General features: G+C 71.3%; 52 protein-coding genes and 3 pseudogenes (1 of these 55 cut by a window edge). 24 read left to right on the plus strand and 31 right to left on the minus strand.

Translation table 11 applies throughout. The features are described 5' to 3' along the window. Window positions 1-52: 52 nt before the first annotated feature. Window positions 53-412, minus strand: coding sequence for an STAS domain-containing protein (locus tag C6N31_RS33920; RefSeq protein WP_244808976.1), 360 nt, complete (start codon window positions 410-412; stop codon window positions 53-55). Window positions 413-727: 315 nt separating this feature from the next. On the opposite strand from C6N31_RS33920, the gene C6N31_RS33925 reads away from it, so the two are divergent. Next, window positions 728-949, plus strand: coding sequence for a hypothetical protein (locus C6N31_RS33925; protein WP_138353469.1), 222 nt, complete (start codon window positions 728-730; stop codon window positions 947-949). Window positions 950-997: 48 nt separating this feature from the next. Here C6N31_RS33925 and C6N31_RS44465 read toward each other — a convergent pair whose 3' ends face one another. From C6N31_RS44465 to C6N31_RS33950, 5 genes are all read right to left on the minus strand, one after another. Further along, window positions 998-1912 carry a GNAT family N-acetyltransferase gene (locus C6N31_RS44465; RefSeq protein ID WP_138353468.1) on the minus strand — a complete coding sequence of 305 codons (915 nt, stop codon included), beginning with the start codon at window positions 1910-1912 and terminating at the stop codon, window positions 998-1000. Window positions 1913-2043: 131 nt separating this feature from the next. Beyond that, the gene (locus C6N31_RS33935) at window positions 2044-2985 is read right to left on the minus strand and encodes a sigma-70 family RNA polymerase sigma factor (protein ID WP_198358963.1); all 942 of its coding nucleotides are present in this window, start codon (window positions 2983-2985) and stop codon (window positions 2044-2046) included. Between the two features lie 127 nt (window positions 2986-3112). Further along, the gene (locus C6N31_RS33940) at window positions 3113-3709 is read right to left on the minus strand and encodes a TIGR03086 family metal-binding protein (RefSeq protein ID WP_232485997.1); all 597 of its coding nucleotides are present in this window, start codon (window positions 3707-3709) and stop codon (window positions 3113-3115) included. A 445-nt stretch (window positions 3710-4154) separates the two neighbouring features. Further along, window positions 4155-4349 carry a ferredoxin gene (locus C6N31_RS33945; protein ID WP_198358965.1) on the minus strand — a complete coding sequence of 65 codons (195 nt, stop codon included), beginning with the start codon at window positions 4347-4349 and terminating at the stop codon, window positions 4155-4157. A gap of 63 nt (window positions 4350-4412) precedes the next feature. After that, window positions 4413-4688, minus strand: coding sequence for a cytochrome P450 (locus tag C6N31_RS33950; protein WP_269288696.1), 276 nt, complete (start codon window positions 4686-4688; stop codon window positions 4413-4415). A 19-nt stretch (window positions 4689-4707) separates the two neighbouring features. On the opposite strand from C6N31_RS33950, the gene C6N31_RS44470 reads away from it, so the two are divergent. The 4 genes from C6N31_RS44470 to meaB all read left to right on the plus strand — a co-directional run bounded on the left by C6N31_RS44470 (window position 4708) and on the right by meaB (window position 10323). Beyond that, on the plus strand, window positions 4708-4947 hold the full coding sequence (locus tag C6N31_RS44470; RefSeq protein WP_381586685.1) for a hypothetical protein: 240 nt from the start codon (window positions 4708-4710) through the stop codon (window positions 4945-4947). A 225-nt stretch (window positions 4948-5172) separates the two neighbouring features. Then, window positions 5173-7074 (plus strand): methylmalonyl-CoA mutase family protein, encoded by a 1902-nt coding sequence (locus tag C6N31_RS33955; protein ID WP_138353463.1) that lies wholly within the window; start codon window positions 5173-5175, stop codon window positions 7072-7074. Then, on the plus strand, window positions 7074-9323 hold the full coding sequence (gene scpA / locus C6N31_RS33960; protein WP_138353462.1) for a methylmalonyl-CoA mutase: 2250 nt from the start codon (window positions 7074-7076) through the stop codon (window positions 9321-9323). Before C6N31_RS33955 ends, scpA begins: the two co-directional genes overlap by 1 nt. Before the next feature lie 4 nt (window positions 9324-9327). Beyond that, window positions 9328-10323 (plus strand): methylmalonyl Co-A mutase-associated GTPase MeaB, encoded by a 996-nt coding sequence (gene meaB, locus C6N31_RS33965; RefSeq protein WP_138353461.1) that lies wholly within the window; start codon window positions 9328-9330, stop codon window positions 10321-10323. A gap of 15 nt (window positions 10324-10338) precedes the next feature. On the opposite strand, the gene C6N31_RS33970 is transcribed toward meaB, so the two are convergent. Then, window positions 10339-11349, minus strand: a complete 1011-nt coding sequence (locus C6N31_RS33970; RefSeq protein ID WP_198358969.1) for a LysR family transcriptional regulator — start codon at window positions 11347-11349, stop codon at window positions 10339-10341. A gap of 258 nt (window positions 11350-11607) precedes the next feature. Between C6N31_RS33970 and snpA the strand changes: the two genes are divergently transcribed. Continuing rightward, window positions 11608-12267 carry a snapalysin gene (gene snpA / locus C6N31_RS33975; RefSeq protein ID WP_138353459.1) on the plus strand — a complete coding sequence of 220 codons (660 nt, stop codon included), beginning with the start codon at window positions 11608-11610 and terminating at the stop codon, window positions 12265-12267. An 85-nt stretch (window positions 12268-12352) separates the two neighbouring features. Here snpA and C6N31_RS33980 read toward each other — a convergent pair. The 5 genes and pseudogenes from C6N31_RS33980 to C6N31_RS34000 form a co-directional block, all read right to left on the minus strand. Continuing rightward, window positions 12353-12969 (minus strand): annotated as a pseudogene (locus tag C6N31_RS33980) (DUF6629 family protein). An 80-nt stretch (window positions 12970-13049) separates the two neighbouring features. After that, a complete protein-coding gene (locus C6N31_RS33985; RefSeq protein WP_198358971.1) occupies window positions 13050-13718 on the minus strand; it encodes an NAD-dependent epimerase/dehydratase family protein in 669 nt (222 codons plus the stop codon). Window positions 13719-13833: 115 nt separating this feature from the next. Next, window positions 13834-15957 (minus strand): tetratricopeptide repeat protein, encoded by a 2124-nt coding sequence (locus C6N31_RS33990; protein ID WP_187144741.1) that lies wholly within the window; start codon window positions 15955-15957, stop codon window positions 13834-13836. Continuing rightward, complete coding sequence (locus tag C6N31_RS33995) at window positions 15954-17132, minus strand: hypothetical protein (protein ID WP_198358972.1); 1179 nt, start codon at window positions 17130-17132, stop codon at window positions 15954-15956. Before C6N31_RS33995 ends, C6N31_RS33990 begins: the two co-directional genes overlap by 4 nt. 288 nt (window positions 17133-17420) lie before the next feature. Then, window positions 17421-17858 (minus strand): GNAT family N-acetyltransferase, encoded by a 438-nt coding sequence (locus C6N31_RS34000; protein ID WP_198358973.1) that lies wholly within the window; start codon window positions 17856-17858, stop codon window positions 17421-17423. A gap of 51 nt (window positions 17859-17909) precedes the next feature. Between C6N31_RS34000 and C6N31_RS34005 the strand changes: the two genes are divergently transcribed. Continuing rightward, window positions 17910-18140 carry a WCX domain-containing protein gene (locus C6N31_RS34005; protein WP_232485998.1) on the plus strand — a complete coding sequence of 77 codons (231 nt, stop codon included), beginning with the start codon at window positions 17910-17912 and terminating at the stop codon, window positions 18138-18140. A 12-nt stretch (window positions 18141-18152) separates the two neighbouring features. Here the strand turns inward: C6N31_RS34005 and C6N31_RS34010 are convergent, their stop codons facing one another. The 3 genes from C6N31_RS34010 to C6N31_RS34020 all read right to left on the minus strand — a co-directional run bounded on the left by C6N31_RS34010 (window position 18153) and on the right by C6N31_RS34020 (window position 22238). Beyond that, window positions 18153-19097 (minus strand): glutathione S-transferase family protein, encoded by a 945-nt coding sequence (locus tag C6N31_RS34010; protein WP_138353455.1) that lies wholly within the window; start codon window positions 19095-19097, stop codon window positions 18153-18155. Window positions 19098-19137: 40 nt separating this feature from the next. Then, window positions 19138-21132 (minus strand): sigma-70 family RNA polymerase sigma factor, encoded by a 1995-nt coding sequence (locus C6N31_RS34015; protein ID WP_198358974.1) that lies wholly within the window; start codon window positions 21130-21132, stop codon window positions 19138-19140. Between the two features lie 173 nt (window positions 21133-21305). Next, window positions 21306-22238 (minus strand): oxygenase MpaB family protein, encoded by a 933-nt coding sequence (locus C6N31_RS34020; protein WP_244808978.1) that lies wholly within the window; start codon window positions 22236-22238, stop codon window positions 21306-21308. A gap of 96 nt (window positions 22239-22334) precedes the next feature. Here C6N31_RS34020 and C6N31_RS34025 point away from each other — a divergent pair, with 96 nt between their 5' ends. Then, window positions 22335-22973 carry a TetR/AcrR family transcriptional regulator gene (locus C6N31_RS34025; RefSeq protein ID WP_138353452.1) on the plus strand — a complete coding sequence of 213 codons (639 nt, stop codon included), beginning with the start codon at window positions 22335-22337 and terminating at the stop codon, window positions 22971-22973. 10 nt (window positions 22974-22983) lie between these two features. On the opposite strand, the gene C6N31_RS34030 is transcribed toward C6N31_RS34025, so the two are convergent. The 3 genes from C6N31_RS34030 to C6N31_RS34040 all read right to left on the minus strand — a co-directional run bounded on the left by C6N31_RS34030 (window position 22984) and on the right by C6N31_RS34040 (window position 25378). Then, complete coding sequence (locus tag C6N31_RS34030) at window positions 22984-23385, minus strand: hypothetical protein (protein WP_138353451.1); 402 nt, start codon at window positions 23383-23385, stop codon at window positions 22984-22986. 143 nt (window positions 23386-23528) lie between these two features. Beyond that, window positions 23529-24359 (minus strand): siderophore-interacting protein, encoded by an 831-nt coding sequence (locus C6N31_RS34035; protein WP_138353450.1) that lies wholly within the window; start codon window positions 24357-24359, stop codon window positions 23529-23531. Then, window positions 24356-25378, minus strand: coding sequence for an ABC transporter substrate-binding protein (locus tag C6N31_RS34040; RefSeq protein WP_198358975.1), 1023 nt, complete (start codon window positions 25376-25378; stop codon window positions 24356-24358). The genes C6N31_RS34035 and C6N31_RS34040 overlap by 4 nt, the downstream gene beginning before the upstream one ends. Before the next feature lie 53 nt (window positions 25379-25431). On the opposite strand from C6N31_RS34040, the gene C6N31_RS34045 reads away from it, so the two are divergent. Genes C6N31_RS34045 through C6N31_RS34055 form a run of 3 tightly spaced genes read left to right on the plus strand, consistent with a single transcriptional unit; the run spans window position 25432 to window position 28393 of the window. Continuing rightward, complete coding sequence (locus tag C6N31_RS34045; protein WP_138353448.1) at window positions 25432-26478, plus strand: FecCD family ABC transporter permease; 1047 nt, start codon at window positions 25432-25434, stop codon at window positions 26476-26478. Next, window positions 26475-27509 carry a FecCD family ABC transporter permease gene (locus C6N31_RS34050; protein WP_198358976.1) on the plus strand — a complete coding sequence of 345 codons (1035 nt, stop codon included), beginning with the start codon at window positions 26475-26477 and terminating at the stop codon, window positions 27507-27509. The genes C6N31_RS34045 and C6N31_RS34050 overlap by 4 nt, the downstream gene beginning before the upstream one ends. Before the next feature lie 44 nt (window positions 27510-27553). Beyond that, a complete protein-coding gene (locus tag C6N31_RS34055) occupies window positions 27554-28393 on the plus strand; it encodes an ABC transporter ATP-binding protein (RefSeq protein WP_138353492.1) in 840 nt (279 codons plus the stop codon). Window positions 28394-28416: 23 nt separating this feature from the next. Here the strand turns inward: C6N31_RS34055 and C6N31_RS34060 are convergent, their stop codons facing one another. The 4 genes and pseudogenes from C6N31_RS34060 to C6N31_RS34075 form a co-directional block, all read right to left on the minus strand. Continuing rightward, window positions 28417-29943 (minus strand): carotenoid oxygenase family protein, encoded by a 1527-nt coding sequence (locus tag C6N31_RS34060; RefSeq protein WP_198358977.1) that lies wholly within the window; start codon window positions 29941-29943, stop codon window positions 28417-28419. A gap of 137 nt (window positions 29944-30080) precedes the next feature. Continuing rightward, window positions 30081-30743, minus strand: coding sequence for a hypothetical protein (locus tag C6N31_RS34065; RefSeq protein ID WP_307811575.1), 663 nt, complete (start codon window positions 30741-30743; stop codon window positions 30081-30083). Between the two features lie 91 nt (window positions 30744-30834). Continuing rightward, a pseudogene (locus C6N31_RS34070) lies at window positions 30835-31542 on the minus strand (ferritin-like domain-containing protein); the annotation flags it as partial. 335 nt (window positions 31543-31877) lie between these two features. Next, window positions 31878-35081: a GH92 family glycosyl hydrolase gene (locus C6N31_RS34075; RefSeq protein ID WP_198358978.1), complete on the minus strand. Its 3204-nt coding sequence runs from the start codon at window positions 35079-35081 to the stop codon at window positions 31878-31880. 279 nt (window positions 35082-35360) lie between these two features. Between C6N31_RS34075 and C6N31_RS34080 the strand changes: the two genes are divergently transcribed. The 5 genes from C6N31_RS34080 (at window position 35361) to C6N31_RS34100 (ending at window position 40101) form a co-directional block, all read left to right on the plus strand. Beyond that, window positions 35361-36134: an ATP-binding cassette domain-containing protein gene (locus tag C6N31_RS34080; RefSeq protein ID WP_164292761.1), complete on the plus strand. Its 774-nt coding sequence runs from the start codon at window positions 35361-35363 to the stop codon at window positions 36132-36134. Between the two features lie 23 nt (window positions 36135-36157). Further along, window positions 36158-37285 (plus strand): ABC transporter permease, encoded by a 1128-nt coding sequence (locus tag C6N31_RS34085; RefSeq protein ID WP_138353443.1) that lies wholly within the window; start codon window positions 36158-36160, stop codon window positions 37283-37285. 69 nt (window positions 37286-37354) lie between these two features. Then, window positions 37355-38335, plus strand: a complete 981-nt coding sequence (locus C6N31_RS34090; RefSeq protein WP_138353442.1) for an ABC transporter substrate-binding protein — start codon at window positions 37355-37357, stop codon at window positions 38333-38335. A gap of 183 nt (window positions 38336-38518) precedes the next feature. Then, window positions 38519-39550, plus strand: a complete 1032-nt coding sequence (locus C6N31_RS34095) for a LacI family DNA-binding transcriptional regulator (protein WP_244808979.1) — start codon at window positions 38519-38521, stop codon at window positions 39548-39550. A 383-nt stretch (window positions 39551-39933) separates the two neighbouring features. Beyond that, window positions 39934-40101, plus strand: a complete 168-nt coding sequence (locus C6N31_RS34100; protein ID WP_187144744.1) for a hypothetical protein — start codon at window positions 39934-39936, stop codon at window positions 40099-40101. Between the two features lie 63 nt (window positions 40102-40164). On the opposite strand, the gene C6N31_RS34105 is transcribed toward C6N31_RS34100, so the two are convergent. Together C6N31_RS34105 and C6N31_RS34110 are read right to left on the minus strand one after the other, a co-directional pair. After that, entirely contained in the window at window positions 40165-40542 is a 378-nt protein-coding gene (locus C6N31_RS34105; RefSeq protein WP_232486000.1) for a hypothetical protein, read from the minus strand. A gap of 118 nt (window positions 40543-40660) precedes the next feature. Continuing rightward, window positions 40661-41721, minus strand: a pseudogene (locus C6N31_RS34110) (ABC-2 transporter permease). A 132-nt stretch (window positions 41722-41853) separates the two neighbouring features. Here C6N31_RS34110 and C6N31_RS34115 point away from each other — a divergent pair. Continuing rightward, the gene (locus C6N31_RS34115; RefSeq protein WP_138353441.1) at window positions 41854-42222 is read left to right on the plus strand and encodes an MFS transporter; all 369 of its coding nucleotides are present in this window, start codon (window positions 41854-41856) and stop codon (window positions 42220-42222) included. Window positions 42223-42366: 144 nt separating this feature from the next. Then, the gene (locus C6N31_RS34120; RefSeq protein WP_198358979.1) at window positions 42367-43041 is read left to right on the plus strand and encodes a M15 family metallopeptidase; all 675 of its coding nucleotides are present in this window, start codon (window positions 42367-42369) and stop codon (window positions 43039-43041) included. A 37-nt stretch (window positions 43042-43078) separates the two neighbouring features. Here the strand turns inward: C6N31_RS34120 and C6N31_RS34125 are convergent, their stop codons facing one another. Genes C6N31_RS34125 through C6N31_RS34135 form a run of 3 tightly spaced genes read right to left on the minus strand, consistent with a single transcriptional unit; the run spans window position 43079 to window position 46775 of the window. Continuing rightward, window positions 43079-44044, minus strand: coding sequence for a winged helix-turn-helix transcriptional regulator (locus C6N31_RS34125; protein WP_138353439.1), 966 nt, complete (start codon window positions 44042-44044; stop codon window positions 43079-43081). Between the two features lie 21 nt (window positions 44045-44065). Further along, window positions 44066-45547, minus strand: coding sequence for a carotenoid oxygenase family protein (locus C6N31_RS34130; RefSeq protein ID WP_198358980.1), 1482 nt, complete (start codon window positions 45545-45547; stop codon window positions 44066-44068). Further along, window positions 45537-46775 (minus strand): acetyl-CoA acetyltransferase, encoded by a 1239-nt coding sequence (locus tag C6N31_RS34135; protein WP_198358981.1) that lies wholly within the window; start codon window positions 46773-46775, stop codon window positions 45537-45539. The genes C6N31_RS34130 and C6N31_RS34135 overlap by 11 nt, the downstream gene beginning before the upstream one ends. 56 nt (window positions 46776-46831) lie before the next feature. On the opposite strand from C6N31_RS34135, the gene C6N31_RS34140 reads away from it, so the two are divergent. Next, window positions 46832-48007, plus strand: coding sequence for an acetyl-CoA C-acyltransferase (locus C6N31_RS34140; RefSeq protein WP_138353436.1), 1176 nt, complete (start codon window positions 46832-46834; stop codon window positions 48005-48007). Between the two features lie 40 nt (window positions 48008-48047). Here the strand turns inward: C6N31_RS34140 and C6N31_RS34145 are convergent, their stop codons facing one another. Both C6N31_RS34145 and C6N31_RS34150 read right to left on the minus strand, forming a co-directional pair. Next, window positions 48048-49766 (minus strand): class I adenylate-forming enzyme family protein, encoded by a 1719-nt coding sequence (locus C6N31_RS34145; protein ID WP_198358982.1) that lies wholly within the window; start codon window positions 49764-49766, stop codon window positions 48048-48050. Between the two features lie 78 nt (window positions 49767-49844). Next, window positions 49845-50810, minus strand: a complete 966-nt coding sequence (locus C6N31_RS34150; protein WP_307811576.1) for an LLM class F420-dependent oxidoreductase — start codon at window positions 50808-50810, stop codon at window positions 49845-49847. Window positions 50811-51017: 207 nt separating this feature from the next. Between C6N31_RS34150 and C6N31_RS34155 the strand changes: the two genes are divergently transcribed. The 4 genes from C6N31_RS34155 to C6N31_RS34170 all read left to right on the plus strand — a co-directional run bounded on the left by C6N31_RS34155 (window position 51018) and on the right by C6N31_RS34170 (window position 53360). After that, a complete protein-coding gene (locus C6N31_RS34155) occupies window positions 51018-51629 on the plus strand; it encodes a hypothetical protein (RefSeq protein WP_138353433.1) in 612 nt (203 codons plus the stop codon). A gap of 95 nt (window positions 51630-51724) precedes the next feature. Continuing rightward, window positions 51725-52144 carry a hypothetical protein gene (locus tag C6N31_RS34160; protein ID WP_138353432.1) on the plus strand — a complete coding sequence of 140 codons (420 nt, stop codon included), beginning with the start codon at window positions 51725-51727 and terminating at the stop codon, window positions 52142-52144. A gap of 2 nt (window positions 52145-52146) precedes the next feature. Beyond that, window positions 52147-52392, plus strand: a complete 246-nt coding sequence (locus tag C6N31_RS34165) for a helix-turn-helix transcriptional regulator (protein ID WP_244808981.1) — start codon at window positions 52147-52149, stop codon at window positions 52390-52392. Further along, on the plus strand, window positions 52389-53360 hold the full coding sequence (locus C6N31_RS34170) for an NAD(P)-dependent alcohol dehydrogenase (RefSeq protein WP_198358984.1): 972 nt from the start codon (window positions 52389-52391) through the stop codon (window positions 53358-53360). Before C6N31_RS34165 ends, C6N31_RS34170 begins: the two co-directional genes overlap by 4 nt. Window positions 53361-53643: 283 nt before the next feature. Here C6N31_RS34170 and glgC read toward each other — a convergent pair whose 3' ends face one another. Next, the gene (glgC, locus tag C6N31_RS34175) at window positions 53644-54861 is read right to left on the minus strand and encodes a glucose-1-phosphate adenylyltransferase (RefSeq protein ID WP_138353429.1); all 1218 of its coding nucleotides are present in this window, start codon (window positions 54859-54861) and stop codon (window positions 53644-53646) included. 39 nt (window positions 54862-54900) lie between these two features. Next, window positions 54901-56085, minus strand: coding sequence for a glycogen synthase (gene glgA, locus C6N31_RS34180; RefSeq protein WP_138353428.1), 1185 nt, complete (start codon window positions 56083-56085; stop codon window positions 54901-54903). A 341-nt stretch (window positions 56086-56426) separates the two neighbouring features. Here glgA and pgm point away from each other — a divergent pair, with 341 nt between their 5' ends. Continuing rightward, on the plus strand, window positions 56427-56764 hold the 5' portion of the coding sequence (gene pgm, locus C6N31_RS34185; RefSeq protein WP_138353427.1) for a phosphoglucomutase (alpha-D-glucose-1,6-bisphosphate-dependent). The gene runs 1318 nt beyond the window's last position; only the first 338 of its 1656 coding nucleotides appear in the window; it begins with the start codon at window positions 56427-56429; its stop codon lies off the right edge, out of view.

The raw sequence follows: 56764 nt of genomic DNA on the forward strand, positions 1-56764 counted from the left end.
CCAGCGCACTCCTCAACACACCGTGTATACCCATAAGTTGAGGAATTCAGCACTAAGGGGCCGGTTCGGGGGCCGGCATGTGCTCCAGCAGGTCGAAGTGCAGCCGGAGTTCGGGGAGCCGGAGGATCCGCAGCGTCGGCGGGTGGGTGCAGAGCAGTCGGAGCCGGCCGTCACGGGCGACCGCCCGGCTGCGGGCGCGCACCAGGGTCGTTATGCCGCTGCCGTCGAGGAAGTCCACCTGCCGCAGATCGATGAGCAGGTCAGGGTGGACGCCCTCGGTCAGGTCGTCCAGGAAGCGGGTGAGGTCGGGGGCGGTCAGAAGGTCGATCTCGCCGCGAAGCGGCACCACGGTGCAATCCCCGTGGGTACGGGTGTGATCCGGTGAGAACACGGGCAGGGTGGACTCTTCCACGACGGCTCCCTCAGCTACGGGACGATCGTGCGGGGGTACCGACAGGGTCAGGGTCGACGCGAGTCACCGTACGGGCACCCGGCGCGATCCGGACCTGTTTCACGGAACAGCTGCGTCCTGACCCCCAACAGTGCTAGGGGTCGGGTCCGTGCTCCGCCGGATCGGCATCGATCGCACCGCGACCACCCGCTGTGCCGGCTGCGCTCCGGCGGTGGTCAGCAAGGGGCGGACCGGGGAATCTCCGGGGCCGGCGGTTCGTTGGCGGAGTGGGAGCCAGAGGGTTCCCATCTGTGCCGAGCCGAGTCCGGGGTCGCCATGAACGCACGTCATGAACGAGCGGGTCATTCCAACGGGCAGGGCCTCGACGGGCAGCGTCCCGCCGAAGACCCGGCCGAGGGGCGGGCCGCCCGCTTCGGGCAGCTTCCCGAGCGCATAGCGCCGGAGCAGATGGTCGAGGAGAGCCCGTCGGATCCGCCGAACGACCCCCAGTTCGGCCGCAACCCCGACAACGACTGGCTGATCCGCTACTGCGCCTGACGCAAGGGAGCCGGGAAGAGGTCCGATCCGGTCCCGGTCCGGTCACTGTTACGGCAGGGAGCCGGTCCTCGTCGGCAGTTCGATGGACCGGGTCTCCTCGACCACCGGGTAGCCCGCGCTGGTGTACAGGCTCATCGCCACCTCGTTCCCACCGAACACGTTGAACATCAGGGCGGAGTCGCCGGCCTCGACGGTGGCCCGCTCCCCCACGGCCATCGCGGCCCTGCCGTACCCCTTGCCGCGGTGTTCCTCGTCGACCTCCAGCGAGAAGCCGAAGGTCACCCCCGGCATGTGGTGGTGCTTCAGCCACCCGGTGCCGATCCGGGCTCCCGCGTGCTCCAGGACCAGGATGGAATGGTCCTCGGTGTCCAGGCCTTCGGGGATCAGTTCCGTGTAAGCCCTGTCGGCCTTCTTGCGGGCCTCGTCAGGGGTCGTGGCACCGGACCGGACGATATCGGCGGCGAAGGCCGCGTTCTCGGCCGCCAGCCACCCCGGATACTCGGCCGGTGTCATCGGCCGGGCGGTGACCCCGTCGAACGGCGTCGCCGCGGCGGCGATGACGCGCATTCTGAGCTGGCCCCGCACTGGGTAATCGGCGAAGAGTACGTCCGGCTCGACGAGCCGCACGGCGACCCGCGTCGCGCCCTGCCGCCCGCACCATCCCTCGGCCCAGGTCCTGGCGGCCCGTTCATGGCCCTGCCCGGCGTGGGCCGCGTCGACCCAGAGGTCGCCGATGCGGCCGGTGGGGGTGTCCGCTTCCATCGTCACCGCGACGAAGCCCACTCCGGTACCGGCCGAGAGGATCTCGGCGACGGTCCACTCGGCGATGCCGTCGCGCAGCCGTCCGAGGCTGAACTCCGCCGCCTCCTCGGGATACCCCACGGCACCGTACGCGGCGCGGAGCCGTCGTTCGAAGCCCGGCTGCCAGGTAGATGTATCGACAAGAACACTGAATTCCGTCACTCCGCCACTCTAGTGAACGGGGCTGACGCACCGTCGGGCCGGGCGCACGGCGCGGTGTTCGCTTTGGTGTTCGCTGCAGTGTTCACTGCGGTGTTCACTGTGGTGTTCGCCCACGCCGTACGCCCCCGCGGTCAGCCGATGCGGGAGAGCTTGTCGGGATTGGTCACGAAGTAGATGCCCTGCACCTGAGCACTGTCCGGGACCAGTTCGACGACCAGCACCGCGAAGGGCGATCCGGCGCGGAACAGCACCGCCGACGGGTCCCCGTTGATCCACTCGTAGCGGATGTCCAGGCCGCGTCCGACGCTGCCGGCGCGGGTGGACAGCAGCTTGGCCACCGTGTCGCGGCCGTGGACCGGCCGCAGTCCCGCGGCCGTGGCCTTGCCTCCGCCGTCGGCCCACAGCGTCACATCGGGCGCCAGCAGTTCGAGCAGGGCCCGCAGGTCACCGCCGGACACCGCCGCGGCGAACCGCTCGGTCACCTGCTGCCGCAGCCGCGGGTCGGCCCGGTAGCGGGGACGCCGGGCGTGCACGTGTTCACGGGCACGGTGCGCGAGCTGGCGGACCGCCGCGGGACTGCGGTCGAGGATGTCCGCGGTCTCGGTGTGGGCGTAGCCGAACAGCTCGTGCAGGACGAACACCGCGCGTTCCAGCGGGGTCAGGGTCTCCAGGACGACCAGCAGCGCCATCGACACCGACTCGGTGCGTTCGGCCACATCAGCGCCGTCACCGGTGGCCGTCGCGTCGGTGAGTGGCGTGATCAGCGGCTCGGGGAGCCACGGGCCGATGTACGTCTCACGCCGCCGGCTGATCACGGCCTGGCGCGCGAGCGCCTTGTTCACCGCGATCCGCACCAGATACGGGCGCGGGACGAGGATCGGCTCCGCGCCGGGCGCTCCGACTCTGGACGTCCACGCCAGCCAGGTCTCCTGCAGGACGTCCTCGGTGTCGGCGACGCTGCCGAGCATGTCGTAGACGATCGAGAACAGCAGCTCACGGTGGCCGACGAACACCCCCGTGGCATCGTCCGCCGCCGTTTCGCGGGCACGGTCGGCGGGCGGGGTGTCGGACATCGTGGGCCTCCTGTCGCTGGTGCGACCTGAGAGCGGTACGGATGGCCGGAGTGTGACATCCGCACCGGGATTGTGGTCCACGTCTCATCGCGGCGCCGGCAAGTCCCACACCCGGTGGGCCGGTGCATCAGCCCCGCTGCTGGGGATCACGGCCGAAGAACGCCGCGAGGCGGTCGTACACCGGGGCGTCCGGGCGGGCGGTCACCTCCGGGCCGAAGGCCTCGGGGCCGCCTTCCTCGCCCCGGAACTCCGGGCGCAGCGCGCCCCGGGCCCAGCCGAGTGCCGCCTCGCCCACCTCGGGGTCGAGGGTGACCGGCCGGCCCAGCGCCTTCGCCAGGTCCCATGCGTGGACGGCGAACTCGGTGATCTGCTGGTCGACGGGAAACCTGGCGGGTACCTCGCCCATGCCGGGGAGCTCGATCGTGCCGGTGAGATCGCCGGCCCGCGCCCAGGTCCCGAGGAGCGCCGCGGAGCCGTCGGAGAAGGCCTCGGCCCGCCCGCTGCCCGTGCCCTGCCCCGACTCGCCCGCCGTGGGAGTACCGCCGCCGGCCCGTTTCGTGAACTGCTCCAGATCGTCGATGAGGTGATCGACCAATGCGGCGACGGTCCAGGCGCGGCAAGGGGTCGGCAGCGGCAGCTGGTCATCGGTGACCGAGGCGACGAGCGCGCCGGCCTGGTCCAGGGAGCGGGAGAGCAGCGCGAGGGGTTCGGCGGACGGCGTCATCGGCATTCCTCGGGTTCTGGAGCGCCGGACGGGGCCGCCGCGCTCCGAGCCGGCGTGAAGGACCGGCTCAATATCGCATCCGGATCATGAACCCGGGGCGGACGACACGATCCGCGGACCGGCGACGGCGGGACGCCGCGCACGGACACAGGTACCGCATCGGCTGCGCTCCGCGCCAACTGCGTTCTCCTTCAACGGTGTTCCCCCGAGCGGGCATCGAGCGGGGCGCCGAGGAAGCAGGGCGTGATCTCCCCAGGAGGGGGGTACGCGACGAGCGACCATTGTCACCCACGAGACCCGGGAGTGTGCCGTGGATTCTTCCCGCCTGTCGATGAGCGCCGTCGTGCGCGTGGTCTGCCCGCGGTGTCACCGCACCAAGTGCATCTGCGCGAAGCGGAGGCAGTGGTCCCACTGACCGGCCTCCCCCGGCGGGCCGCCGGCGGCGTCAGTCCGTGACGCCGATGGCCCCCGCCGGGCAGCACGCGACCGCTTCCTCGACAGCGGATCCCTCGCTCTCGGGTGGGCCGGCCAGCAGAAGAACCACCCGGCCGTCGTCGTCCGCCTGGTCGAAGACGTCGGGGGCGGTCAGGACGCAGAGGCCCGAGCTGCAGCACAGGGCGCGGTCGACGGTGACGCGCACGGGGTACTCCTTCACGATGTCGTGATGGGGGGAGGGACGGCTGGTTCACGGCGGGGGCCGGGCTCACCAGACGACGGGCAGGTGGAAGAGTCCGAACACCGCCATGATGTGGCGGAACGACAGCTCCCCGGCGGGAACGCCGATCCGCAGTCCCGGAAGTCTCCGTACGATGCCGGTGAGGGCGATCTGGAGTTCCAGGCGGGCCAGCGGCTGTCCCAGGCACTGGTGGACGCCGAAGCCGAAGGCCAGATGCCGGCGGCCGGGACGCCCCACGTCGAGCCGGTCCGGTTCGGGGAAGGCCCGTTCGTCGCGGTTGGCCGCGGCCAGTGGGACGAGCACACCCTCACCCGCCCGGACGGTGACGTCACCGAGCTCCGTCTTCGGCGTCGGGCAGGCCTTCTGGCGCACCGTCGGACATCCCCAGCGCGGAACGCCGGAGTTGGGCCCGATCCGGGAGGAGTGCGAACGGACGGCGCGCGCCGGCATCGGCGACGAGGCCTACGAGGCCTACGAGCGGGCCTTCCGGCGCGGCGCCTCCGCGAACCTCCAGGCCGCGCCGGCCTCCGTACTGGACGCCGCCTCCCCGATCGAGGCCTGATCCGGCCCGCTCGCGGATGAATCGGGCGCCGGTCAGTGTCGTCCGGGCCGGCGCGGGCTCCCCACCCACCCCCTGGGCCACACCCGTCCGGGCCCCCTGACCGTCCGCGGCAGCCACCCGCCGAAGGCCCAAAAGCCCCAGTTCAGGACGGTGGGGACGGACAAGGAGGGCAAGGTCACAGTCGTGGGCCTGCCCTGCCTTTAGCGGCTGCCCTAGCCTTTCCTCATGACGGTCCTGCCTGATCCCGGACTCCCCTTGGCCGACGAGTTCCCCGACGCTTCCCGCGAGCAGTGGCAACGCCTTGTCGAAGGCGTTCTCACCAAAGCGGGTACAGCGGTCCCGGGTACCCCGGCCGAGGAAACGCTGTCCACCATGCTCCAGGACGGCATCGCCACCCGTCCGCTGTACACCGCGCAGGACAGCGCCGCGGATCCCGGCTATCCCGGCTTCCCGCCGTTCACCCGCGCCGGACGGCCGGAGGGCACCGCGGGCACCGGGTGGGACGTGCGCCAGCGGCATGCCCGGCCCGATCCGAAGCGCACCAACGAGGCGGTGCTCGCGGACCTGGAGAACGGCGTCACCTCACTGTGGCTGCTGGTCGGCGGCACCGGCATGCCGGTGTCCGGGATCCCGGCGGCCCTCGAGGGCGTCTATCTCGACCTGGCGCCGGTCGTTCTGGACGCCGGCCCCGAGTTCGAGGCCGCCGCCGCGGAGTTGCTGCGCCTCTACGGGACGCGCGGGGTGCCCGCGCACTCGGCGCTCGGCAACCTCGGCGCGGACCCGCTGGGGCTGGCGGCCCGTACCGGACAGCACTCCGCCCTCGACGCGCAGTCGGCGGCCGCCGCCGCGCTCGCCGCCCGGTGCGACCGTGAGTACCCCGGACTGCGGGCCCTGACGGTGGACGCGCTGCCCTACCACGGGGCCGGTGCCTCGGCCGCGCAGGAACTGGGCTGTTCCATCGCCACCGGCGTCGCCTATCTGCGGGCGCTGACCGCCGCGGGACTGACCGTCGACGCGGCCTGCGCCCAGCTGGAATTCCGTTACGCGGCGACCGCCGACCAGTTCCTGACCATCGCCAAGCTGCGCGCCGCGCGGCGGCTGTGGGCCCGGGTGGCCCAGGCCAGCGGGGCGGCCTCCACCGCGGGGGCGCAGCGCCAGCACGCGGTGACCTCGCCGGTGATGATGACCCGGCGCGACCCGTGGGTGAACATGCTGCGCACCACCGTCGCCTGTGTGGCGGCCGGTGTGGGCGGCGCCGACACCGTCACCGTGCTGCCCTTCGACGACGCGCTCGGCCTGCCGGACGACTTCGCCCGGCGGATCGCCCGCAACACCTCGTCGATCCTGATGGAGGAGTCGCACCTGGCCCGGGTCATCGACCCGGCGGGCGGCTCCTGGTACGTGGAGCAGCTGACGGACGAGCTGGCGCATGCCGCGTGGTCCTGGTTCCAGGAGATCGAACGTGCCGGGGGCCAGGCGGCGGCGCTGCGGTCCGGTCTGGTCGCCGAACGCCTGTCGGGCACCTGGGAGCAGCGGTCCGCGGACCTCGCGCACCGCCGCGAGCCGATCACGGGTGTCAGCGAGTTCCCGAATCTGTCCGAGCAGTCGGTGGAGCGCGAGGCCGCGCCCGATCCGGCCGGGGTCGCCGAAGGGGACGGCGGCGGACTGCCGACGGTCCGGCGCGACGACGCCTTCGAGGCGCTGCGGGCCCGCTCCGACGCCCATCTGGCCGCCACCGGTTCCCGGCCGCGGGCCTTCCTGGCCGCGCTGGGCCCGGCCGCGGCGCACACCGCCCGCGCGAGCTTCGCCGCCAACCTCTTCCAGGCGGGCGGCATCGAGACCGTCCAGGACCCGGTGACGGTCGACGCGGCGTCGGTCGCCGAGGCGTTCGCGCGCAGCGGCGCCACCGTGGCCTGTCTGTGCTCCAGCGACAAGCTCTACGCCGAGCAGGCCGTGGACACGGCGGCCGCCCTGGTCTCGGCCGGCGCACTGCGGGTGTTCCTCGCGGGCCGCCCTGGCGAGCAGCGTGAAACGTATCTTCGGGCCGGAGTCGACGAGTTCGTCTTCGCGGGCGGCGACGCGGTCGCCGTCCTCGCCTCCGTCCTCGACCGCATGGGAGTGGCGTGATGCAGGGCAGCACGGGGCAGCCGGGACCGATCCCGGACTTCGCGGACATCGGCCTGGAGCCGGACGGCCCGGCGGATGCCGCCCCCGGTGGCGGCATCACCGGTGACCAGTGGCGGGCGGCCGTGCGGGAGAGCACGGGCAAGGACGACGAGGACCTGCTCTGGCAGACCCCGGAGGGCATCGCCGTCAAGCCGCTCTACACCTCCGACGACCTGGCCGGGCTCGACTTCCTGGAGACCTATCCGGGGATCGCGCCGTATCTGCGCGGACCGTACCCGACCATGTACGTCAACCAGCCGTGGACGATCCGGCAGTACGCCGGCTTCTCCACCGCCGAGGAGTCCAACGCCTTCTACCGGCGCAACCTCGCGGCCGGGCAGAAGGGGCTGTCGATCGCCTTCGACCTGCCCACCCACCGCGGCTACGACAGCGACCATCCGCGGGTCACGGGCGATGTCGGCATGGCGGGCGTGGCCATCGACTCCATCTACGACATGCGGCAGTTGTTCGACGGGATCCCGCTGGACCGGATGAGCGTGTCGATGACGATGAACGGCGCGGTGCTGCCGGTCCTCGCCCTCTACATCGTCGCGGCCGAGGAACAGGGTGTGCCCCCGGAGAAGCTCGCGGGGACCATCCAGAACGACATCCTCAAGGAGTTCATGGTCCGCAACACCTACATCTACCCGCCGCAGCCGTCGATGCGGGTGATCTCCGACATCTTCGCGTACACCTCGCAGAAGATGCCGCGCTACAACTCCATCTCCATCTCCGGCTACCACATCCAGGAGGCCGGGGCCACGGCCGACCTGGAGCTGGCCTACACACTGGCCGACGGTGTCGAGTACCTGCGCGCCGGGCTGGCGGTCGGTCTTGACGTGGACGCGTTCGCACCGCGGCTGTCGTTCTTCTGGGCCATCGGCATGAACTTCTTCATGGAGATCGCCAAGCTGCGCGCGGCCCGGCTGCTGTGGGCCAAGCTCGTCAAGGGCTTCGATCCCAAGAACCCCAAGTCGCTGTCGCTGCGCACCCATTCCCAGACCTCGGGCTGGTCGCTGACCGCGCAGGACGTGTTCAACAACGTGCCGCGCACGTGTGTGGAGGCCATGGCCGCCACCCAGGGCCACACCCAGTCGCTGCACACCAACGCGCTGGACGAGGCGCTGGCGCTGCCCACCGACTTCTCCGCGCGCATCGCCCGCAACACCCAGCTGTTCCTGCAGCAGGAGTCGGGCACCTGCCGGGTCATCGACCCGTGGGGCGGCAGCGCGTACGTCGAGAAGCTCACCCACGATCTCGCCCGGCGCGCCTGGCAGCACATCGAAGAGGTCGAGGCCGCGGGCGGCATGGCGAAGGCCATCGACGCGGGCATTCCGAAGCTGCGCGTCGAGGAGGCCGCTGCCCGTACCCAGGCCCGTATCGACTCCGGGCGGCAGGCGCTGATCGGCGTCAACAAGTACCGCGTCGGCACGGACGAGAAGATCGACGTCCTCAAGGTCGACAACTCCTCGGTCCGCACCCAGCAGATCGAGAAGCTGCGGCGGCTGCGCGCGGAGCGCGACGAGGGCGCCTGCCAGGACGCGCTGCGCGCGCTGACCGCGGCCGCCCGGGACGGCAACCGGCCCGGCGGCGGCCTGGAGGGCAACCTGCTCGCGCTCGCGGTGAACGCGGCGCGCGCCAAGGCGACCGTCGGAGAGATCTCGAACGCATTGGAGGAGGTGTACGGGCGGCACGTCGGCCAGATCCGTACCATCACCGGTGTGTACCGGGACGAGGCAGGAACGTCACCCGGCGTGGAGCGCACCCGCAAGCTGGCGGACGCGTTCGCCGAGGCCGAGGGCCGCCGCCCGCGCATCCTGGTCGCCAAGATGGGCCAGGACGGCCATGACCGCGGCCAGAAGGTGATCGCCACCGCCTTCGCCGACCTCGGATTCGACGTCGACGTCGGCGCGCTGTTCCAGACGCCGGCCGAAGTGGCCCGGCAGGCGGTCGAGGCGGACGTCCACATCGTCGGTGTCTCCTCGCTCGCGGCCGGCCATCTGACGCTGGTGCCGGCGCTGCGCGAGCAGCTCGCCGAGGCCGGCCGGGAGGACATCACGATCGTCGTCGGCGGCGTCATCCCGCCGCAGGACATCGAGACCCTCCACCAGGCGGGCGCGGCGGCGGTGTTCCCGCCCGGCACGGTGATCCCGGACGCGGCGTACGACCTGCTGAACACCCTCGCCGCCGCTCTCGGCCACGAGTTGTGAGCCGATGGCACCCACGATCGACATCGACGGCTACATCAAGGGCGTCCTCGACGGGTCGCGGCCGCACATCGCCCGTGCGATCACCCTCGTCGAGTCCACCCGCCCCGCCCACCGCGAGCTGGCCCAGCGGCTGCTGACCGAGCTGCTCCCGCACTCGGGAACGGCGCGCCGGGTCGGCATCAGCGGGGTGCCCGGCGTGGGCAAGTCCACGTTCATCGACGCGCTCGGCACCCTGCTCACCGGCCTCGGCCACCGGGTCGCGGTCCTCGCCGTCGACCCGTCCTCGACCAGGACCGGTGGCTCCATCCTGGGCGACAAGACCCGGATGGAGCGGCTGGCGGTGGACCCGGCGGCCTTCGTGCGGCCCTCCCCCACCTCCGGCACGCTGGGCGGCGTGACCAGGGCCACCCGTGAGTCGATCATCGTCATGGAGGCGGCGGGCTACGACGTGGTGCTCGTCGAGACCGTCGGGGTCGGCCAGTCCGAGACCGCCGTGGCCAACATGGTCGACTCCTTCCTGCTGCTCACCCTTGCCCGCACCGGCGACCAGCTGCAGGGCATCAAGAAGGGTGTCCTGGAACTCGCCGACATCGTCGCCGTCAACAAGGCCGACGGTCCGCACGAGCGCGAGGCGGCCTCCGCCGCCCGGGAACTGGCCGGCGCACTGCGGCTGCTGCAGCCGCTGGACGCGGGCTGGACGCCGCCCGTGCTCACCTGCAGCGCGCGGGAGAACAGCGGACTCGACGCGGTCTGGGAGCGCCTCGAACAGCACCGGCGCGTGCTGCGTACCGATGGCCGGCTGGAGGCCAAGCGGCGGGACCAGCAGATCGAATGGACCTGGTCCATGGTCCGCGACCAGCTCCTCGCCCGGGTGCGCGAGCACCCCGACGTCCGTGGTCTCGCGCCCGTGGTGGAACGGCAGGTCCGCGAAGGCACCCTCACCGCGACGCTCGCCGCCGAACGCCTGCTCGCCGCCTTCCAGCCGCCGGACGCCGGCTGACCGCTCCGGCGGGTGTCAGGCGCAGCCGGCGGTCCGGGACAGCTCGTCCTCGTCCACGTACAGCAGCGGCCGGTTGTTCCTGGCCAGCCACTGCCGGTACGTGGTCGCCGCGGCGGCCGCCTCCCGGTAGGCCGCCACCAGATCGGCGTAGAGCGCTTCGACCTCGGCGGTTCCCACCCCACCGGCGGCACCTTCGGGCAACGCCCGGGACGCCATGAAGAGTTCGACCGCTATCGGGTCGCCGCACAGCGGCCGGATGGCCATGCCGTGCCGGGGCTGCGAAGTCGGCTGGCAGGGGGCGACCGCCTCACCGGCGGCGACCATGTCGGCGGCGGTCAGATAGTCCCCGTACGCCACTCGCGGCGTGAACCCCGATGCGCGCAGGGCCCGTTGTACACCGTCCCACTCACCGTCCACGCTCGGGTCGACCATCCAGCGGTCGCCGGCGACGTCGGACAGCGAGACCACGCTCTGGCGCGCCGCCGGATGGTGCGCGTGCAGGGCGATGAACTGCGGTTCCCGCGCGACGAGGACCCGCCGTTCGAGACCGTCCGGGATCCGTAGCGGCGCACCCTCGACCTCGTGGACGAAGGCGACGTCGAGCTGGTTCAGGGCGACCATCTGCAGCAGGGCGTTGGCCGACACGTCCACCCGGATCGTGGTGTCCGAGTCCGGCAGCCGGGCGTGCACCCTGCTCACCCATCCGGCCATGGCGCGGCTCGCCGTGCCGCCGATCCGCAGATGCGGTCCCGCGGCCCTGACCACCGCCGCCTGTGTCTCGGCCACCAGCGTGTTCATCTCGGCGACGAGCGGCCGCGCCCGGCACAGGACCGTGCGCCCCAGCGGCGTCGGGCGGCTGCCCGTGCGCTCCCGGGAGAACAGCTGTCCGCCGAGGGCGCTCTCGATCCGTCGGAGCTGTGTCGTCAAGGACGGCTGGGTCATCCCCAGCTGCCGCGCCGCCTTGCGCACACTGCCGGTATCGGCGATGGCGCACAGTGCGCGAAGGTGCCTCACCTCGAGCTCCATGAGCGGAGGATATGGCGGGATCCGCACGTCGCACCAGGGTCCCGAACCGCAGCAATACCCGTCTTTCGCGTACGAGTTGGCCACCCGGTACCGGGGATGTTCCCGGCCTATCGGCCCCTGACATCATCCCCGGCGGCGCGCTTCTCCCGCACACTCACCGGCAACAGCAGTTCATCCCCCAGCCCCGGTCGCCGTTCCCCCCAATGCAGCTGTACCCGACAGCGACCGACGGCTTCTCGGAGGAGAAGGAGACCCCCCATGCGATACCCCAAGGTGCTGCTCGCGGCAGCGCTGGGCATCGGCCTCGCTGCGAGTCTGGGCACTGTGCCCGCCATCGCCGCCGCCCCCCAGGCGGACCAGTCCGCGGCCCAGGCCTCGGCGTCCTACGCCACCTACGCCGGTTCGAACGAGAACGCGGCCGCCAACAAGGCGTTCTTCGACGCCGTCCAGCGGTCCGTCGCGGCCAAGCGCGCGGCCAACCCCGGCCTGCAGACCGTCACCCTCATCTACAGCACCGGCAACGCGCCGTCGTTCAGGTCCCAGATATCGCGCAGCGCGCAGATCTGGAACTCCGCGGAGAAGAACGTGAAGCTCCAGGAAGGCAGCAACGCGGACTTCGCGTACTACGAGGGCAACTCCAGCCAGGGCTCGTACGCCAGCACCGACGGCCACGGGAACGGCTACATCTTCCTGGACTACCGGCAGAACCAGCAGTACGACTCGATCCGTGTCGTCGCCCATGAGACCGGGCACGTGCTCGGCCTCCCGGACCACTACTCGGGTCCGTGCAGCGAGCTGATGTCGGGCGGCGGCCCCGGCACCTCCTGCCGTAACGAGGTTCCGAACGCGACCGAACGCGCCCGTGTGGACCGGCTCTGGGTCAACGGCCTGGCGGCCGGGACCGTGGCGCGCCGCTAGGGCATGTCCCTGGTCCGTTCCGCCTGATGGCCCGAGGTCCCCGCACCGCACGGTGCGGGGACCTTCCGGCGCCCGGCGCCCTGGGTCACGGACCGGCCGGGCGACGGTGCACCCAGGCGAGGACGACGACGGAGGCGACAGCGGCGAAGGCGCACCAGGTGGAGATGAACTCCAGCCGCCACACCACCGCGCGCATCAACGCACCGGCCGCGACGAGCCCGCCGAGCAGCCGCAGCAACCGGTCGCCACTGAGAAGCAGCGAACCGATGGTGGCGACGAGATAGCCCGCGATGATCAGCGACGACTGCGGCAGGTCGAGACCGTAGCCGACGGTGTGGCCGCGGACGTCGGCGGTCACGGTCCGGGTGGTGAGGACTACGCGAGCGTCACGGCGGTGACGAGCCCGACGAGGGCCGGGATCATCAGCAGCCGCCGTGCGCTCCTGGGCGCGGCGAGCAGCACCCCGAACGGCACCCACACCGGCAGCAGCGGCAGGGCGATGACGGCCCAGGCCGTGGTGGCCGGCCCCGCGCCGCCGTCGGAGCGCCAGACGACGGACTCGATGATCTGATGGGCTCCGAGGATCAGCGGCAGCGCCGCGATCGGCAGATCGCGGGCCCGCCGCACCCGCGCCACGCAGGCCACCCCGATCGCGGCGATACCGGTACCCACCACGAGGTCGGCTGTCGCGCTCCAGCACATGAGGTCACCCGGGGATCGGAGGGGACGGCGGATCCAGGTACAACGATCTCCACCGTACGACCCCCGCGCCGCCGCAACGGTCAGGCGCCGCCCAGCCGGTTGATGTCCTTGCTGTACAGAATGTGTTCGCCGGCGCCCTTGAGGGCGACCACGGCGAGCATGGCCCGTCCCAGGTGCTCGGTCGTCGTGGTGTGTCCTGGTGCCAGCCTGCGCAGGACCGGGTAGAGCCAGGACGTCAGGGAGTACGCCACCCGGTACCAGCGGGTCCTGGACTTCTCCCCGTTCAGGGGCTGGATCCAGGCGGGACGGAACATGTACGCGTGGAAGTCCAGGGCGAGCAGTTCGTTCTCGGTCCTGCCCTTCACCCGGGCCCACGCCGAGCGGCCCCGCTCGGTGCTGTCGGTGCCCTCTCCCGAGACGTAGGTGAAGGTCAGGGACGGGTTGCGCGCGGCGAGCGGGGTCGCGGCCGCGAGGGTGCAGTCATGCGTGATCCGCACGTACTCCTCCTGGCTCCGCCCGCCCGACGAGACACCCAGGCAGAAGAAGCACGCGTCGAGGCCGGCGAACTCGTCCTCGATCGCGGAGAAGTCGGTGAAGTCCCGGTGGATCACCTCACGGACCTTCGGGTGGCTCCGGCCGAGCGGCGCACGGCCCACCACCAGGACGCTCTCGACCCGGTCGTCCAGCACGCACTCGCGCAGGACCCCCTGGCCGACCATGCCGGACGCACCGAAGATGACTACGTTCACGTGCGTGTCCTCGCGATGTCGGCATGCGGATGGGCAGGGCCGTGGGTCGGCTCGGGCAGGGTACCCCGAAGCCGGTTCCCATCGGCGGACGGCGGCGCTGTAGTCCTTTCCCCCGTCAGCCCGCTACCGCGACCGCCAGGGCCGCTTGGCATTCGGCGAGTTGGCATTCGATGGCGTCGCGGTCGGCGCCGGGCAGGTCGAGCGCGTGCCGGTAGTCCGCGATGGCGGCCCGCCAGCTGCCGGCCGCCTGGTGGGCGAAGCCGCGGTTGTACAGGAGATCGGCGTCGTCCCCGGTCACCGCCAGGGCGCGGGTCAGGTCGTCGACGGCCGCGGCGTGGTCGCCGGCCTCGTAGTGCAGGACGGCACGGTTGGCCAGGGCCGCCGAACGCAGCGGGTCGGCGGCGAGTGCCTCGTCGAAGGCGCGCAGGGCTTCGTCCGCGTCGTCCTGTTCCATGGCGATCAGGCCCCGCGTGCACAGCAGGTCCGGTTCACCCGGGTGGAGTTCGAGGCCCTGCGCGAGCTGGACGGAGGCGAGTTCCGTGTCGCCCTCGTCGATGAGCAGGGAGACGAGGTTGACCCGGGCGGCGAGATAGTCGGGTTCGAGCTCCAGGACGTAGCGCAGGTCGCCGATCGCGCCGTCGGTGTCACCGGCGGCCGCGCGGGCGTCGGCCCGGTTGTAGTACAGCTCGTGGATGGGCGGGGTGAGGGTGGCGGCCTGGTCGTAGTCGGCGAGCGCCGCTTCCAGGTCGCCCCGCTTGTACTGCAGTGCGGCGCGGTCGCAGTAGTACTCGGGGTAGTACGGGTCGAGCGCGAGGACGCCGTTGAAGTCCTCCAGCGCCTCGTCCAGCCGGCCGAGGGCCACGTTGACCTGGGCCCGGTTGTGCAGCAGCACGGAGCGGTGCAGCGACTGCCTGCCCGGCTCCAGCTCGCGGTCCAGCCGGGCCAGCCCCTCGGTGACCAGCCGCAGGGCGGTCTCGGGGTTGCCCCGGCGCAGTTCGACCAGGGCCAGTCCGTTCTCGTGGAAGACGGTGTGGAAAGCGCGGTCGGCGGGATCCGGCAGCTGCTTGGCGATGGCGATGGAGTTGTTGACGTACTGCTTCGCCAGGTCCGAGTCCTGACGCTCGGCGGGGTGGATCCGCGTGTACAACATGGACAGGGCGTAACTGGAGACCATGTGCACCACCGGGTCGGTGTACCGGCCGCGCAGCTCTCGGTAGATCACCTCGGCTTCCTCCGTACGCCCCAGCGCGCCCAGCGCCTGGGCCGTCTTGCCGCCGGCCACGCAGTACAGCCGCTCCTGTGCCACCGGGTCGAAGCTGTCGCGTCCTTGGCCGCCGAGTTCGATGGCCGCGTCGTAGTAGCCCATCCGGAGGCAGTAGTCGGCGGCGGTCAGCAGGTCGCGGCACTCGTCATCGGTCCGTCCGCCCGCGTGCGCGCGGTGGTAGGGGATGGCGCCGAGTCGCAGGCTCCAGTCGTCCTCCTCCTCGAGTTCGACGGCGCGGACACGGTGCAGTCCGGAGCGCAGCCGCGGATCGGCGTTCCGGTAGGCGGCCACCTCCGCCGGGATGTCGCTGGTGCCGTCGGAGATGATGTACGCCTGGAGGAGTTCGTTCTGCACGCGGGTGTCGGGCGCCGCGGGTGCGGCCGGCAGCTCGGTACGCCGCGCCTGGCGGTCCAGGGCCTGCGCCAGCCCGTCGGGGAGGTCCGGGGAGGCGCTGGTGCCGACCGCGATCGTGAGGACCTCGGTCCGGGCACGGCGCAGCAGGACCGTGATCAGTTCCTGGTCGGTCGGGTCGGCGGCGTGCAGGTTGTCGAACAGGACCAGTTGCGGCCGGCCCGCCGTCGTACCGGCCTCCTGGGCCCACGCGTTGAGGAACTCGGTGAGTCCATGGGCGATCCTGCGGGTGCGCAGGGGTGAGTAGTACCGGGTCCGCTCGGTCGGCGACGCGAGGGACGTCAGTGTCTGCGGTGGCGCGTCGACGAGGTCCTTGAGTTCGGGCGCGACCGAGAGGATCTCGATGGCATGCCGGGCGACCAGCGCGGGCCTGGTCTTGAGCACCTCGGGCACGATGGCGCGCAGCAGGCTGCCTGCCGCGGTGTACGGTCCGCGCAGCCGCCGGTGGCAGTCGACGGTGGTCAGGTGCCCGGCGGCGGCGAGTGCTTCGGCGGTCGCGGCCCGCACCCTGCGGTCGGGTCCGCTGAGCCAGCTGTGGCGGGGCGTCTGGCGGTTGCTGCTCATGTGGTGCGTTCCTCTCTGCGGGCGCTCTTCCTGGCCAGCAGGAGGAACGGCAAGACGAATTGCGCGAGGATCACGGTGACGGAGCCGATGGAGTCCCAGAAGGCGAGGCCGGTGCCGCCGTCGCCGGTCAGCCCGGCGGCCACCCGGGTCACGAACTCCACCAGCGCCGGGATGATGGCGAGGGCCGCCCAGCCGAAGAGGAGGATGACGCCGCCGATCATCGCGGGGGCGTACCAGCGCGCCACCGCGGCGTCGCGCGGTGACCAGGGCCCGGCGTCGGCCGGCCTGGGGCGGACTCCGGGCACCCACCGCCATTGCCTGCGCAGCCGGGCGGTCGCCGCTTCGTGCAGGTCCGTGCAGCCCAGCACCGTCGTCACCATGTAGTAGAGGTCGGTGCGCAGGAAGAAGAAGAACTGCCAGGCGATCCTGAACAGGGTGGGGAAGGCGAACGCCAGGGCGACACGGCCCGGCCAGGACAGCCCGCCGTTGGCCGCGTCGGCTGCGGCGCCCACCGTCAGGGCCGAGAAGAGCAGGACGTCGGCGAGGACCCCGGCGGTGAAGGGCAGATAGCGGCGCCGGCTCGGTACGCCGAGCAGGCCGTCGAGATGGGTCTCCAGGACGAGGAAGTACATCCGCCGGCCCACGGTCATCCGGGATCCGACCCCGAGCCGGCGGGCGGCCAGGACATGGAACAGCTCGTGCCACAGCAGACCCGGTATCTGGCCCAGCAGCAGCACGAGTTGGGTGAGGAGCAGGGAGTCCGCCAGGAAGATCGCGTGGGGGTGCGGGCGCGCCTGCGGTTCGCGGACCATCGCGACGACGCCGGCGGCGGTCAGCACGGCGAAGACGATCCAGGCCGGGGGCGAGAACAGCCATCGGCCCAGCCGCTGGTGGCGCACCGTGCCCAGGCGTGCGGTGTCCTCGCCCTCCGAGCGGACGAAGCCGCAGTCGTCGAGGGTGCTGAGGAAGTCCGTGATGTCGACCGGTTCGCCGTAGGTCTCCTGGTACCAGCGGGCGGCGGCGGTGGTCTCCATGCCGTCCATGAGGCGTCGCAGCAGTTCGGCGCCGTCCGCCGGGAACGTCACGTAAGACTCGATGTCCGGGCGCCCCACAGTGACCTCGTCGCGTTCGGTCACGAAGGTGAGCTCATGGAATTCCGGGTGCGGTGCTGTCATCACGCGTCTCCTGCAACGGCCTGAGCCCGCGCGCGGGAGGGCTTCCCGCACACGGGCCAACAGCGGAACTCAGATCAGCACCAGGGCCAGGTCCCGTACTGGGACGAAGCCGAGGTCAGCTTGACCGGGCCGTTCTTGCGGACAGTGATCTTCTTCATGACATCACCTCCTCAGGCGGAAGGTGATGACCGTGCTCGGCAACACTGCAGAAACACTCAGGTCCTGCGGGACCCCCAGCTCAGCACGGTGTACGCGGCCGATTACGGCCCGTCATCCGGACGTCGTCCGTCAGTCGAGCGGCAGGACATAGCAGACGAAGCCGTGGTAACGCGTCACCCTGTCGTACAGCGCCCGGGCCTGCGCGTTGTCCTGCCGGGTGTGCCAGTACAGCCGCGGCACAGCACGTTCCCGCGCCGCCTCGGCCACCTGCTCGATGAGTGCCCGCCCCGCCCCGAGGTCCCGCGCCGCCTCGTCGACGAACAGGTCCTGCAGATAACAGGCGCCGGCCGACCAGACGTTGGCGTGGAACAGGTAGTGGGCGATGCCCACGACCTCGCCGTCCAGACGCGCGGCGATCCCGTACAGCTCCCCGCCGTTGATCAGTCGCTGCCATGTCTCCTCGTACCCCGCGTCGGGCACGGTCGTCCCGTAGAACGCCATGTAACCGCGCGCCAGTACTTCCCACTTCACGCGGTCCCAGGGACGCAGGGGACTGATTTCCAACATGGCGCCATCCTGGCACGGGCGGGTGGCCCGGGACCTCGGGCCCGGGTCACCGTGCACGCGGCCGCCGACGCCGTCGTCGAGCGCATCAATCCGGCGGTGGGTGTGGTGGAGGCGGTCGAGGCGGGCACCTGCGCCCTGGACACCGGTGCCGACACGGTGGAGACGCTGGGCGTGTACCTGGGCATGCTGGGCTACGACTTCGACGTGACCGGCCCGCCGGAGCTCCTGGCCCATCTGCGCGAACTGGCCGTCCGCTACGCCCGGTCCGCCCCGGCGGAGTGAGCGGTCGGAGCCTCAGGAGCCCAGGGCCTCGCGGCCGTGCGGGGTGGTCCAGCCGGACAGGTCCGGGCCCTTGGGCACGATGCGGGACGGGTTCAGCTGCTCGTGGGTGGCGTAGTAGTGCCGCTTGATCTGGTCGAAGTCGACGGTGTCGCCGAAGCCGGGGGTCTGGAAGAGGTCGCGGGCGTAGGCCCACAGCACCGGGTTCTCGGTGAGTTTGTTCCGGTTGCACTTGAAGTGGTTGTGGTACACCGCGTCGAAGCGCACCAGCGTGGTGAAGAACCGCACGTCCGCCTCGGTAATGCGGTCGCCGACCAGGTACCGCTGTCCCGCCAGCCGCTCGGTGAGCACGTCCAGCCGGCTGAACAGGGCGTCGTAGGCTTGCTCGTACGCCTCCTGCGAGGAGGCGAAACCGCAGCGGTACACACCGTTGTTGACATCACGGAACAGGTCGGCGGCGACCTCGTCGATCTCGGGACGGAGGTGCGGCGGATAGAGGTCGGGCGCTCCCGGCCGGTGGTACGCGGTCCATTCGGTCTCGAGGTCGAGGGTGATCCGCGGGTAGTCGTTGCTGACGACCGTCCCGGTCTCCGTGTCGACGAGGGACGGGACGGTGACGCGGCCCTCGAAGGCCGGATCCGTCCGCAGGTACGCCTCGGACAGGAAGCCGATCCCGAGCACCGGATCGCGGTCGCCCTCGTCCAGGGTGAAGCGCCACCCCCGCTCGTCACGGATCGGATCGACCACGCCCAGGCTGATCGCGTCCTCCAGGCCGAGCAGCCGCCGCACGATGATCGCGCGGTGCGCCCATGGGCAGGCGAGCGAGACGATCAGCCGGTAGCGGCCCGCCTCCGGCACCCGCCCGCCGGTGCCGTCGGCGGTGATCCGATCGGTGAAGCGGTTCGCCTGCCGGGTGAACTCGCCCTTGGTGCCCGTCTCCCGCGCGAACTGTGCAGCCATGTCTCCGACCCTACCCAGTGCACCGCGAGGCTGCCACGCCTCAGCCCGCGGCGCGGAACGCCCGGCCCGCCTCGGTCGCGACGGCTCCGCTGCGGAAGAGGCCGCTGCTGGGGGCGGTGTCCGAGGCCGGGAGGCCGAACCAGGCGTAACGCTGCACATAGGGCAGTGCCGCCAGCATGGCGGTGGAGGCGGTGACGAAGGAGGCCTGCTGCTGCGGGGTGGGGAACCTGGTGCCGTGCGAGAAGTCGATCAGGGCGTACTCGGTGAGCCAGATCGGCTTGTGGTACCGGTCGTGGACGGCCTGCAGATACGACTTCAGCCGGCTGACGGCGGCGGGGGTGGAGAAGTCCCCGCCGTACCAGTGCAGCGCGATGAAGTCGACGCGGTAGCCCCGGGCGGCGGCCCCGGACATGAAGCGGTCGAGCCAGCCACCGGCGGTGTCACCGCCGTAGGCCACGGCCGGGCTGCCGACCGTCCGGCCGGCCGCGCTGAGCCGGGGCCACAGGGACAGCGCCTGCTCCACCGTCATGTTGGACTGCGCTGCCATGTCGGGTTCGTTGAAGCCCAGCAGGTAGGGGCTCTCGGCGCGGGCCTGCGCCAGGGCGGCGTCGGTGACGGACGCGGCGCCCCAGATCATCGGGACGAAGCCGGCGGTGCCGGACCCCGCGACCCCCTGATGCCGGGTGGACCAGGTGTAGTACCAGCTCGCGCCGGACTGCGTCAGCGCCTGGTCCACCCCCGGAAACGTCCAGACGCCCACGCCCTTCTTCGCCGAGCGCGCGACGGGGACGGTGGCCGCCGGGACCGGGTGCCGGGACGGGGTCACGGTCGGGGTGGGTGTGGGTGTACGGGAGGGGGTGGGCGTCGTGGACGGTATGCCGGACGGTGCCGCGGCCTGCGGGGTGACGGCTGCGGACGTGGACACCGTCGGCGCGGGCGCGGCGTCGGCGGCGAGCGGGCCCGGAGGGGCCGCGGTCAGATGAGTGGCGACCAGGACGCCCGCGACGATGACCGCCGCGGCCGCGAGCGCCGCCGCGCCGGCGACGGGAGGGCGCCGGAACACCGACCTCGCGCCGCGCGGCGGCCGGGAGTGCGCGGCCCGCGCCCTTCCGGGCGCACCGCTCAGGCCGGACGGATGCGGAACGGCGGTGTGCGGCACGGCCGCGTGCGGGACGGCCGCGTGCGGGACGGCCGTGTGCGGGACGGCCGTGTGCGGCGCCGCCGCCGGGAGTACCTGCGCGACCAGGCCGGCCGGTGGCACCAGCAGCGGCAGCCCGCCGAGCAGCCGGTTCATCGGCAGCAGTTCGCCGATCTGTCCGCCGCAGGCGGCGCAGCCGCGTACGTGCCGGGCCAGCCGCTTGCGCCACAGCGGGCTCGGCGTTCCGTCCCAGTCACGGGTGAGGGCGGCCAGTTCCGTGCAGCTGCCCGGATGCCCGACGTGGTGGAGCGCGCGCACCACCGAGCGGGCGGTCTCCATCTGTTCCTTCATCCGCTGGACGCGTACCGCGGCATGGCGCCCCGACAGGCCGAGGGCGAGGGTCAGTTCGGCCCGGCCGAGTTCACCTGTCTGTTCCAGCCACCACAGGGCGAGCAGTTCCTGGTCGTCGCCGTCGAGCCAGCGGGTGGCCTCGGCCACCTCCCGGCGCTGGTCGGTGAGGCGCAGCCGCAGGATCGTGAGCGCGGCGAAGTCGGAGCCGGGATCGGGCAGTTGCTCAGCGGCCTCCAGATCGGCCCGGCGATGGCGCGCGGCACGGTGCTGCTGCTCCAGGTCACGCACCTGATGGACGGCGATGGCGACCATCCAGGAGCGGAAGGACCGCGGATCCCGCAGATCGGGCAGCCCGCGCACGATCCGCAGCAGCGTTTCCTGGACCACGTCGTCGACGTCGCTGTGTCCGTTCAGCGCCCGTCCGACGATGTTGTAGACGAGCGGGACGCAGTCGGCGAGCAGCTCGTCCAGCGCCCGCCGGTCGCCGCCCCGGGCCGCGATCACCGTGCCGGTGTCCGGTCCGCCGCTCCGCTCGGTTCCTCGCATCGCGCTGTGCTCCCTGTCGTTCGCCCGTTGCCCCGCCCCCGCGCGCCGTCCGCCGGGATCGGCACTTGTCCGCCGTTCAGGAGACTCCCGCACGGCGACGGGACAACAGAAAACGCCGGGGTTCCCGAACCGGGGGCGCTGCCGCCCCAGTGTGCGGCAGGGAGCACCGGCGGTCACGCCCTGGGTCGGTCGCCCGGCATGTAGTGCTGCGGCAGGTGCCGTTCATCGGCCGGCGGGAGGTTGCGGAGCGGAGTGTGCACGGTGGGTGCGCCCAGCGGCAGCCGGCCGCTCTCCCGCCGCCAGCCGGCCCGCGCCCGGGGGTGGAAGCGGCGCTCGTGCGGCACAAGCCGCATGCCCCGGTTCACGAGATGTCCGAGGGCACGGAGTCTGCGCTCGTCGCGCGGCGTCCAGTCGTAGCCGAGCCGCTCCCGTACGGCCTGCGGATACATGCCGACCGTCATCCAGAGGGTCAGCCGGGCGAGGGGTATCCGGGCCACGTCCCACACCGGAACCGGCAGCAGACGCAGGGCGGGTGGTCTGGTGACCGCGCCCAGGTCGAGGACCTGCCGGGTGGGCTCGTTGTCCTCCAGCACCTCGGCGCACATGTGGCTCCAGTACGCCTGGAAGTCCTCCCAGGTCGCGGGAACGGGCTTCATGCTCACCCCGTACAGCGCGTACCAGCGCACATGTTCGTCGAAGAGCTGCCGTCGCTGCGCCTCGGTGAGCCCGCCGCCGAAGTACTCCGCGACATGCATGGTCAGGACGAAGAACGTCGCGTGCGCCCAGTAGAACGTGCCGGGGTTGAGTGCGTGGTACGGGCGGCCGGAGCGGTCCACGCCCTTGATCGTGTCGTGGTAGCCGCGGACGGTCCGCGCGGTCTCGGCGGCGCGCGGGCCGTCGTAGACGACGCCGCCGATCGGATAGAGCGAGCGGTACAGCCGCTCCCAGCGCTCCTCGAAGAAGCGCGAGTGCTCGGCGACTCCGGCGCCGAGTTCGGGGTGCATGTTCTGCATCGAGCCTGCCCAAGGGGCGAGCAGCAGGGAGCGCCAGTCTCCGAAGTACTTCCAGGTGAGTGATTCCGGTCCGAGCGGTAAGACGTCCGACACGGTGCACCTCCAACTGATGACGGGTGTCATCAGAATAGGATGCCCAGATTAGAATGTGCGGACGGGTGTCGTCAACACAGCTACGAGGAGACCCTGTTGAGCGATCGCACCTGGGGCGGCAGCACGCTGGCCGCCCGCCGTGAGACGCGCCGCGAGACGCTGCTCGCGACCGCCCTGAGCCTCGCCGGCGAGGACGGCAGCGCGGCCGTGACCGTCCGTTCCGTCTGCCGCCGCGCGAAGTTGACCGACCGCTACTTCTACGAGAGCTTCGCCGACCGCGACGCGCTGCTGCTCGCCGCCTTCGAGCGCGTCGCCACCGAGGCCCGCGCCACGCTCGCGGACGCCGTCGCCCGCACCTCGCCGGAACCGGAGGCCCGTGCCCGCGCCGCCGTCGAGGCGTTCGTCGCGCTCGTCCTGGACCACCCGCACAAGGGGCGGCTGCTCCTCCTCGAACCGTTCGCCGATCCCGTCCTGGGCGAGCACAGCCACCGATGGATGCCGTCCTTCACCGACCTCATCGACGGCCAGCTCGCGGACGGCACGGACGACTCCGGCCGCCGGATGACCGCCTACGCCCTGGTCGGCGGCCTGGCCAACCTGTTCGCCGGCCACCTCCGCGGCACTCTGGACGTCTCGCGCGAACGCCTCGTCGACCACAGCGTCCAACTGGTCCTCGCCGCCCACGCGGCGACCACCCGGCCGGACCGCACCGGCGCGCGATCCGCCAAGCTCTGACGGCGGTCCGCTATCCCGTCGTGCAGGCGACGGACAGCCGGCCCGCCGCGTCCGCGAGGGGCTTCACATCCGGGCCCTTACCGTCCTTGGCACGCTCCCTCGCGCTGCCGAGCGCGGCGGACAGATCGTCGAAGGCCTTGCGGACCTCCACATGGACGCTGTTGCCCCCGACCTCCTGGAGGTCCTTCTCCAGCTTGGACAGGGACGCGGAGGTGTCCTGGCGGCGGCTCTGCTCCGACACTTGGCCGATATTGGTGGCCGTCGACTGCAGGTCCTGCACATCCCCGGCGATCCGGGCGGCGATCTTGGCGCAGTCGAGCGCCTTGTCCATGCCGCCGCAGGCTGCCACCACGGGGACGGCCAGGAGCAGGGCGAGTACGGCGGCCCATGGGCGCGTCAACCTCTGGGGCATGTGCGGGACTCCTCACCGAGGGGCACGGCGGACTGCCCCCACCACTCTTGCACCGCTCACCTCGAACGGTACTCAAGTGCGCTGCCCCGACCGGCCGGAACGGGACACCGGACCGGTGCCCCTCCAGCGGCCGGGGCACCGGCTCAGGCAACCACCTCGGCGAGGAGCTCGTCCTCGGAACTGCCGCGCTTCCAGTAGCCGGTGAAGGTGATCGCCCGCCGGTCGAACCCGCGCTCGGAGACGAGATGGCGGCGCAGCGCCTTGACCGTCCCCGACTCCCCCGCGATCCAGGCGTACCGCGTGCTCCCGGGCAGTTCCGCCGCGCGCACCGCCTCCAGGACCGGAGGCGCGGCGTCGCCGATGAGCCAGGTCACCACGGTGTCGGCCCGGCTGGGCAGTTCGCGGCGGTCGTCCGCGTGCGGGATCTCGATCCAGACCTTCGCGGGCAGGTCGGGCGGCAGCCAGGCCAGGATGCCGGCGACGGCCGGCAGGGCGGTGGCGTCGGCCGTGAGCAGGACCGCGTCGGTACCGGGCGGCGGCCGGAAGTCGATGCCCCCGTTGTCCTCCTCGACCGCGCCGAGGATGGTGACCCGGTCGCCGGGGCGGGCGGCCTGCGCCCAGCGGGAGGCAGGACCGATGTCGCCGTGCAGCGCGAAGTCGACGTCCAGTTCGGCGGGCCGGCCGTCCGGCTCCCCCGCGTCGCGCAGTTCGGCGACGGTGTAGGTGCGCATGAGGCCGCGGACCTCGGGGTCGAGGGCACGCCAGGCCGTGAACCAGTCGGGGTCGGACGGGTCGGGCATGACCGGGGCGTCCTGGCCGCGCTGCGGCAGGAACAGCTTGAACCGCTGGTCCCGGCCGCCGGAGGCGAGCAGGGCCAGGTCGGTGCCGCCGAAGGTGACCCGCACGAAGTCGGGTGCGCGCCGGGCCGTCCGCAGGACCCGCAGCGCGAAGAACCGGAAGGGCAGTTCGCTCATGCGACCTTCACCGCCTTCTCGACCGCGGCGGCCAGCCGCTCGATCAGCGGGGCCGCGCCGGCGTAGGAGAAGCGCGGTTCACTGGCCCACGGGGTGATCTGGCCGGCCTTGACGGCGGGGAGCTGGGCCCAGGTGGGCTTCGCGGCGAGGTCCTTGGGCTGGAGCGCGGCCGTGCGGTCGTCGAGCAGGATCAGGTCGGCGGGGTACTTGTCGGCGTTCTCCCAGCTGAGGTTCTCGAAGAAGCCGCCGGTGACCTTGCCGGGCGTGATGATGTCCACGCCGAGGGAGCGGAAGTAGCTCAGGTCCGCGTAGACGCCGGGCGTGGAGACGTACAGCAGGTCGGCGCTGCCGGAGGCGGCGAGGACCTTGAGGCCGCCCTTGGCCTTGGCCGCGCGGCGCAGGGTCTCGGCGGCCTTCTCGAAACGGGCCTTGGCGTCGGTGACCTTCGCGGCCTTCAGGTCGGCGCCGAGGGACGCGGCGAGTTCGGCGTAGCGCCGGATCAGCTCGGTGAGGCTGACACCGGCGACGGTGAAGGCGACGCTCGGCGCCAGCGAGAGGATCTTCTTCTTGCTGTCGTCCGGCACGTACCACAGGGCGTCGGGCTGGTACATGTTGGTGACCAGCAGGTCGGGAGCAAGAGCCGCGTACTTCTCGACGTTGAACTCGCCCCAGGCGTTGCCCAGGACGGTCACCTTGGCGACATCGAGGTCGCCGGCCTGGGGATCGGCCTTGCCGTCCTTGAGCTTGGTGGGGCCGAAGACCCCGACGCACTCGACACCGAAGTCGTGCAGGGCGGCCGCGGCCGCGGTGAAGGCCACCACGCGCGCGGGGGTGCCGGCCGACTTGGCCGTCGCACCGCGGTCGTCCCGGAAGCTCCACGGTCCCTTGGCCCGGTCCGGCTCCGAGGTCGTTCTCCCGCCGCCGCCCCCGCAGGCGGCGACGAGCGCGCCCAGGCCGAGGGCGCCGCCCGCGGTGAGCAGGGCGCGGCGGGAGGGGGACGCGGAGCGGGGGGTGTGCATGGCGAGCGCTTCTCTCTCGGGGAGGTGATGTGAGGGTAGGCTAACCTAACTGCATGTTGGCAGACAGTCCCGCCCACGCACCGGCGGCCGAGAGAGCCGCCCCCCGGCGGCATGACGCGACCCGCGCCGCGGGGCTGCTCGCAGCGACCGGCGTCCTGGTGCTGATCGCGGTCGCGAGCGTCGCGACCGGCGCCAAACCGATCCCGCTCGACCAGGTCTGGCACGGGCTGTTCCACAGCACCGGCACGAGCACCGATGTCGTCGTCCGCGAACTGCGGGTGCCGCGCACCCTGCTCGGGCTGCTGGTCGGCGCCGGGCTCGGACTGGCGGGCGCCATCATGCAGGCGCTGACCCGCAACCCGCTGGCCGACCCCGGGCTGCTCGGCGTCAACGCCGGGGCCTCGGCCGCCGTCGTCTCGGCCATCAGCTTCCTGGGCGTCACCTCGCTGACGGGGTACGTCTGGTTCGCCTTCCTCGGCGCCGCTGCCGTATCGGTCCTGGTGTACGCGCTCGGCGGCAGCCGGGGAGCGACCCCGGTGCGGCTGGCACTGGCCGGCACCGCCCTCACCGCCGCGCTCTACGGCTACGTCAACGCCGTCGAACTGCTGGACACCGCGGCCCTGGACACCATGCGCTTCTGGACGGTCGGTTCGCTCGCGTCCGCGACCATGACCGTCGTCGCCCAGGTCGCGCCGTTCATCGGCGCCGGAGTGCTGCTCGCCCTCGCCCTGGCCCGCCCGCTCAACGCGATCGCACTCGGCGACGACACCGCACGGGCCCTGGGCACCTCGCTGACCCGGACCCGTGTGCTGGCGATGGCCGCCATCACCCTGCTGTGCGGGGCCGCGACCGCCGCCTGCGGGCCGATCGTCTTCATCGGTCTGATGGTGCCGCACATCGTCCGCTCGATCACCGGCCCCGACCTGCGCTGGACGCTTCCGTACGCCGCGATCCTGTCGCCCGTCCTGCTGCTCGGCGCGGACATCGCCGGCCGGCTGGTCGCACGCCCCGGCGAGCTGCAGGCCGGCATCATCACCGCCCTGATCGGCGGGCCCGTCTTCATCCACCTTGTACGCCGCCGAAGGATGGCCCAGCTGTGAGAGGTTCCGTACTGCGCTCCCGGGGCGGGCTGTCGGTCCGCCTCGACACCCGGGCCGCCGGTGTCGTCCTGCTGCTCGCCGTCCTGGCGGCGGCACTCGCGGTGGCGCTCATCGGCACCGGGGACTACCCGATGTCACCCGGTGAGGTGCTCAGCACCCTGACCGGGGGCGGCACCGCCGCCCAGGAGTTCATCGTCAACGATGTACGGCTGCCGCGCGTCCTGGTCGGGCTGCTCGTCGGCGCGGCCCTGGGCATCGCCGGCGCGGTGTTCCAGAGCGTCTCCCGCAATCCGCTCGGCAGTCCCGACGTGATCGGTCTCGGCCAGGGCGCCGCGGCCGGCGCGCTCACCGTCATCGTGCTCTTCCACGGCGGAACGTACGCCGTCACGGGCGGGGCCTTCGCCGGGGCGCTGGTCACCGGGACCGCCGTCTATCTGCTGGCGTGGAAACGCGGCATCCACGGGTACCGCCTCGTCCTCGTCGGAATCGGCGCGGCGGCCGTGCTCGGCGCGGTCAACGGCTATCTGCTCACCCGGGCCGACTACGTCGACGCCGCCCGCGCCGTCGTCTGGCTGACCGGGTCGCTCGACGGCCGGGACTGGACGCAGGTCTGGCCGCTGCTCATCACCTGCGCGGTCCTCGTCCCGCTGGTGCTCGGCCGCGGCCGGGCGCTGCGCATGATCGAGCTGGGCGACGACGCCGCGTACGCGCTGGGGGTCCGGGTGGAACGCACCCGGCTGGTGCTGATGTCCGCCGCCGTCCTGCTCACCGCGGCCGCCACCGCCGCCGCGGGCCCGGTCGCCTTCGTCGCCCTCACCGCGCCGCAGCTCGCCCGCCGGCTCACCCGCTCCGCCGGCCCCAACCTCCTGGCTGCCGCCTGCATGGGCGCCGCGCTGCTGGTCGGCGCCGACTGGGCGGCCCAGCGGCTGTTCGGCGACCGCCTGCTGCCGGCCGGCGTGGTCACCGGGATGCTCGGCGGCGGCTATCTGCTGTGGCTGCTGGTCACCGAACGCAAGGCGGGCCGGATATGACACCCGCGAAGAACACCGACAACCGTCCCGCCGGGAAGGACCCCATGCAGCACCGTGCCGGAGCCCCGCGGCTCACCGCCGAGGGCCTCACCCTCGCCTACGACGAGCGCGTCATCGCCGAGGACCTCTCGGTCGCGATCCCCGACGGCTCCTTCACCGTCATCGTCGGCCCGAACGCCTGCGGCAAGTCGACCCTGTTGCGCGCCCTGTCGCGGATGCTCAGGCCCACGGCGGGTTCCGTGCTGCTCGACGGGCAGGCGATCGGATCGCTCCCCGCGAAGAAGGCCGCACGGATCCTCGGGCTGCTCCCCCAGACCTCGGTCGCGCCCGACGGCATCACCGTCGCCGACCTCGTCGCGCGCGGCCGCTATCCACACCAGGGGCTGTTGCGCCAGTGGTCGCGGGACGACGAACGGATCGTCGACGAGTCGATGGCCGCCACCGCCGTCGGCGACCTCGCCGACCGCTATGTCGACGAGCTCTCCGGCGGGCAGCGCCAGCGCGTCTGGATCGCCATGGCGCTCGCCCAGCAGACCCCGCTGCTGCTGCTCGACGAGCCGACGACGTACCTCGACATCCAGCACCAGATCGAGATCCTCGACCTCTGCGCCGATCTGCACGAGCAGCAGGGCCGCACCCTCGTCGCCGTCCTCCACGACCTCAACCACGCCGCCCGGTACGCCACGCACCTCATCGCGCTGCGGGACGGAAAGGTCGTGGCCGAGGGCGCACCGCGGGACATCGTGACCGCGGACCTGGTGGAACGGGTCTTCGGGCTGCGCTGCCAGGTCATCGGCGACCCCGAGACCGGCACCCCGCTCGTCGTCCCCACCGCGCGCCGCACCCGTACGGCGGGTGCGGCGCCCGTGGCGGTGAGCGGCTGAGGCGGGGCCCGGTCAGGGTGAGGTCACTCGTCCGCGACCCAGCTGCCGTGGAAGCCGAGCGGCACCCGTGCCGGCAGATGGATGCGGGCGAGCGGCTTCCCGGTGAAGTCCTGCGCGGACAGGATCACCAGGTCGGACGCTCCGCGGTCCGGGTTGTGCACATACGCCAGCGTGTAGCCGTCGTCCTCGGCCGCCGTCGGGTGCGGATCGCAGCCGTGCCGGGAGACGAAGACCGCCTCACCGGCCGCGGCGTCCTTCGGCAGCCGGTGCACCTGTGAGGTGCCGCGGACCAGGTCCTGCTTGATCAGCGCGTTGCTGAACGACTCGTCGGGCGGGACGCCGTCGACCGTCTCGTAGGCCGTGAACATCTCGGCGGCCGCCGCCGAGTAGCCGTACCGGTGCCGCCGGGAGACCATCGTCTCGTTGACCCGGGGGAACTCCTGCGGGCGGTCGTCGAGTCGGGCGAACCGCACCTGGCCGTGCGCCAGGTCGATGGTCCACCGGTTCAGTGACGGGGTGGTGAACGACGAGGGACCGTCGGAGCCCCGCCCGTCGACGTAGAAGGGGGCCGGGTAGGTGGTGATGTCCACGACCACCGAGTCGCCCTCGTCGTAGGCGTTGAGGGTGTGCGAGTGGAAGTAGGGCGGCACCTCGAACCAGCGGATCCGCCCGCCGTCGCGCGGCAGCACCCCGACCCGTGACGGATGGTTGTCGTTCCAGATGTACGGCACCAGCTTGCCCGCCTCCGCGGCCACCGGGTCGAACGTGACGGGGATGTCGAAGATGATCACGTACTTCCTGGTGAGCGCGAAGTCGTGCATCATCGGGCTGTCCGCCACCGGGATCCGGGTGGTCCTGACCACCCGTCCCGCATGGTCGACCACGAGGTGCCGGATGTGGTCCCACGTCGGGTAGTAGGTGACGGCGTGCAGCTCACCGGCGTGGGCGTCGTACTTGGTGTGCGCGGTGTACGGGCCGTTCAACGTCCCGCCGAAGTCGTACGTGCCGACGGTGTTGAGTTCCTCGTCGAGCTCGTAGGGCAGCGGCCCGCTCTCCTGCAGCGCCAGCACGCGGCCCTTGTGCGCGATGACATGGGTGTTGTTCGCGAAGTCGTTCTCCGGAACCGGACCGTGGTACGGCTCGCCCAGCTTCTTGGCCACACCGGACGAACGGATCCAGCGGTTGCGGTACCACTCGGCTCGGCCGTCGCGCAGCCGGACGCCGTGCACCATGCCCTCGCCGAGCATGAAGTGATGCGCCCGGGGGTCCTCGAGACCGAGTACGTTCGGGCCGTTCCGCAGATAGCGGCCGTTCAGTTCACGGGGGACGCGGCCGGTGACCGGCAGGTCGAACGCCGCCACCTCCTTCGTCACCGGTGCGAAGGCCCCCTGGAGGAACGGGAAGCTGCTGCCGCCACCCGCCCCTGCCCTCGTCGCCGCGCCGGCCGACGTCAGCCCGGCGGACCCGCCGCCGACCAGCTGTGCCGCGAAACCCCCCGCCGCCACGATCGCCGCGCTGCGTACTACGTCCCGTCGAGTGTGACCCTTCATCGCTGGACTCCCCGTGCTCGCTCGTACTTGCTGACATGCACGAGTCTGCGACAGGAAGACGGCCAGGTCAGTGGGGTTGGGCACCCGGCGATGGTGGTGCCGGACCCCCTATCGGCGCGTGGGGTCCGAGCCCCGCGTCAGGCGGCGGGCAGGCGCCGGCCCGGACGGCGGAAGTGCTCGTACGGCGGGTGCGCCTTGAAGCAGATGTCGAACTGCATGCGGTGGACCGACGGGTCCGGCCGCAACTCCCAACTGAGCATGGAGACCAGGACCGAGTGGCCTTTGGGAACGTTCTCCTCCCGCAGCCCCCGTCCCGCCGCGAACTCGAACTGGGTGGAGGCCGAGGCGAGGACGTCCCGGCTGCCGGTCAGGAAGAGGGTGCTCGCGTGCACGGCGGGACGCAGCCAGTCCCGGTTCTCGTCGTCGTTCCTCCGCTCCAGCCAGGTGGCGTGGTCGCGGTTGGTCCGGGCCTCGTCGGTGCGCACGGTGACCGGTCTGCCGTTGACCAGCCTGCGCCGCAGCTCGGGCCACTTCGTGACGCGCAGTCCCAGCGAGTGATGGACCAGGACCAGGTCGACCCGGCCGCCGCAGCTCTCGATGAGGTTCTCGTACTCCCCCAGGGGCGTGCCTTTGCGCAGCGGCACATGCACGATCGTGCGGGGCGAGTACGCCGCGAACGAGAACAGCGCCGCGAGCCGCGCCAGCCCCTCATGGTCACCGATCAGACAGCCGTACCCGTCCGGATTGCCGAGCGCCGTGTGCCGCAGCGGTTCCCACGGCTGGACGACGCGGTACTCCACCGGCCCGATCCGGGGCCGGAACTCCCGCACCTTCAACTGCATCCGTGGTCTCCCATGAGCCCAGACCGGCGCCCGGCGGCAATTCTCCGCAAGGCGATTTCGGCAGGATGTCGGCGACGACGTCCGAGGACGACCGCATGACATCGGCGATGAACCGGCGCCGCGGCAGCCCGAGATCGCGCAGCGCCGACCCGTGGTCCCAGGCGACGACGACGGTGGCACCGAGCAGCAGCAGCCGCCAGCCGGTCATCACGAGGACGCGCAGCGCCCCGGGCAGTACGCCGAGCGCCTCCCGCAGCCGCAGACAGTGGAACGGGACGTGCCGCCGCTCGTCCGCCAGGATCCGCGCCGCGACCTCGCCGACCAGCGGGTCCCCGGCGCCTTCGCTGACGGCCCGGTAGTACCGCAGGGCCACGACCTCGGCGATCATCAGGACCAGCAACTCAAGTCTCAGGCCGAGCAGTCTGCGCAGCCGGACGAAGACCGAGTCGCTCCAGTGGGCCGCGATGGTCGGCATCCCGCCCGCGCCGAGCAGCAGCGCCAGCAGTCGCGCGTGGTTCTGCTCCTCCGCCACGAACAGCCGGACCGCAGCGGCGTAGTCGCGGTCCCCGGCCTCGTCGGCCTTGCGGATCAGATTCGCTCCGTCGCCGTCCTCGCCGACCTGGAAGCGCTGCAGGCTGCGCGCGAGCGGCCCCGGCAGGCTCGCGCCGGCCGCCCAGTCCGGTTCGCCCTGTGCGCGCCGGCGCTCGATTTCGGCCTCGAATCCCCGTGTCCAGCCGGCGAATGTGGTCACGCTCATGCTGCCCCCGCTCATGCGTCATCTCCGGTGCGATGACGAGGAACATAACATTGAACGTGTTCAAATCCTATGGCGGACCGAACCCGGCACGCAGGAGGCATGACGCGGAGGCGGGCGTCGGCCGCAAAGGCGCGGGCGGGTGGACCACACCCCCGTGTTGGTCCCCCCGCCGGCCTGCCGACCCTTCCCCCGCTGTCCTGAAACGGTTGCTCGGTCGGCGGTGCCCAGCCTCATGGAGGGGGGTGGAGGCCGCAACTCCTTCCATCACGTTCGAAGTGAGGGCGCGGCGGAGCCCCGGTCGTCGGTCGACGACCGGGGCTCGGAAGGACGGTTGATCAGGTGCCGTAGACCTCGAATTCGTAGATCCGGGCCGCGGTGTCGGTGTTCTGGGTGGGCGTGATGACGGCGAGACGGGCGTAGCGGGCGGTGGCGGTGAAGGGGTTGCTGGTGACGTCGGAGGTGTTGCCGCGCACCTGGGCCACCGGGGTCCAGGTGGTGCCGTCCGTGGAGACCTGCAGATCGAAGTCCTTGGTGTCCCAGCCCGCCGACTCCCCGCCGGCGCCGGCGTGCCGCACGGTGATCGAGCTCAGCGCGTGCGATCCGCCGAGGTCGACCTGGAGGGTCTTGGTTCCGGCGGCGCCCGAGCACCACTTGTCGGTGTTGCCTCCGGAGACGCTGCCGTTGACCGCCTTGTCAGGTGTCTCGGTGGTGTTGCAGGAGGCGGACCCGGTGGCGGGCCGGTTCAGCGCCAGGTTGGCCGGGCCGCTGCTGCCGCCCCCGTAGACCTCGAGTTCGTAGATCCGCACGGCGGTGGCTCCGCTGTTGCCGGGTGTGGTGACGGCGAGTTTGACGTAGCGGGCCTGCCGGGCGGCGATGGTGTTGTACGTCCTGCTGGACCGGGAACCGGTGACGGTCGTCGCGGTGGACCACGTCGTGCCGTCGGTGCTGGTCTGGATCTGGTAGGCACCGGTGTTCCAGGCGGTGTTCTCGCCGCCCAGTCCGGCGTGCTTGAGGACGAACGAGGAGACCGTCTGCACGGAACCGAGGTCGACCTGCATCGCCGGGCTCGTCGAGTTCGTGCACCACTTGCTGTTGTTCTTCAGCGTGCCGTCGACGGCCTTGTCCGCCGACTCCGCCGCCGCGCAGGGGGTCGAGGCGGTGGTCACCGGCTTGCCCTGGGCGAGATTCGCACCCAGTTCGGGAGCGGCCGGGACCGAGGTCCCGCCGTCCTGGAAGGACGGCGGCGCGTCGTTGGCGCCGGTGCCCCAGGTGGCGCTCGGCGTTCCGCCCATCGTGTAGTTCAGCGTCCCGCCGCCCGCCACGTCCGGGTAGCGCAGGTAATTGTGGCTGGTGGACGTGCCGTTGACGCTCAGGCCCTGGACGTAGTTCCCGGAGCCCGAGGAGTTGATGGTGATGTCCCCGGCGGCCCGCTGGATCGTGATGGAGGGGAACGTCGGGCCGTGCACGGCGAGCGTGTCGGCGCCGGGGGTGGCCGGGTACATGCCGAGCGCCGCCCAGACGTACCAGGCGGAGGTCGCACCCAGGTCGTCGTTGCCGGGCAGTCCGCCCGGTCCGGTGGTGAACGACTCGGTCATCACCTTGCGCACCGCGTCCGAGGCGCCGGACGGGTGCCGGGCGTAGTCGTACGCCCACGGCACACCGTGTTCCGGCTCGTTGCCGATGTAGTAGTACGGCCGGCTCTGCCCGGCGTTGACCTCGGTGAAGTGGTGGTCCAGTCGCTGCACGGCGGTCTGCCGGCCACCCATCGAGTTGATGAGGTCGGCGAAGTCGTAGGTGACCATCCAGGTGTACTGGGCCGCGTTGCCCTCGGTGAAGGTGGACTGGCTGGCCGGGTCGAGGGGCCAGGGCCAGCTGCCGTCACTGTTGCGCGGGTGCACGAAACCCGACTCGGTGTTGAACGTGTTGCGCCACCACTGGGCGCGCGTCATGTGTGTGTTGTAGCTCGTCGTGTTGCCCAGCGACTTGGCGAACTGCGCCGTCGCGAAGTCGGAGGCCGAGTACTCCAGCGAGTCCGACGGGTCACCGTTGATGTAGTGCAGGCTGGTGAACGTGGACTGCCGGCCGCGGATCGCGGTGCCCTGGGTGGTACCGCCGTTGGAGGACTTCTCCATCAGTGTCAGCGCGGCGGCGGTGTCGAAGTCACGGGCGCCGAAGGCGTACATGCTGCTCACGATGATGGGTCCTGGATCGCCCGTCATCACGAAGTCCTCGTTCGTCTGCTGCGACCATTTGGGCAGCAGGCCGCCCTGCTGGCCGTCGAGGACCATGGACTTGGCGATGTCACTCGCCTCGGTCGGCGCGATCAGCGCGATGAGGGCCGCCCAGGAGCGGTAGATGTCCCAGCCGGAGTAGTTCTGGTAGACCGGGTGGGCGGAGTTGTGCACCGCCCCGTCGAAGCCGCGGTAGTCACCGTTGACGTCACTGGAGATGTTCGGGCTCTGGAAGACGTGGTAGAGCGAGGTGTAGAACTTCTGCAGCTCGGTGGCGCCGCCGCTGGAGACCTGGACCCGGTTGAGGATCTGGTTCCAGGAGGTGTCCGCCGCGGTGCGTACGGCGTTGAAGTCCCAGCCGTTGTTCTCCGTGGTGAGGTTGGTCTTCGCGTTCGCGACGCTGACGTAGGACAGGGCGACCTTGAACTGGACGTTCTGACTGGCCGTGGTGTCGAAGGTGACATAGGCGCCGGTGTTGGTGCCGTTGGCGCTCGCCGAGCCCGCGGTGACCGTGCCGCCGCTCCAGGTGCCGAAGCCGGTGGGGGCCTTGTCGAAGCGGATGTCGAAGAAGATCTGGTACGTCTTCGACGAGCCGCAGAAGCCGCCCGCGGTGACGCTGCCGCTGACCTCCGAGCCGCTGATCTGGACCGAGCCGCTGCGGTTGCCGGTGGCGCTGCGGCTGGTGTTGATCAACAGCCGGGAGGTGGTGCCGGCCGGGTAGACGAGCTTGCCCATGCCGGTGCGCGTGGTCGCGGTCAGCTCGACGTTGGTGGCGTACTTGTCCAGCCGGTTCTTGTAGTAGCCGGGCGCGGCGGCCTCGTTCGCCTTCGTGTAGCCGGACGCGTAGCTGGTCCAGCTGGTGCCGGGTGAGGCGCCGAGCGCTCCGGTGACCGGGAGCATCGGGAGGTCCTCGTTGTTCGAGCAGCCCGCACCGTCGAAGTGGGTGGCGCTGAAGTCCTCGATGGTGGTGTCCGAGGCGCGGTAGCCGGACGGTGAGGCGGTCGGGGTGTCCGGGCTCAGCTGGACGCCGCCGAACGGGACCACGGCGCCCGGATAGGTGCTTCCGCCGGCGCCGCCCGGCACCGGGTTGGGCGCGGTGCTGTCGTCGGTGCCGATGAACGGGTCGACGTACTGGGTCGGGTTGGACACGGCGGCGTGCGCCGGGGGCGAGGCGAACGCGACCGCGCCGACCGCGGTCAGCAGCAGGCAGGAGAAGGCCACACCGAGTCTCAGCAGCGGGGTCGCCCGTTCGGGTGGTGGATTGACGCCCGGGGCAGCACAGTGCCGGACGGAATGCGATCGGAGCACGGAGAACCACCTTGTCGTGGGGGAGGCCGCTCGCCGCGGGGCCAGCGTCCTGAAGGCACGGAGGATGCTCGAAGTGCATGTGAACGTTATCAATCGAAACAGGATTCTTGACGTGTCCCTGATTCCCTGTCAAGAGTGCTCACTGCGCCGCGAATCGCGAGATTGTCCGGACCTGGGCGGCTAAATCGCACCTGTGCGCAGAGTATTGACACGACATCAGGCCACCCCCACAATCCGGGAATCGCTGAGAACGTTACCAAGGCCCGGGGAGGCTTCTCGATGACAGAACCACTCCTGGAGGCGCGGGGGGTGACCAAGCACTTCGGTCATGTCCAGGCTCTCCAGGGCGCTGATTTCACCGCGTGGCCCGGCGAAGTCGTCGCACTCATCGGCGACAACGGCGCCGGGAAGAGCACTCTGGTCAAGACCTTGTCCGGCACCATCAGACCGGACGGCGGGCAGATCCTGGTGGACGGCGCGCCGGTGCGGCTGACCAGCCCGCTGGACGCCCGGCGGTACGGCATCGAGACCGTGTACCAGGACCTGGCGCTCGCCCCGGACCTGGACGCGGCGGCCAATCTGCATCTGGGCCGGGAGCTGTTCCGCGGCGGTCTGCTCGGACGGCTCCATGTGCTCGACCGGGCGGCGATGCGCCGGTCGGCCGTCGCGGCCTTCGCCGAACTCGGGGTCGATCTGCAGGATGTGGGCGTCCCCGTGGCGTCCCTGTCGGGCGGTCAGCGCCAGTCGGTCGCGGTGGCTAGGGCGGTCGCCTTCGCCAATCGGATCATCTTCATGGACGAACCCACCGCCGCACTCGGTGTGGTGCAGCGGGGGCGGGTGCTCGACACCATCAGGCGGGTCCGGGACCGCGGTATTGCCGTCGTCCTGATCAGCCACAACATGCCCGAGGTGCTGTCGGTCGCCGACCGCGTCGAGGTACTGCGGCTCGGCCGCCGGGTGGCGCGGTTCACCGCCGCGCAGTCGTCGGTCGAGGAGCTGGTCGGCGCCATGACCGGGGCACTGGACCCGGCGTCGAACGGTGGCGCAGCGTGAAGTCGGAGACGGCGGGACAGGACATGACGGATACAGGAAAGCCGCGGCTGGAGAAGACGGGAGCCGGGGAGCCGGCGCCCACCGGGTCCCCGATACCGGCCGGGGACGGCTCGCCCGTGCCCGCGGAGGAAGGCTCGCCCGTGCCCCCGAGGCCGCGGTTCACCGTGCCGGGTTGGGCGAAGCGCATCGCGGCGGTCAACGAGGCCTGGACGTTCGGCGTCCTGGTCCTCCTGGTCGCCTTCTTCACCATCGCCGCGCCGGGCACCTTCCTCACCCAGTACGACATCACCCAGATAGCCACCAACGCCGCCATCTACCTGGTGCTCGGCGTCGGCATGACCTTCGTCATCATCGTGGCCGGGATCGATCTGTCGGTCGGCTCGGTCCTCGTGCTGGCCGCTGTGCTGTCCGGCGAGTACACCGTGCACCACGGCGGCGCCGAGTCGGGCTGGGGCACCATCACGGTCGCCGCGCTGATAGCCCTGGCCACCGGGCTGGTGTGGGGCGCGGTCCAGGGGCTGTTGGTGGCCAAGGCCAAGGTGCCGCCGCTGATCGTCACCCTCGGCGGCTTCGGCGCGGCCCTGGGGCTCGCCCAGATCATCACCGGCGGGCAGGACCTGACCGGGGCCGTGTCGGGCAAGCTGCAGCACAGCATCGGGTTCGGCAAGCTCTTCGGGCAGATCCCCTGGCTGGTGGTCATCGCGTTCGGCACCACGGTCCTGTTCGGCCTGGTGCTCGCCTACACCCGGTTCGGCCGCTACACGTACGCGATCGGCTCCAACGCGGAGGGCGCGCGCCGGGTCGGCATCGCGGTGGACCGGCATCTCGTCCTGGTCTACGCCCTGGCCGGACTGCTGGCCGGGCTCGGCAGCGTGATGTGGCTGGCCTACTTCGGCACCACGTCCATCGCCGGCCACTCCACCGACAACCTCAAGGTCATCACCGCGGTCGTGCTCGGCGGCGCCAGTCTCTTCGGCGGGCGCGGTTCGGTGCTCGGCACGGTGATCGGTGTCTTCATCCCGGCGGTCCTGACCACCGGCCTGATCATCATCGGCGTCCAGCAGTACTGGCAGGACGTCGCCATCGGCGTGGTCCTGGTCCTCGCCGTCTACCTCGACCAGTTCCGCAGGCGCAGCCGCGACCGCGGCTGACCGCGGTCCCCGCGCACTCCCCCTCCCCTGCTCCCCCTCGGGCCGCACCCTCACAGAAGGATCTCCGCCATGCACAGAGCCACGAAGTTCGCCGGATGCTGCGCGGTGCTGGCCGTGTTGGCCACCACCGCCGGCTGCAGCAGCGACGACAACGGGTCATCCGGCTCCGGGAAGAAGACCATCCAGCTGATCACCGGAGTCAAGAGCGACCCCTTCTACATCACGATGGCGTGCGCCGCCCAGGCCGAGGCCGCGAAGGTCGGCGTGGACCTCAAGACCAACGGCTCGGCGCAGTGGGACGTTGCGGTGCAGCGGCCGATCATCGACTCGGTCGCCGCCACCCACCCGGACGGCCTGCTGATATCCCCGGTGGACAGCACCGCGCTGACCCCCTCGCTCCAGCAGATCCAGGGCGCGGGCACCAAGGTCGTACTCGTCGACACCTCGGTCACCGAGGCCTCGGTGGGCGTCTCGCGGATCTCCTCCGACAACGAGGCCGGCGGCAAAGCCGCGGCGAAGGCCCTCGCGCAGCTGATGGGCGACAAGGGCTCGGCCATCGTGATCAGTGTCAAGCCCGGGGTCTCCACCACCGATGCCCGGATCAAGGGCTTCACCGAGGAGATGCAGAGCAACCACACCGGGATCACGCTGCTTCCGGTGCTGTACGACAACGACCTGCCGGCCACGGCCGCGTCGCAGATCCAGGCGACCCTCGCCGCGCACCCCGACCTCGGCGGCGTCTTCGCGGGCAACACCAACACCGCCCAGGGCGTGTCCACCGGACTGCAGGCCGCCGGAAAGCAGGGCAAGGTCAAGGTCGCCGCGTTCGACGCGGAACCCGACGAGATCACCGCGCTCAAGAACGGCACCCTGGACGTCCTGGTCGCGCAGGACCCGGGCGGCATCGGCACCCAGGGCGTCGATCAGGCGCTGGCCGCGATCCAGGGCAAGAAGGTGACCGCGCAGATCGGAACTCCCATGGTCGCCATCACCAAGGAGAACATGACGGATCCCGCCATCACCAAGTACTTCTACAAGTCCGCCTGCTGATTCCCGGGCCGGCGGCGGGACCTGGGGGTTCACCCGGTCCCGCCCCCGGTCCCGGCGGCATGGGTGGGTAACGTTGGCGCCGCCGGTGCCCGGACCGCACGCGGGGAGTGCGGAGGGTCCCGCCGGCCATCAACCACGCGTCGGATTCCGGCACCGCACCGGAACCCGTCGATGAGGAGGCCCGTGAAGCGCCCGACGATGAAGGACGTGGCCCGCGCCGCGGGAGTCAGTCCGATGACGGTCTCCCGTGTCATATCCGGCGAGTCGGCCGTGTCCCCGGACACCACGGCCCGAGTCGAGCAGGCGGTGCGGAAGCTGGGGTACCAGCGCAACGACAACGCGCGGAACCTGCGGTCGAAGAACCTGGGGACGTCCACCATCGGTCTGGTGGTGGACGATCTGGCGAACCCGTTCTACGCCCTGATGGCGCGGTCCGTGGAGGACGAGGCGCACCGGCGCGGCTATCTGGTCCTGGTCGGCAGCACCAACGACGAGCCGCGCCGGGAGCAGGAGGTCGTCGCGGCGTTCTGCGCCCGGCAGGTCGACGGGCTGATCCTCGTGCCGACCATCGGCAGTCACGGATTCCTCAAGCAGCCGATGGAGGGCGGCACCCGGGTCGTCTGTGTCGACCGGCCCGCCAAGGGGCTGGCGGTCGACACCGTCACCGTCGACAACCGCGCCGGGGCGAACCGGGCCGTCACCCATCTGCTGGACCACGGGCACACCCGGATCGCCTATCTCGGTGACCGGTTCGGCATCTGGACCCAGCGCGAGCGCTACGCGGGTTATCAGGAGGCCCTGGCGGCCCGGGGGGTGACGGAGGATCCCGAACTGGTGCGGCACGAACTGCGCTCCCAGCCCGACGCGGCCGCGGCGCTGGCGGAGTTGCGCGCCCTGCGCCACCCGCCGACCGCGCTGTTCACCAGCAACGACCTCATCACCATCGGTGTCATGGACGGTCTCGGCCAGGCCGAGGGCGGTCTGTTCGACCGGATCGCGATCGTCGGCTTCGACGACTTCCCGCTCGCCGAGCGGCTGAGCCCGCCGCTGACGGTGGTGAGCCAGGACCCGGTGGCGCTCGGCAGCACCGCGGCGAACCTGCTCTTCTCGCGGATCGACGGCGACCGCTCGGCGCCGCGTTCGGTGATCCTGCTGACCCGTTTCATCGTCCGCGGCTCCGGCGAGACTCCGGCCGCCGGGCGCAGGCCCGTCTGACATACCGGGTGTGGGCCGTACCTCACCGAGGCACGGCCCACACCGGTCCGCCGCCGGGCCCCCACCCGGATGACGGACGATCAGGCGGCGCATGCCCGGAACGCGGTGCGCTGTGCGCGCTCGCTCGGGCTGATGACACGCACGTCTGGTCCAGACATCTCCGACCCTACGAGCCGAGCCGCAGCAAGTCCATGACTTGACGCAAAACATCGATCGTTGCCCGCAAGGTTGAGAACCGGCCATACGCCGATGCATCGCCCTGCCACCAACTCGATCCCGCCGCGACGCCGTTCCGCCGCGCGGCGCCCCACGCACAGCCCTTGACGCCGGCCCGGGCCGTCCCCTAAGAATACGAACGCGACACGCGTTCATGTTTTGTGCCGGTGCTCGCAGGACGAGGCCGGGCCGGGGTGACGGCCGCCGACGCCGTCCTGCAACTGGCCTTCAGGACCGACCCCCTCGGCGATCCCGCGATGCTCGCCTCGGCCAAGCGGATCGTCACGCTCTATCTCTCCGATGTGGTCACCGACCCGGCGTATCTGCGCGCCTGAGAACCGGGTCCAGGTCGCGCGCCGCGTACGCGACGCCGGGACCGGACCCGGAACCGACAGCGGTCAGGGCTCGTGCGTGTAGAAGATGTAGTACGAGGCAGCCGCGGCCGCCGCCCCGAAGAAGATGCCCATGCCGACGCACCTGAGGATGCTCTCGTCGGTCAGGCTGTGCAGGAATCCGACCGAGCAGCCGGTCAGCGTCCCGTAGGCGGCGGCACGCAGCTCGCGCGGCAGCGCCTTCTGCGTTCTGCCGAGCAGGAAGCACAGCACGGCCAACGCGAGACCGGCCACCACACCGAGCCCGATGTCACCGGCGGTGAGCCCCTCGCCCCCGCGCGCGATGAAGACCGCCCAGACGCCGTAGATCACGCCCAGCGTCACGGGCAGTGCCACCCCGAGCGAGCCCTGGTGCCGTACCGGCACGGTTGTGGAAGCGGCCATGACGGAACTCCTTCCGCTGTCTCCCTCCAGGTCACACCCGCACGCCCCGCACGGCAAGTGGATCAACGACCACCCCCGGCGCGACTGCCCTGACGGGCCCGCGGGAGTCCGGGAACCGCTAGGTGGCGGCCGGCGCGGTGGCGTGCAGGGGGTTGTGCTCCCGGCCGCCCGAATGGCGGTTCCGCCAGACAGTGAAGACCGTCACGGCCACCGTGCTCCAGGCGATGAGCACCAGGTACGGGAAGACGAACTGGTGCCCCGCGAAGTAGATGGCGTTGTGCTGGGCGTTCACCGAGGCGCCCGGCGGCAGCCACCGGCCGATGTGCCCCAGCGGGGACGGCAGCAGCGGCCAGGACACCGCGCCGCCCGACGACGGGTTGCCGAGCAGCACCATCAGGCCCCAGGTCGGGATCATCGCCCACCGCCCGACGAGCGTGTTGAACATGGTGAAGACCATGCCCGAGGTGAACATCGTCAGTGCCAGGATCAGCCAGGACTGCGCGAACGGCAGGTCCAGCACGCCCAGCGGCCAGTCCACCACCGCGCAGATGACGAATCCGCCGAGGGCCGAGTACAGGGCGGTGAACGCGATCCGCTCCCCCGCGTTGAGCGCCCTGGCGTGCACACTCAGCTGGATCGCCCCGACGAAGCCGATGATGACGGCGGCCAGCGAGATGTAGAACAGCGCGAGCCCCTGCGGGTCGGTGGACTGCAGCGGTCTGATGTCCCGCACCGTCACCGGGGTCCCCAGCACGGCACCGACCTTCGGCGCGGCGGCCGTCAGCAGCCGGGAGACCGACGCACCGGCCGCACCGGACGTATCGAGCCGCACCGCCGCAGGTCGGAGCTCGATGATCGCGAAGGCCTTCTGGTCTTCGATGGCCCCGACCGCCTGGTCGTAGGTCGCATAACGCCGTACGACGAGCGAGGCGCCGAGTGCCTTCTCCATGCCGGCCACGAACGCCTCGCCCTTGTCGGAGTTCCCCGTCACCGCCGTGGGAATCCGGTGCGGAGTCGGGTTGGCCATCGCCTAGCAATAAGACCCCCGGCGAAGAGCCCGGCCGCCGCCGCCACGATGAAGACCAGCACCACAGCAGGAAGAAACGGCGACCGCTTGAACGCCCTCCACCCCTCAGAAAGAGAACGCGCCCTACCCTGCGCACCGTGCTCGGCTTCCATACCGCCACGCTAGGCGCGACCGCAGCCCACGCACCCGCTGGAGTGGGCCAAGCGGGACTCACCGGTGCGCGGATCGAACGGACCCGCGCACCGGTCACGCGGCACCGGACGCAGAGCGGCGGCTGACTGCTGATGGGATCGGCTCCCGCCGACCGAGCGGGCGGCGCGGCGGCGATCGAGGAGACCGGCTTCGAGCTGGGCAACGTGCTCGGCATCGTCTTCCTCGGAAGCCTGGCCACGGTTTTCCACCACGGCAATCTCGTGGTCCCGGCCGGTGTCCCGGAGAGCGTGGCGGAGACCGCCAAGGACTCGCTGGGCGAGGCGGTCGTGGCCGCCGGACAACTCGGCGGGCCGGAGGGCACCGCGCTCACGGAAGCCGCCAGGACCGCGTTCACGGACGCCTTCGACACCACCGGATGGATCGCCGCCGCGGTCCTCATCGTGTCGGCTGCCGCGGTGATGGTTCTGGCGCCCGCCACCAGATTCCGCGGCGGCCACTGAGGCAGCCGCTGAACGGGCCCGGCCCCGGCCCGACCGGCTCCGCGCTGGGCCGTTCGGGTCACCGCGGCCGGGTGAGGTGCGCCGCACGGGCGACCCGGCCACCGCAGCCGATTGACCACCGGCCTCCCTGGTACCCCTCCTCCCATGCGACCTTCTCGAAGCACGGCCCACCGCCTCGGGGCGCTGGCACTGACCGCCGCGCTTCTCGGCGGCTGGCCCCAGGCGACCGCGTCCGCCGCGCCGGAACCGTCCCTCGACGCCACCGTCGAGGCCGTCCCCATGGAGAAGCTGGTCGACACCTACCGCGCCGGCTGCCCGGTGGGACCGGACGACCTGCGGCTGATCCGGATGAACTACTGGGGCTACGACGGGACGGTGCATGCCGGCGAACTGATCGTCCACAAGAACGTCGTCGATCCCGTGGTGGCCGTCTTCACCAAGGCGTTCGCGGCGCGTTTCCCCATCGCGCGGATGCAGGTGATGGCCGACTTCCACGGCGACGACGAGGCCGCGATGCGGGCCGACAACACCTCGGCCTTCAACTGCCGCCAGGTCACCGGGGATCCGGGGACGGAGTCGCAGCACTCCTACGGCGACGCCATCGACATCAACACCGTCGAGAACCCCTATGTCGACGTCAACGGCCAGGTCCACCCCAGCGACGCGGCCGAGTTCCTGAACCGCGACCGGTCCGTACCGGGGATGATCCGGCCGGGCGATGTCGTGCACAGCGCCATGCAGGCCATCGGCTGGCAGTGGGGCGGCCGCTGGGACAACCCCGACTACCAGCACTTCTCCCGGAACGGCCGAAGCCTGTGACCGGCCGGGGTCGAGCGACGCATGAGGACCTGACCCGTCACCTGGCCCGGGCCGGGACGGCCGCGGCCGGTTCTTCGCCGATGACCTGTACGTCGCTGTCGCACAGCACCTGACGGCATCCGTCGCACAGCAGCCCCGGCGCGAAGTCCGCGCCGCAGCCCAGGTGGGTGGAGAGCAGGGCCGGTCCCTCGGGGGCCAGGAACCAATGCTGGCCCCAGTCGATCAGGGTCATCACGACGGGGAAGAAGGCGCGGCCCTTCGCGGTGAGCCGGTACGAGCCGCGGCCCGGTTCGCCCGGCAGGGCCTCCAGCACGCCCAGCGCGCAGAAGGTCCGCAGCCGGTCGGCGATCATCGCCGGCGGGGCGCCGAGCCGCTGCTGGAACTCGCCGAAGCGGTGCGCGCCGAGGAACGCCGCGCCGAGCAGCCCGACCGACCAGCGGTTGCCGATCAGGGACATCGTCTCGGGGAACAGCCCGGCACCGCCCTCCGCGCCCGCGGCGCTGCGCCGCCGGGTGGCGCCCGACGGGATGGAGCGTCCGGCGGCTCCGCTCGGGCCGAGAACGCTGCTCACGTCGCGCGGACGCACCGGCTGCTCGCAGCCGCCGCACACCATGACGGGTTCCATGTGCTGCCCGCAGCCGCGATGCCGCATCCACGGCAGCCGCTCGCTGTGGGCGTCGACCCAGCGGTACTCCCAGCCCCAGATCGAGACCAGCACCGGCCGGATCTCCCGCCCGCGCGGCGTCAGCTGGTACGCGTAACGGACCGGCCGCTGCTGGTACGCATCGCGCACCAGCAGCCCCATGTCGGTCAGCCGGGCGAGCCGGGCGGTCAGCACCGCGTTGGAGATCGGCAGCCGGTCGTGCCAGTCCTGGTACCGGCGGACGCCCTGCAGCGCGTAGCGGAGGATCAGCAGCGTCCACTCGTCGCCCAGCAGGCCGAGTGCCACCGCGATCGCGTTCTGCCCGCCGGGCGGCAGCTCGGTCGGTGCGGCGTCGTCCACTCGGCTCCTTCCGCGTTCGCGTTACAGCATGCTCTTCCCGTCGTGCCAGCCCGGCAGCGCGGAGCCGGCCGCCCACGTCGAGTGCGTTCCGCTGGAGATCCGTTCCGGCAGCCGCACCCGGGCGATCGGCCCGTCGGTGAGGCGCGCCGCGTCGAAGACGAGGCACTCGGAACGATCGGCGTTCACGTCCGTCGTCAGCGTAACAAGGTAGCCGTCGTCCTCCGCGGTCGCGCCGGGGCGCGGGGCCATCGCCGTCTCGCTGCCGTACACGCCCTCGGGCAGCGCGTACCGCTCCTCGCTCCCGGTGTGCAGATCGTGCTTGACGATGCCGTCGAAGAGGAACCAGCCGGGACGCTGGGTGGCGGCGTACGTGTAGCGGTACGGCTGTCCGCCGAGGTTCGGGTTGATCATCCCGAACTCGGTGAACCGCTCGCTGAGCCGCTCCTCCTTCACCTGCCCCGTCACCAGGTTGAGCCGCCAGCGGTGCAGCCGGGTCTCCATCCGCTCCAGCGCCAGGAACCGGAACATCCGCTGGTAGACGCCCTCCCCGCGGGGGTCGGCCGGTTCGGGGCAGCCCTGGTGGAAGCCGTCGATGACGATCTCGTCGCCGTCCTCGTAGGCGTTGGCGAAGTGCAGGACGTACGTCGGGTCGGCCTCGAACCAGCGGACCTCGGTGCCGTACCGGGGGACGACCCCGAAGCGGCTCGGCAGGTCGCGGTGGAAGCGGGAGGCGTACTTGCCCTGGGCGATCAGGGCCGGGTCCCAGAACAGCGGGAAATCGTTGAGGATCGCGTAGTTCTCGGTGAACGCCATGTCGTGCGGCAGGCGAGGGCCGGGCAGCGGGACGTCGGTGAGGTGCTTGAGGCGGTTGTCCGGGCCGACCACCCCGTAGCGCAGATAGGGCGCCTCGGTGGCGTAGCTGAAGAAGAGCAGTTCGCCCGTCAGCTCGTCGACCTTGGTGTGCGCGGAGACGCCCCAGTCCGGTGCCCAGGGCGACTTGCCGATGGTCTCCAGGGTGAGCGGGTCCAGCCGGTAGAGGTCCCCGCACTGCCAGAAACTGCTCAGGGCCTGGCCGGCGTGGACGACGATGTCGGTGCTGGAGGCGTCCTTCATCCGGGTGCGCGCACCCCAGCCGTCGGCGCGCAGCGACAGCGCGGGCCGCTCGGCGATGCCCGCCCACAGCGCCTTCCCTGCCTCCTGTTCGGCCGCGAAGCCGTCGGTGCGCACGAAGCGGTTGCGGTAGAAGGCCTTTCCGTCCCGGAAGCCCACCACATGGATCATGCCGTCGCCGTCGAAGGGGTGGTACAGCGAGATCGCGGGGTGCACGGGGTTCTCGGTGTTGCGCAGATAGACGCCTTCGAGGTCGGCCGGGATCTCACCGGTCACCTCCAGATCGTCCGCCCGCCACTCGGTCGTCTGCGGCCGCCAGGGTCCGGTGCGGTACGGGTGGTCGTCGTCCTCCGGCAGCGTCGACAGGGCGCGCCCGACGATCTCAACGTCCATGGGTTTCCTCCCCTTCCACGACGAAGCCGACCGTGGTGGTCGTGCTCCCGCCGATGTTGAGTGTGGCGAAGCGCCGTGCTCCGTCGACCTGGTAGCCGCCGGCCCGGCCGGTGACCTGAAGGCTCGCGTCGAGCAGCATCCGAACGCCGGTGGCGCCCACCGGGTGGCCGCCGCCGATCAGTCCGCCGCTCGGGTTGACCGGAATGCGGCCGCCGATCTCGAGGTCGCCGTTCTCGACGGCCTGCCAGCTCTGTCCGGGCGCGGTGATGCCGCAGTGGTCGATCGCCATGTACTCGGACATGGCGAAGCAGTCGTGCGTCTCCAGCCCGTCGACCTGGTCGATGCCACCGATTCCGGCCCGGCCGAAGGCGTCGAGCACCGTCCGGCGCACATGCGGGAGGACGTACGGCTCCCCCGCGCTGCGGTCGGTCTTCTGTCGCAGCGGCAGTCCGGCCGTGCGGTGTCCCCATCCCGCGATTCTGGCGGGCTTCCGCGCGCGCCGCCCGGCGGGCGCGTGGTCCGCGAGCCAGCGGTTCGAGACCAGGACGACGCCCGCGCCGCCGTCGGTCATCTGGCTGCACTCCTGGCGGCGCACCCGGCCCTCGATGACGGGATTGGCGTGGTCGTCGGCGGTGAAGCTCGCCTCGGTGAGCTTCCAGTCGCGGGTCTGCGCCTTGGGGTTGGTTCGCCCGTTGCGGTAGTTGAGCTCGGCGATCGCCCGCAGATGGGCGTCGTCCAGGCCGTACCGCGCCGCGTACTCGTCGGCGAGCGCGGAGAACATGTACGGCCACATGAAGGTCGCGTCCTGGCCCTCGTGCCCGGTCCAGGCCGCCGCGCCCAGGTGGCGGGCCGCCTCGTCGCCGGGCACCGTCTTCTCCAACTCCACGCCGATGACGAGCGCGCAGTCGTAGCGGCCCGACTCCAGATCGGCCATGGCGGAGAGCACCGCGATCCCGCCGGAGGCGCAGGCCGCCTCATGGCGCGAGGCGGGCACACCCCACAGCCGGTCCTCCACGGTCGCGGGCATCCCGCCGAGCTGGCCCTGGCCGGTGAAGAGCTGGCCGAAGGCGTTGCCGACGTGGATGACGCCGATGTCCTCGGGCTCCACTTCCGCGTCCGCCAGTGTCCCGTCGACCACCTCCCGCACCAGATCGGAGAACTCCAGCCCGGCCCGCGCCCAGTTGCGGGCGAAATCCGTCTGATGACCGCCCAGCACCCATGTGTTCATCCGTCACCTCCGATGCGATGCTACAACTAACAGAGTCACTCGGAGAAGGGACCGCGATGGACGACGTCTACGTGCTCGACTACGTACGCACCCCACGGGGCAAGGGCTCCCCGCGCGGCGCGCTGCACGGCATCAGCCCCGTCGAGCTCACCGTGGGCCTGCAACACGCCCTCACCGACCGGGGGCTGGATCCCGCGCTGGTCGAGGACGTCGTCATCGGCACCGCGTCCCAGGTGGACGAACAGGGCGCGAACCTCGCCAGAACCGCGACGCTGCTCGCCGGCTGGGGCGACAGCGTTCCCGGCGGCACCGTCAACCGCTTCTGCGCCTCGGGTATCGACGCGGTCGCCCAGACCGCCGCCCGGATCCGGGCCGGCGATCTGCGGACCGCGGTGGCCGGCGGGGTGGAGAGCACCTCCCGGGTCCCGATGTTCAGCGACCGCGGCCCGCTGTTCTGCGACCCCGACACCATCCGGCGGGTGGGCTCGGTCCACATGGGCATCGCCGCCGACCTCAACGCGACCCTCGACGGCTGGACCCGCGCCGAACTCGACGCCTACGGGCTGGAGACCCAGCGCAAAGCCGCCGCCGCGTGGGAGGCCGGGCACTTCGACGCGAGCGTCGTCCCGACCGGCGGCCTGAAGCACGACGAACTGATCCGCCCGGCCACCACGCCGGAGTCCCTGACCGCGCTGGAACCCGCGTTCGCGGTGCTCGGGGCGGAGGGACAGGACGCCCTCGCACTGGCCGCCCACCCCGAGGCCCGCCGGATCGAGCACCTGCACACCGTCGGCACGTCACCGGCCCTCGCCGACGGCGCCGCCCTGCTCCTGCTGGGCGGCGCGGACTCCGGACGGCGCCCCCGCGCCCGCATCGTCGCCTCCGCCACCGCCGCCACCGACCCGGTGATCATGCTGACGGCCGGGCAGACCGCCGTGGAGCGGGTCATCGCCAAGGCGGGCCTGCGCCCCGCCGACATCGACGTCTTCGAGTTCGCCGAGGCGTTCGCCGCGCTCTGCCTGCGGTTCCGCCGCGATCTCGACGCGGGCCCCGACCGGCTCAACCCCAACGGCGGGACCATCGCCATGGGGCACGCCTTCGGCGCCACCGGAGCCGTCATGATCGGCGGCTGCGTCGAGGAACTGGAGCGCCGGGCGGGCCGGTACGGCGTCGCCGCGGTCAGCGGCGCCGCCGGCCTCGGCGTGGCGGTTCTGCTGGAACGCGTCCCGTAGCGCGGCGGCGGACAAACTGCCGGCCGGCGTCCGCCGCCGGTCAGAGGCTGTCGCGCAACACCCGTTTGAGCACCTTGCCGACGGGGTTGCGCGGCAGTGCGTCGCGCAGCTCCAGCCGTTCGGGCAGTTTGTACGAGGCGATGTGCCGCTCCTTGAGGTAGCCGACCAGGTCGTCCAGCACGAGCGGCGACCGGGCGACGACCACGGCGCAGGCCTTCTCGCCCAGCACCTCGTCGGGATAGCCGACAACCGCGACCTCGGCCACCGCCGGATGCCCGGCGAGGAGCTGTTCCAGCTCCGCGGGGGCGATGTTCATCCCGCCGCGGATCACCACGTCCTTCGCCCGGTCGACGTACTTCAGGAACTGCCCGCGGTCGCCCGCGATCTCGAAGAGGTCGCCCGTCTTGAGATAGCCCTGGTCGTCGAAGGGGCTCGGCAGGTCCGTGCCGCCCAGATAGCCCGCGAAGACCTGCGGGCTCTTGATCCGCAACTCCCCCGGCCTGCCCGGCTCCTCGATGTCCTCACCGGTGGCGGCATCGACGATCCGCACCTTCGTCCAGGCGGCGCCACGGGTGGACCACTCGACGCCGGGCACCCCGTACCGGGGGAAGAAGCGCGCCCGCTCCTCCGGATCCGGCACGTCGTACGGGTCGGTGAGCATCCCCGTGCCCTCGTTCGACCCGAAGAAGTTGATGACGCCGATCCCGTACCGCTCCTGCCAGCCGCGCACCATCGCCGGGGAGAGCGGCGCCGAGCCGGAGCCGATCCGGGTGAGCGAGGAGATGTCGGTGCTCGCGAGGAGTTCGTCCCTGGCGAGCAGCATGGTCAGCAGCGCCGGCGGCGCGACGGTGTAGGTGACGTGCTCCTCGGCGATCTGCCGGAGGAACACCGGCAGATCGAAGGGGTGGTGCTGGACGAGGACGCACCCGATCCGGAGCCACGGCAGGAACAGCCCGGCGAAACCCGCCATGTTGACCATCGGGAAGGGATTCAGCAACACGTCGTCCGCGGTCATCCTCGGCGCTTCCAGACACGTCCAGGCGATGGCCAGCCAGTCGTTGTGGCAGCGCGGGACGCCCTTCGGGGTGCTCTCGGTGCCCGAGGTCCAGCAGATGGTGACGCAGTCGTTGGGATCGACGGGGTGCTTGCGGGTGTACGCCGCGACGTCGGCCGGGTCGTACGGTGACCGCAGTTCGGCGTCGAGCGATATCGCCCCGGGTGGTACGTGATGACTGGCCGCGTCGGCTGCGTTGGACGCTCCGTACGCGAACAACAGCCGCAGCTGTGGCAGCCGGTCGCGCAGAGCGTCGACCTCCGCGGCGATCTCCCGCTCGCCGACCCGCACCGCCGTGATGAACGCCGTGAACTCCGCCAGCCCGCCCAGCTGCACCGTCTCGTGCTCGCGGTACTGCACCGGCAGCGGGGAGACGATCACGCCGATCCGCCAGCAGGCGAGATAGACGCACACCAGCTCGACGATGTTGGGCAGTTGCACCCCCACGACATCGCCCTGGCCGACGCCGTGCCGCAGCAGTACGGCCGCGAACCGGTCCACGTCCGCGTCGAGTTCGGCCCAGCTCAGCCTGCGGACCGGCATGCCCACCAGGTCCGCCTTGTTCAGCGGGTCGACCAGTGCGAGCCGGCCGGGATGCGTGCGTACACGTTCACGCAGCAGCGAGTCCGTGGTCTCGCCGTCCCACCAGCCCGCCCGGGTGTACTCGGCGACCCGTTCGGCCGGATGCAGCTTCCGTGCCCCCATGATGTCTCTCCCCTCCACCGATCGGCCGGTCCACCCGTGCGCCCGTCCACCCGTGCGCCGGTGTACCCGTGTGCTGGTCTACCGGTCCCGCAACAGGGCGAGCGTCCGCTCGCCTCCCGGGTCGGCGTCCGTGCTCGACGCGACGACCGCGACCTCGTCCACCCCTGCCGCCGCGTACTCCGCGAGCCTGGCTCGTACCGCTCCCAGATCGCCGACCAGCCCGACCGCCGCGGTCAGTTCGGCCGGCACCGCCGCGAGCAGCTCCCGCGGATGCGGCCGTGACCGCGCGAACTCCACGACGTCACCGAAGCCCGCCTCGATGAACATCTCGGCGTAGCCGGGCGCCGCGAGATAGCCGACCACCCCGCGCCGCAGTTGCTCCACCGCCTCCGGGGACGGATCGACGACGGCTGTCACCCAGGCGGCCACCCGCGGCGACGGACGTCCCAGCGCCTCGGCCTCCTCCCGCATCCGTCCGACCAGCTTCGCCGCCGACGCCGGAGTCAGGAGGTTCAGCACCATCCGGTCGGCGAACGCGGCCGCCGTGCGGACCGCCGCGGGGCCGAAGGCGGCCACCGTCAGCTGTGACTTGGGGGCAGGCAGCCGCAGCCGGTAGCCGCTGGTGCGCACGACCTCCCCCTCCGAGGTGGTCCGCTCCCCGTCCAGCAGCTGTCGCAGCGCCGTCGCCGACTCCCGCAGCGCCACCCCGCTGCGCCGGTGCGAACGGCCGTGCCACTGCTCGACGACGACCGGGCTGGAACTGCCGATCGCCACGTCCACCCGCCGCCCGGTGAGGGCCGCCACCGAGGCGGCCCCGCGCGCGATCGTCATCGGGTCCCGTACGGCCACGGCGAGCGGGCCGACGGTCAGCGGGATGCTCCCGGTCCGCAGGCCAACGGCGGTGGCGAGGGCGAACACGTCATAGGTGGCCATCTCACCGAGCCACAGCTCCTCGTATCCGTTCCGCTCGGCGGCGGCCGCAGTGAGCAGCGCCTCCTCCGGCGGCCGGTCCTGCCAATAGCCCAGCGACACCGACAACTTCACGTGCTTCAGCCTCCCCGACCGCAGCCCACGAACCCCACGAATCCACGCTACGCCGACGCTACAATAAGCAGAGTGACCAGACCACCCCTCCCGCGGCGCCGAACACCGCGGCGGGCTGCGACGGATCGGTCGGCGTGGCGGGACAACCATCGGGACCCGGGGTCCGTCCTACTCGGCAGTACTCCCTGAAGACCGAGGCCATCACCCATGCCCTTCGCCCGCGCGACCGTCACGACCCTGCTCAGCGCGACACTGCTCCTGACCGCCGCACCGTACGCCCTCGCGGACTCCGGCATGTCGCTCTCCGTCGATCCGACCTCCAGCCGCCAGCGCGGCCGGGAGGTCACGTTCACCGTCGCCGCCGACGAGGCGGACCTGAGTCACGGCAAGGGGACGTTCACCCTGGAGTCCCGCGCCTTCGTCAAACCGGTCGGCGTCGCGAAGGAGCGGTTCCACGACGGCAAGGGCGGCCAGTTGTACGCGAAGACCATGGCCATGGTGCCCTGCGACATCGAACCCGGCCCCTACACCGTGGAGTTGAAGGCCGGGGCGGGCAGCCAGGCCGCGGCCGCCATGACGTTGACGGTCGTGCCCGAGATGGATCCCGGGAACCGGTCGTTCTGCGAGGACCCGTCAGCGAGCTACGACTCGGTCGCCGACCGGACCAGCGAGGCGGCGGCCGACGACAACGTGGGCCATGACGGCATCGGCGTCGGCACCGTCGTCGCCGGCGGCGTGGGCATCGGCCTCGTCAGCTCCCTCCTGACCGGCTTCGCCCTCACCCGATGGCAGCGCAAGGCGGGACGCCCGCAGGCCTGACACTCAGCACGTACCGCAGTGGCGGCGGGAGCACCCGCTGCGATGCGATGTAAAGAATCGTAGACATCGTGTCAGCTCTGCCATACATTCATGCCATGTCATACGACGAGAAGAACGCCTGGGTCTACGCCCTGGTCGCGATCGGCGGCTACGCGGGCTACCTGGTGGTCATCCTCGGCAGGGCGCAGGGCGTCCCACTCACCTCGGTCGCCTACGTCATGCCGATGATCCTGGCCATCAGTGCCGCGACAGCCGCATCGATCGTGGGTCACATCGTGATCGCCGCCGCCCGGCCCAAGGAGGCCGGGAGGACCGACCAACGGGACAAGGAGATCCACCGGCACGGCGAGTACGTCGGCGGAATGGTGCTCGCGGTGGGCGTGATCGTCCCGCTCGGCCTGGCGATGGCGGAGATCGACTACTTCTGGATCGCCAATGCGATCTACCTGGCGTTCGTGCTCTCCGCGCTCTGCGGAACCGCGGTGAAGCTCGTCACCTACCGCCGGGGGTTCTAGCCGTGGGAAAGCCGACCAAGGTCACCAATGACATCCGGCGCCTGCGGTTCGTGAACGCCGAGATGACCCAGGCGGACCTGGCGGACCGCATCGGTGTCACCCGGCAGACCGTCATCGCGATCGAGCAGGGCCGCTACTCGCCCTCACTCGAGATGGCGTTCCAGATCGCACGTGCCTTCAAAGTGCCGCTCGGCGAAGTGTTCCAGTACCCGGACAACGATCCGGACGACGAAGGAGACACACCATGAAGGCTGTTGTCCAGGACACCTATGGGTCGGCCGATGTCCTGGAGCTCAGGGACATCGACCCGCCCGTGGTCGGCGACGAGGAGGTCCGGCTGCGCGTGCTCGCCGCGAGTGCCGGCATCGGGGACTGGCACGTCATGACCGGCAGGCCGTACCTGATCCGGCTCTTCGGTTTCGGACTGCGCAGACCCAGGGCCCGCGTCCGCGGCATCGACGTGGCGGGGATCGTCGAGGAGGTCGGTGGGAACGTGACCCGGTTCCAGCCGGGCGACGAGGTCTTCGGCACCTGCGACGGCTCCTTCGCCGAGTACGCGTGCGCCCGGCAGGACCGCATCACGTCCAAGCCGGCGAACCTCAGCGCGGAACAGGCCGCGGCCGTACCCGGCTCCGGAGTCGCCGCCCTGCAGGCCCTTCGCGACCAGGGGCAGCTCCAGCCGGGCCAGAAGGTCCTGGTCATCGGCGCCGGTGGGGGCGTGGGGACGTTCTCGGTACAGCTGGCCAAGGCGTTCGGAGCACACGTCACGGGTGTGTGCAGCACGACCAAGGTCGACCTCGTCCTCTCCCTCGGAGCTGACGACGTCATCGACTACACACAGGACGACTTCGCGGACGGCACGCGGCACTACGACCTCATCCTCGACACCGCGGGGAACCGCCCCCTGTCGCTGCTCCGGCGCGCTCTCACTCCTGCGGGAACGCTCGTCGTCGTCGGAGCCGAGGGCGGCGGGCGATGGCTGCAGGGCACGGACCGCCAGCTCCGGGCGATGCTGCTGTCCCCGTTCCTGCGCCAGAAGCTGCGCGGGCTCATGTCCGTGCAGCGCGAGAAGGACCTGCGGTACCTGGCGGAGCTCTTGGAGGCCGGCAAGCTCACTCCGGTCATCGGCAGGACGTACCCGCTGAGCGGGGTCCCCGACGCCATGCGGTATCTGGAGGAGGGGCACACCCGCGGCAAGGTCGTCATCACCCTCTGAGCCCGACGCCGGGAGAAGCTGACGACCTGACTGCCATGGCCCGGTACCTCTCCTCAAGTCCCAGGACCCGCATAGGCGTTCGCTCGTCCCAACAGCACGGCAACCGCCCCGATTCCGGCGTGACGCAGGTCACATCAAGCCAAGAGGTTTGGTCCCGGCGGACCGGGGCAGCCAAGTGTTCAGAGGCCCCCCTTACCTCGCAGTCCCGGCCCGGCCAGCTCTCCCCCCCTGCTGGCCGGGTCGAGCTGTCTCCGCAGCCGGCCGGCAGGGTCCGCGCACCTCGTCAGGGCACCCGCTGGCCCTTGCCCAGGGCCACTATCCCGCCGGCGGAGACGGTGAAGTGCCGGGCGTCGTGTTCGGGGTTCACGCCGATGGTGGCTCCGGCGGGGACGACGACGTTCTTGTCGAGGATCGCGCGGCGGACGACGGCGCCGCGGCCGACGCGTACGCCCTCCAGCAGGACGGACTCCTGGACGACGGCGCCCTGCTCAACGATGACGCCGGGAGCCAGCACGGATCCGGTGACCTGGCCGCTGATGATGCAGCCCGTGCTGACCATCGACTCGCCCGCGATCCCGCCGGCGACGAACTTCGCCGGTGGCCGCTGGGCCTGGTTGGTGAAGATGGGCCACTGCCGGTTGTAGAGGTTGAAGACCGGTCGGATCGATATGAGGTCCATGTGTGCTTCGTAGTAGGCGTCGAGTGTTCCCACGTCACGCCAGTAACCGTGGTCCCGGTCCGTCTCACCCGGCACTTCGTTGTCGTCGAAGTCGTAGACCTGCGCCTGGCCGCGCTCGGTGAGCAGCGGGAGGATGCTGCCGCCCATGTCGTGCACGGAGTTCTCGTCCTCGGCGTCGTGCTGGAGCGCGTCGATGAGGACCTTGGTGGAGAAGATGTAGTTGCCCATCGAGGCGAAGACCCGGTCCGGGTCGTCCGCGAGGCCGGGCGGATCGGCGGGCTTCTCCAGGAAGCCGTCGATGCGTGAGCTGCGGTCCGCCGTGGTGATGATGCCGAACGCGGAGGCCTGCTCACGCGGCACGCGGATGCCGGCGACCGTCACGCCCGCGCCGGCGTCCATGTGCCGGTCGAGCATCTGCCGCGGATCCATGCGGTAGACGTGGTCGGCGCCGAAGACCACGATGTAGTCGGGCTGCTCGTCGTGCACGAGGTTGAGCGACTGGTAGATGGCGTCGGCGCTGCCGAGGTACCAGCGGGGGCCGAGGCGCTGCTGTGCCGGGACGGGTGTGACGTAGTCGCCCAGCAGACCGGTCATCCGCCAGGTGGTCGACACATGCCGGTCCAGGGAGTGCGATTTGTACTGCGTGAGCACGCAGATGCGGTGGATTCCCCCATTCACCAGGTTCGACAGGACGAAGTCCACCAGCCGGTAGACCCCGCCGAATGGCACCGCGGGCTTGGCCCGGTCCGCGGTCAGCGGCATCAGCCGCTTGCCTTCGCCCCCTGCGAGGACGATGCCCAGCACGTTCGGTCGTCCGCTCACCCTGACCCCCTTCGTCTCCGGCTGCCCGCTGGCAGCCGGTCACTCCAGTACCGACTCGTAGACCTCCACGGTCCTGCGTGCCACCGCGTCCCAGCCGAATTCCGTCACGGCCCGCTGCCGCCCCGCCTCCCCCATCGCCCGCGCCCGGCCGCCGTCGCCGACGACCTCGTTGACGGCGGCCGCCAGCGCGGCCTCGAAGCCGCGCGGATCGGCTTCCTCGTACGGCACCAGCAGCCCCGTACGGCCGTGCTCGACCACCTCCGGGATACCGCCGACGGCAGAGGCGACCACCGCCGTACCGCACGCCATGGCCTCCAGATTGACGATGCCGAGCGGTTCGTAGACCGACGGGCAGACGAACACCGCCGCGTGGGTGAGGAGTTGGACGACGTCGGGGCGGGGCAGCATCTGCGGGATCCACACGACATCGCCGCGCCGCTCCCGCAGCTCGGTGACCAGGGAGCGGAACTCCGCGTCCAGCTCCGGGGTGTCGGGCGATCCCGCGCACAGCACGACCTGGGTGCCGGGGGCGAACTCGCGCGCCGCGCGCACCAGGTGCGGTACGCCCTTCTGCCGGGTGATCCGGCCGACGAACAGGACGAACGGCCGGGCCGGGTCGATGCCGAGGCGCTCCAGGACGTCGACCCGGGGGTCGGGCCGGTACAGGGCGGTGTCGATGCCGTTGTGCACCACGTGGACCCGGCCGGGATCCACCCGCGGATAGCAGGCGAGCACGTCGGCGCGCATGCCGTGGGACACCGCGATCACCGCGTCCGCCGCCTCGGCGGCGGTGCGCTCGGCCCAGCTGGAGACCGCGTAGCCGCCGCCCAGTTGCTCCGCCTTCCAGGGGCGCAGCGGCTCCAGGGAGTGGGCGGTCATCACATGCGGGATGCCGTGGAGCAGTTTGGCGAGGTGGCCCGCCATGTTGGCGTACCAGGTGTGCGAGTGGGCGAGGTCGATGTCCGTCACGGCGGCCGCGATGGAGAGGTCCACCGACAGCGTCCGGAGCGCGTTGTTGGCCCCGTCCAGTCCGGCGGCCGCCCGGTGCCGCACGAGGCCCGAGGCCTTGTCCGCGACCTCATCACCAGGTCGGGTGGCGACGCTCCAGCTGTGGACGGTGAGATCGACGAGGCCGCGCAGTTCCCGCGCGAGGAACTCGGCGTGCACCCCGGCTCCGCCGTACACGTCCGGCGGATATTCGCGCGTTAACAGCCCGACCTTCACCGTGTCCCACCTCTCCGCTGATCACCCGGTGTCCTGGGCGTTGCCGTCCCGGCCCGCTCCGCTCCGGCATCAGCGGGGCCGGCCCGGGATGCGGCGATCGGCGCAGGCCTCGTAGCCCTCTTCTGTACCGGATCGTCAGGCGGCAAACGTCACGGGGTCCGCCGGCAGGCGGCCGCGGGCGGCTTGTCCCGCGACACGGCAATGGTCCGGGGGCCCGTGGAGTGCGCCCTCTCGCGCCGGGCACGGAGAATGGGAACAATGCCGAACGACGCGGAACGCCTGCCACCACGGGCACAGGCCCACGGTGGCGGGGCGGCCCCGCACCCGGAGGAGAGAGCCAGATGCCGCACGAGCGCGCCGGACAGCCCGCACAGCCCGCCGACCTGGTCGACGTGGCCCGGCTGGTGACCGCGTACTACACGCTCCGACCCGACCCCGGCGAGGTGGGCCAGCGGGTCGCGTTCGGGACCTCGGGCCACCGTGGTTCGTCGCTGGCGGTCGCGTTCAACGAGGACCACATCGCGGCCACCAGCCAGGCGATCAGTGAGTACCGGTCAGGCCAGGGGACCGACGGGCCGCTCTTCCTGGGGGCGGACACGCACGCGCTGTCCGAGCCGGCGCGGGCCACCGCGCTCGAGGTGTTCGCCGCCAACGACGTCACGGTGCTGATCGACAGCGC

The sequence above is a fragment of the Streptomyces fildesensis genome (assembly GCF_016107395.1).
Taxonomy (GTDB): domain Bacteria; phylum Actinomycetota; class Actinomycetes; order Streptomycetales; family Streptomycetaceae; genus Actinacidiphila; species Actinacidiphila fildesensis.

Bases quoted from the DNA above. Each gene is read 5' to 3' on its own strand.
- C6N31_RS34060 (WP_198358977.1), bottom strand. From the start codon at position 29,943: ATGAAGGGTCACACTCGACGGGACGTAGTACGCAGCGCGGCGATCGTG.
- C6N31_RS34145 (WP_198358982.1), bottom strand. From the start codon at position 49,766: ATGGGGGCACGGAAGCTGCATCCGGCCGAACGGGTCGCCGAGTACACC.
- C6N31_RS34015 (WP_198358974.1), bottom strand. From the start codon at position 21,132: ATGCGAGGAACCGAGCGGAGCGGCGGACCGGACACCGGCACGGTGATC.
- C6N31_RS33955 (WP_138353463.1), top strand. From the start codon at position 5,173: ATGACGGTCCTGCCTGATCCCGGACTCCCCTTGGCCGACGAGTTCCCC.
- C6N31_RS34010 (WP_138353455.1), bottom strand. From the start codon at position 19,097: ATGGCTGCACAGTTCGCGCGGGAGACGGGCACCAAGGGCGAGTTCACC.
- C6N31_RS34170 (WP_198358984.1), top strand. From the start codon at position 52,389: ATGAAGGCTGTTGTCCAGGACACCTATGGGTCGGCCGATGTCCTGGAG.
- C6N31_RS34090 (WP_138353442.1), top strand. From the start codon at position 37,355: ATGCACAGAGCCACGAAGTTCGCCGGATGCTGCGCGGTGCTGGCCGTG.
- C6N31_RS34000 (WP_198358973.1), bottom strand. From the start codon at position 17,858: ATGTTGGAAATCAGTCCCCTGCGTCCCTGGGACCGCGTGAAGTGGGAA.
- C6N31_RS33995 (WP_198358972.1), bottom strand. From the start codon at position 17,132: ATGACAGCACCGCACCCGGAATTCCATGAGCTCACCTTCGTGACCGAA.
- snpA (WP_138353459.1), top strand. From the start codon at position 11,608: ATGCGATACCCCAAGGTGCTGCTCGCGGCAGCGCTGGGCATCGGCCTC.
- C6N31_RS34085 (WP_138353443.1), top strand. From the start codon at position 36,158: ATGACGGATACAGGAAAGCCGCGGCTGGAGAAGACGGGAGCCGGGGAG.
- C6N31_RS34135 (WP_198358981.1), bottom strand. From the start codon at position 46,775: ATGAACACATGGGTGCTGGGCGGTCATCAGACGGATTTCGCCCGCAAC.
- C6N31_RS34080 (WP_164292761.1), top strand. From the start codon at position 35,361: ATGACAGAACCACTCCTGGAGGCGCGGGGGGTGACCAAGCACTTCGGT.
- C6N31_RS33990 (WP_187144741.1), bottom strand. From the start codon at position 15,957: ATGAGCAGCAACCGCCAGACGCCCCGCCACAGCTGGCTCAGCGGACCC.
- C6N31_RS34120 (WP_198358979.1), top strand. From the start codon at position 42,367: ATGCGACCTTCTCGAAGCACGGCCCACCGCCTCGGGGCGCTGGCACTG.
- C6N31_RS33925 (WP_138353469.1), top strand. From the start codon at position 728: ATGAACGCACGTCATGAACGAGCGGGTCATTCCAACGGGCAGGGCCTC.
- C6N31_RS34045 (WP_138353448.1), top strand. From the start codon at position 25,432: ATGTTGGCAGACAGTCCCGCCCACGCACCGGCGGCCGAGAGAGCCGCC.
- C6N31_RS34040 (WP_198358975.1), bottom strand. From the start codon at position 25,378: ATGCACACCCCCCGCTCCGCGTCCCCCTCCCGCCGCGCCCTGCTCACC.
- C6N31_RS34155 (WP_138353433.1), top strand. From the start codon at position 51,018: ATGCCCTTCGCCCGCGCGACCGTCACGACCCTGCTCAGCGCGACACTG.
- C6N31_RS34160 (WP_138353432.1), top strand. From the start codon at position 51,725: ATGTCATACGACGAGAAGAACGCCTGGGTCTACGCCCTGGTCGCGATC.
- C6N31_RS34140 (WP_138353436.1), top strand. From the start codon at position 46,832: ATGGACGACGTCTACGTGCTCGACTACGTACGCACCCCACGGGGCAAG.
- C6N31_RS34035 (WP_138353450.1), bottom strand. From the start codon at position 24,359: ATGAGCGAACTGCCCTTCCGGTTCTTCGCGCTGCGGGTCCTGCGGACG.
- C6N31_RS34130 (WP_198358980.1), bottom strand. From the start codon at position 45,547: ATGGACGTTGAGATCGTCGGGCGCGCCCTGTCGACGCTGCCGGAGGAC.
- meaB (WP_138353461.1), top strand. From the start codon at position 9,328: ATGGCACCCACGATCGACATCGACGGCTACATCAAGGGCGTCCTCGAC.
- C6N31_RS34115 (WP_138353441.1), top strand. From the start codon at position 41,854: ATGGGATCGGCTCCCGCCGACCGAGCGGGCGGCGCGGCGGCGATCGAG.
- C6N31_RS33935 (WP_198358963.1), bottom strand. From the start codon at position 2,985: ATGTCCGACACCCCGCCCGCCGACCGTGCCCGCGAAACGGCGGCGGAC.
- C6N31_RS33940 (WP_232485997.1), bottom strand. From the start codon at position 3,709: ATGACGCCGTCCGCCGAACCCCTCGCGCTGCTCTCCCGCTCCCTGGAC.
- C6N31_RS33970 (WP_198358969.1), bottom strand. From the start codon at position 11,349: ATGGAGCTCGAGGTGAGGCACCTTCGCGCACTGTGCGCCATCGCCGAT.
- C6N31_RS34105 (WP_232486000.1), bottom strand. From the start codon at position 40,542: ATGGCCGCTTCCACAACCGTGCCGGTACGGCACCAGGGCTCGCTCGGG.
- C6N31_RS34055 (WP_138353492.1), top strand. From the start codon at position 27,554: ATGCAGCACCGTGCCGGAGCCCCGCGGCTCACCGCCGAGGGCCTCACC.
- scpA (WP_138353462.1), top strand. From the start codon at position 7,074: ATGCAGGGCAGCACGGGGCAGCCGGGACCGATCCCGGACTTCGCGGAC.
- C6N31_RS34030 (WP_138353451.1), bottom strand. From the start codon at position 23,385: ATGCCCCAGAGGTTGACGCGCCCATGGGCCGCCGTACTCGCCCTGCTC.